The sequence below is a fragment of the Pseudomonas sp. E6002 genome (genome assembly GCF_013385565.1).
Lineage (GTDB): Bacteria > Pseudomonadota > Gammaproteobacteria > Pseudomonadales > Pseudomonadaceae > Aquipseudomonas.
Map to the genome: position 1 here is coordinate 297495 of NZ_JACAPT010000010.1, position 44225 is coordinate 341719.

Sequence of the window (44225 nt, forward strand, 5' to 3'; positions counted from 1 at the left end):
ACAGATGCAAAACAGATAACCTGACGCGGCATGGCCGCAGGAGAAACCATGGATAAGCCTTTTGCCATTGTCGACGGAAAGCTCTACATCAACGAAGCCCTGATCGGAGATAGCACGATCGGGATGGTCAAAGTTACCGATGAACGCATTCAGGTGCTGTCTCAGTCGGTGTCGAGCTTGAGTGCTCAGGTGTCCAGCGAAGCGGCTGCGAGAGCCAATGGCGACACGGCACTCGCAGCGCGTATTGATTCGCTTCAGGCTTCGATCAAACCTGATGCGTGAGATGCTTGGCCGCCTCTAGACCAAGCTTCGTAATCTCCTTGAGCGAGAACTCGTCGACCGGCTTGCCTTCAAGTTTTACGTTGACGATTACCGCACAGCCGTCCGCGTCCCCCAGATGTAACTGGGCAGTTGGTGGGGTGTTGTGACGGGACAGAGCCAGGTTGTTGAGTATTAGAGCCACATTGACCTCCAGGTCATAAACGCGCCGATATTGGCGCAATCCCAGTCCTTGGGCTTGCAGGCGAAGGACTGGGGAAATCCTTTGATTTGGTGAGGGCTAACTCAAGCCTTCGTGTGGAAGGAGCGTGATATCTATTTGCTCCAGATACCCGTCTTCACCTCGCGTTATCACTAGCGGCATTCCGGGGATGAGAGTTTGTGTTACCACCCAACCGCCGGAAAACGTGTATTTCACCTCAACGGGGGGTGGGCGCCCCTCGGAAGTTGATAATCATCTGCTTGCCAACTTCCGTTTTTCTCAGCGTTTCTGTGAACTGCTCGGATAATTCTGCGTTGCGCTTCATGCGTGCCTCCAGAATGAGGCACAAAGCTACTACGCCAAGACTCACCCCAGTTACTGGCATTCCATCCACACTGGATGCCTGGACAGCTTGGAGAAATTCGTCCTTATGGTGGCGCAGTGCTACAGTGCGCTCCAAATCATAGGAGTTTGAAGATGGTGCGCACGGTAGCTATTTTGATGGGATTCGCTTTTTTGGCTGGCTGCGCCAATACGCAGGAAGTTGACGCTTGGAGGGCGGAGGCCCTGCGGACTACTCCTGTGTGTACGAGTGACAACCAGTGCCAGGTAATGTGGTCCGCCGCGCGGGGCTGGGTGCTGAGTCATGCAGGGACGAAGATTCAAAACTATGGCAGTGACTACTTCGATACCTATAACCCGATACCGAATAGCCCCGCTTTGGCCGCACAAATCTCCAAAGATGCGCTGGGCTCCGGAAAGCACAAAATCACTGCCAAGCTGTGGTGTGACAATATGTTTGGCTGCCAGCCAAATGCATGGCAGGCTCTTTTGGATTTCAATCGCACGGTAAATTTAGCCGGTACCGGACAATGATTTAAACGAGGGAACGACATGCGGATTTTGATAGCTGCAATGGCTATAATCTTGCTCCACTCAAGACATACCATGTAAGCCAGTATCGCTGACTGACAGTCGACGGAAACCGCCTCAAGCGAATCCTATATCAATATAAAATTGAAGCCTCAGCCTACGAGGGCCGGTAACTTTCACTGGAGTTGTAACGTGCGCCCTCTAGTCCAATGCCCCCCTGAAACTTTTGAGAATATTCGATACGTTTTGACTGATATGGATGAGACGCTGACTTACCAGGGTCGGCTGGCTGCTCGTACCTACACTGCGCTGGAACGCTTGCAAACTGCCGGCATTCGCGTGATCCCAGTCACCGCCGCGCCTGCTGGTTGGTGTGATCAGATGGCTCGCATGTGGCCCGTTGATGGAGTCATTGGCGAAAACGGAGCCCTGTTCTTTAGCCGAAGCGCTGACACCCATCGTTTACGTCGGGACTACTGGCATCAAGGCGAGGCTGTCGAAGATAGTCTTCGCAAGCGCGAGCTGCTGATTGAAATGGTGACCCAGCAGTTGCCCTGGGCTCGTTTAGCCGCTGACCAAGGGTTTCGGCAAGCCAGTGTTGCTTGGGAAATTCCGTCTGAAATTGATCGTAGAGACTCTTTGATAGAAATATTCCGTACGGTCGGTGCGGAGTACACATTCAACAATTTATGGGCGCTTGCGTGGTTTGGTCGGTATGACAAGCTGGTCATGGCTAAACACGTTCTCAGCGCAATCTATGGCTTGTTGCCAGGCGAAGATGTGGCTCAAGTCTTCTACAGCGGAGACTCTCTCAATGATGGGCCGATGTTTGGATACTTCCGCCATACTTTGGGGGTCAGCACTATCCGAGATTGTGTCGAGCAAATGTCTGATTTGCCTGCTTGGATTAGTGAGGGAGCTGGTGGAAGTGGTTTCGTAGAAGCCGTAGATGTGATTCTTGCTTGCCAGACAAGGCGTTGATCCTGCGACGAACTTCATGCATCTCCCCCTCAGTGCTACAGTCTCGCCACGTCTTAACGAGGGAACGACATGCGGATTTTGATAGCGGCGGTAGCGGTGGCGATGCTGGCGGGGTGTGCCTCTACGGCAATTTCAGTGCGCGACGCAAAGCCGGTACCGGCGGATGAGATTTATGCCTTCCAGTCCAAGCCATCTGGCGAAAGTGGGAAAATTACGGTTGTGCGCGACTCCGGCGCCGTCGGTTCGGGCTGCGATATCGTCGTCTATGTAGATGGGCGCAAGGCTGCGAAAATTGGTACTGGTCAGCGCGCTACCTTTTACCTTCCGCCGGGATCGCCAAATCTCGGCGCTGGCCTGGCAGGATCTGGCCTATGTGCTGGAGCGGCGATCCGTACGATTGCGGCGACGGTGCAGCCTGGGAAGGAAAGCCTGTACAGGATCAGCGGTGATATAGGTGGCTTCTACATCGGCCCCTATGTCGACTACAACTGAACCAAGAAATCCACGAAACCGCCTACGGGCGGTTTTTTATTGTCCGGAGAAAGTGATGCAGGCATCAGCGATCAACTATCAACCCATGACCACGATTCGTTTACATGGGCAGTTACGCCAGTTTGGGAAATCGTTCAGGCTGTCGGTGAAGTCGCCGGCAGAGGCCATTAAGGCGCTTTGCGTCCAGATTCCTGGGTTCGAACGGTTTCTGTCTAACGCCAAGTCTCGCGGGCTTGAGTTCGCGGTGTTTCGCGACAAGCGCAACATCGGTGAAAAGGAGCTGAACTACAGCGGAGCCGGCGACATTCGTATCGCGCCCGTGGTGGTGGGAAGCAAGCGTGGCGGCATCCTCCAGACCATCGTTGGCGCGATACTGATCGTAGTCGGCGTCATCTTTTCCGCGACCCCCTTCGGCACGCCGCTTATTGGCGCCGGCATCGGCCTTGTCGCCGGCGGCGTTATCCAGATGCTCAGCCCCCAGGCCGGCGGCCTGAAGACCAGCGCCGCGCCGGAGAACACACCCGGCTACGCCTTCGGCAGCGCCAAGAACACTACGGCATCCGGTAACCCGGTACCGCTCTGCATTGGCGAGCGCCGCTGGGGCGGCGCAATTATCAGTGCCGCGATTTACGCCGAAGATCAGATGTAAAGACCACCCGCAGCACCAATGCCGGCCATGAGCCGGTTTTTTATTGTCCGGAGGAAAGTATGGGCGCAGCACGCAAGATTGATATCCACGGCGCCAAGGGCGGCGAAGAGAAGCCAAAAACGCCAACGGAAGCCCCGGACAGTCTGCGCTCGGTGGCCATAGCCAAAATGCTGATCGCAGTGGGAGAGGGTGAGTTCGAAGGAACGCCTACCGCGCGCGATATCTACCTCGATAACACCCCGCTGCAAGATCCTCAGGGCAACATGAACTTCCCAAATGTGAAGTGGGAATGGCGCACCGGTGCGGTAGACCAGACCTATATCCAGGGGATCCCGTCGGTCGAGAACGAAACCACGATAGGAACCGAGTTACGCAGCGGCACGCCATGGGTTAAGTCCATCAGCAACACTCAGCTTTCCGCCGTGCGCGTGCGCTTCGCCTGGCCGGCGCTCCAGTCTGTGGATGCCGGCGGGAACATCAATGGATACCGGATCGAGTACAAGGTTGAACTGGCAACCGACGGCGGCGCGTATCGGCAGGTGCTGAGCGAAGCTGTCGACGGCAAGACCACCAGCGTGTACGAGCGCACCCGTCGCATCGATTTGCCGAAGGCTACTTCTGGCTGGCTGATGCGCATCACGCGCCTGACGATCAACCAGAACAACAACAAAATCTCCGACACGATGCAGATCGCCGGCTTAACGGAGGTGATCGACGCGAAGTTGCGGTACCCGAACACCGCGTTGCTCTATATCGAGTTTTCGGCCGAGCAGTTCCGCAGCATTCCAGCGGTAACAGTCGGCTGCAAGGCTCGTAAATGGCAGGTGCCCAGTAACTATGACCCCGTTTCGCGGACATACAGCGGTATCTGGGATGGGACGCTGAAAGAGGCTTACACCAACAATCCAGTCTGGGCGACCTACGGAATCACTACCGTCGACCGCTTTGGCTTGGGCCGCCGCATCAAGCCTTGGATGGTCGACAAGTGGGAGCTTTATCGCATCTCGCAGTATTGCGACCAACTGGTGCCGGATGGGAAGGGCGGCATGGAGCCGCGCTTCCTCTGCAACTTGAACCTGCAGAGCAAGGCAGACGCCTGGTCGCTGCTGCGCGACATCTCCGCGATTTACCGGGGCATGACTTACTGGGCTCAGGGCCAGGTGTTCACCCTGTCGGATATGCCGCGCGCCACTGACTTCGATTTCGCCTACACCCGGGCAAACGTCATTGATGGCAAGTTCACCTACTCGAGCGCATCGGAGCGTACCCGCTACAGCCGGGCTCTGGTCAGCTACGACAACCCGTTGAATAACTACGACACCGACGTCACTTCTGTCACTGACCAGAAGCTGCAGCGTCGGTACGGTGACAACCCGCTGGAAATCTCAGCCATTGGCTGTGATCGCGAGTCCGAGGCGCAGCGCCGCGGCAAGTGGGCATTGCTCACCAACTCCAAGGACAGGGCTGTTACCTTCAAGGTAGGCCTCGACGGGCGTATCCCGCTTCCTGGCTACGTAATCCCGATCGCTGACGAACTGCTCGCTGGCCGACCTGTGGGCGGACGTATCTCGTCGGTGAACGGCAAGGTCATCACCCTGGACCGCGACACCCAGGCCAAGCCCGGTGATCGGCTGATCCTCAACCTGCCCGACGGCAAGTGCGAGGGGCGCACCGTGCAACTGGTCAGCGGCCGCCAGGTCACGGTCACCACGGCGTACTCCGTGGCGCCTGAGCGGGAGCTGGTGTGGGCGCTCGACGCTGACGACCTGGCCATCCCGCTGTACCGGGTTACCAGCGTTTCCCGGCCAGAGCCTGGCGTGTTCGAAATCTCGGCCGTGCAGTACGATCCGAGCAAGTTTGCGCACATCGACACCGGCGCTCGGCTGGAAGAACGGCCGATCAGCGTCATCCCGATTACCGTAGTTCCAGCACCGGGCAGCGTCACGCTGACGTCGAGCTACGCTGTAAACCAGGGCATCGCTATCAGCACCATGAACATCTCGTGGCCCGCGGTGAGCGGTGCGGTCGCCTACGACGTGGAGTGGCGCAAGGACAGCGGCAACTGGATCAAGGTGCAACGGACAGGTTCGACCAGTGTTGACGTCACCGGCATCTACTCGGGCGCCTACTTGGCCCGGGTCCGCTCGGTGAGCGCCTTCGAGATATCGTCGATCTGGAAAAGCTCAAACCTGACCAACCTGAAAGGGAAGGTCGGCCTGCCGCCAGCGGTGTCGATCCTGACCACCACCAGTGAGCTGTTCGGCATCGGCATCAAGTGGGGATTCCCTGCTGGTGCCGAGGATACCCAGCGCACCGAACTATGGTATGGCCCTGCAAACAATCTTGGAGCCGCTACCAAGCTGGCCGACCTGGCATATCCGCAGGCTGACTACCGCATGCAATCGCTGTTGGCGGGCGCTCGGTTCTTCTTCTGGGCGCGCCTGGTGGACCGGACCGGAAACATTGGGCCGTTCTATCCGGTGGTGAACGGTGTGATTGGCCAGGCCAGTTCGCAGGCCGGCCCTATCCTGGACTTGATTGCCGGCCAGATTGGTAAAACCGAACTGGCTCAGGAGTTGGTCAAGGAGATCGAGTTGATCTCCGGCGACGGTCCGGGGTCTGTGAACGATCGCTTGGAGCAGGCCACGCAGGAACTGGAAGACCTGATCGATCAGATCACGGACGCCCTGGTCTACGATCCGACCAAAAGCTATGCCGCCGGCGACGTAGTGCGGCAGGGCCAGCACCTGTACCAAGCCGTCGCGCCGGTACCGAAAAACACTACGCCTCCCAATGCCCAGTACTGGTTTGATATCGGCACCATTGCAGAGACAACCCAGGCCATGGCGCTGCAGATCCAGCAGAACAAGGCATCCATCGACACCGTGGACGGCAAGGTCACGGCACAGGCATCTGCACTGCAATCGCTCCAGGCGAGCTGGAGGGAGGACAGCGGGGAGGGCGACCTGGCGGACGCTCTGAAAGGTTGGGATGCCACCGCAAAGTTCGCTGAGCAGGTCAAGGTTCAGGCCTCGGACAACCGAGCGCTGGTTGAGCGCACCACGTCGCTGGATGCGGCGGTAGGGCAGAACAGGGCCGGGCTTACCTCGCTTGAGCAGGTGGTAGCCACTGAAACCCTTGCAACGGCGACACGACTGGATCAGTTGAAAAGCAGCGTCGACGGCAACACTGCTGCAATTGGCAGCGAGGCATCGACAAGGGCTGATGCCGATAGTGCTCTTGGTACTCGCATCGATCAGATGGGGGTCACCGTCGGCAACAACGGCGCGGCGATCAGCCAAGAGGCAACCGCCCGGGCGAATGCGGACACCGCGCTCGGCCAAAGAATCGATAAGACACAGGCGAAGGTCGATGAAAACTCGGCAGCCGTTCAAACGGTCACCGATTCCCTAGCCGACACCAACAAGGCCGTCGCCTCACAGTCCACCACGCTTCAAGCTGTTGTTGGCGGCGGGCGGGACGGTACCGACGAGGGAGACTTGGCCAGCGCTATCAGCGAGGTGAAGAACAAGGCGGCGATCCAGGTCACGGCCAGGGCCCAGGCTGACACCGCCGGCAAGCTGTCTACGATGTGGGCAGTAAAAATGCAGATCAATGCCAATGGTCAGTATGTTGCCGCCGGGATTGGACTGGGTATCGAGCAGGGCGCCGACGGCTTGTTGCAAAGCCAGTTCCTGGTGAGTGCTGATCGATTTGCCGTAGTGAACACAATCGATGGCGGATCTTTCACGACGCCGTTCGTGGTCCAGAACGGCCAAGTGTTTATGAGTTCCGCACTGATACAGGACGGAACGATCACCAACGCCAAGATCGGCAACTACATCCAGTCGAACAATTACCAGGCAGGTATTGCCGGCTGGAAGTTGTTCTTCGACGGGACATTTGAAATCAACAGCTCGCTCGGCGGCCAGGCGCGCCAGGTAATCAACAACGCCGGTGGCAAGGTGTTCGATGAGAACGGTGTGAAGCGATACCAGTGGGGGGATCTTTCAGCATGAGCTATGGGGCGAGAGTTTGGGGGCCTACGGGCCTCCTTGAATTGGATGAGACCTCTTTCACCGTGCGCGTTATCTATTCAGCCCTTGTAACCCGGCCTGCCGGCACGCTGTATAGCGACATAGCGGTGCCTGGTTGTGATCCAGTCACCTGCAGCGCTGTGTGCGTTCCAACCGCGCCATACCCTGAAGACCCCAGCGCACAGAACCTGAACGCAATCCAATACGAGCCTCAAGTCATGTCCGGGGTAGTTAGGGTTTGGTACGTTAACCGAAGCATAAATCCGTCGTCACCGCCGGCCCCAGGGTTGGCCACACAAAGGCTTTTAGTGATGAAGTACCGATAATGGCGTCTTATGGAATGTCGTTTACCAACGACTCAGGTGTCGTGGTCATCGATTCGGAGTTTGCCAGGTTGGTCGTCCTGTACAAAGGTGACTACAGCGGACCTATCGTCTTCCCGGCGCCGATAACCACCCAGGAACCGCCCTTGGTGTTTGTTCGCCCCAGTGCCTCGGTAACCATAAGTTACGCCAAGATAACCGGTACCGCAGGCAACTGGACGGGCTTCTCATTCTTGGGAATGGGCTCTGGAAAGTTCTTCGTGGCCTCGTTCGGCGGGGCAACTCCCACTGCAAAGTACGGGTTTAGATTATGGGATGGGCAAGGAAAGTTGTTGTTTGATAGCGGGACACCGTGTGCGCAGTTCACCCGCACGATATCGGCATGGACCTACATTGGATCCAGCACAACACCGCAGGGTCAGACCCAGGTCAACTTTACAGCGCCATCCCCGCTGGACTCCGGCGATTACATCATGATCAACAACATAGGGATGGATGTCAGTGCCGGTTCTAGCAAGGGCGCTAAGTTGTACTGCGTGTGGGACTACGCAAACAACCGGATTGTGATGTTTACGATTGGAGTCTCTAACGCTGCGACATTTTATGTGCCCGTGGTGTTCGCTAAGCCAGTGATTTAGCCGTTCACCAGACAATTCAATATCCAATAGCCGCCCTGAGCGGTTTTTTTATTTCCTGGAGAAAAGTATGCCTTGGTACAGAGCCGGCACAGTTGCAGTTGCATTGAATTCCAGCACCGTCACCGGCACAGGCACGTCGTTCAGTGCCAACGGGCGCGTAGGTGATGCATGGACTGGGCCCGATGGGCGCTGGTATGAGGTGACCAACATCGCCAGCAACACGGTGCTGACCATCTCACCGAACTACCTGGGGGCGACAGTCTCTGCTGGCACGTACGCCATGGCTCCGATGCAGGGCTACGTAAAGGACTCAGCCGATCAGCTCCGGCAGATCGTCAACCAATGGGGCGCCACCCTGGCCGGCCTGGGTACGGTCTCCACGCAAAACGTGGTTCCTGTGGCCATGGGCGGTACCGGCGGCACCAGCCAGGCTACAGCCCGTGCTGGCTTAGGGCTTGGTAGCGCGGCGGTGGCCGCCATTGGATACGCGGACGGAAACGTCGCAGACGCTTACGCGACTGGCAGAACGCGCACAAGCGTGGTTCAAAGCTGGTTGACGAACGCTGTGCATGGGCTTGATCCAAACCTCTACCCGCCAGGTTCTCCGGGCATGCCGTCCGGCGGTACGGGCTACTTTTACAAGCAGATTTTTCGGCACTCTGATGGCTCTAACAGGCTGACGGTTGCCTGGCCTTATGGGCTTGCTGGCAATTCGGGCACCATTAAATTTCAATCGATTTACGACGGTGCCGTAACACCTTGGATTGAGATCTATCACACCGGGAACACCACTCGCGCCGCTGACGGCACACTGAAGGCTATCTAATGACCACTCGCGCAGCAGTAAACATTCTCGGTGCCGACGGCGCCGTCATCGATGTCACGTCTTTGGGCGTTAGCACCATCACCACCGAGCACCCGGGCCCTGGCCAGTATCTGGTGCACGGAACGCTTGGGATGGTTCCACCACCAGAGGGCTGGGGTTTTGTTCTGAACCAGGTCGACGCGGCTTGCTCGGTAGACATCGGTTACAACGAGGGCGTGCTGGCTGTCAGCGTGGCCAAGGATGGCGAGCCCGCCGACTTGGTGCACAGCATCACTTTGCATGTGGCCGTGGACTCCTTGCCCGTCCAGGTGGTGCCGGAGCTGACAGCACCTGCAGCTGACCCGCTGGAGTTGGCTCAGGCCGAGACCACACGGCTGCGGGCTGTTGCTGATTATGCGATCGCGCCACTTCAGGATGCCGTGGATGTCGACGAAGCGACGGACGCAGATCTCGCGGCGCTCAAGTCCTGGAAGAAATACCGAGTAGCGCTGAGCCGGGTTATCGAGCAGCCGCAATACCCGGATGCCATTGAGTGGCCTGTCGCGCCTGCGTAACTACCGACGTTCTACACCGCCCGCCCTGAGCGGGTTTTTTATTGCCTGGAGAAAAGCATGCCGATCACTGAGCAGCAGTTGCTGCAAATACTCCCGAACGCCGGCCGCCAAGCCGGCGTTTTTGTTCCTGTGCTGAATACGGCCATGGCCAAGTACGGAATCGTCACGCGACTGCGCGTCGCCGCCTTCATCGCCCAGGTCGGGCATGAGTCGGGGCAGTTCCGCTGGCTGAAAGAGTTGTGGGGCCCCACGCCGCAGCAAGCTGGGTACGAAGGTCGTTCCGATTTGGGCAACAAGGTGAATGGCGATGGCTTCAAATACCGTGGCCGTGGCCTGATCCAAGTCACCGGCCGGGCCAATTATGCCGCGTGCGGCGAAGCGCTGAGCCTGGACCTGCTCAATAAGCCTGAGCTGCTCGAGCAGCCGCTGCACGCCGCGATGTCGGCGGCGTGGTTTTGGTCCTCCCGTGGACTGAATACCTTGGCTGACCAGAGCGATTTTCTGAAGATCACCAAGCGCATCAACGGTGGCACCACCGGACTTGCCGACCGCCAGGCGCTGTACGACAAGGCGCTGAAGGTGCTGGTGTGACTCTGACGCAGAAGTTGGCCGTGGTACTGCTGGCTATGGCCGTGAGCTTCGGCGCCGCCTGGCAGGTACAGGACTGGCGTTATGACGGGAAGATGGCAAAGCAAGCTGGACAGTTCCAGACGGACCTTGACGCGATCGGCAATGCCGCAATCGCCCAGGCCCGCGCCGAGCAAGACAAGCGCCTGGTAACCGAGCAGCAACTGGCCGCCTCCGACCAACAACACTCCAAGGAATTATCCGATGCCCAGCGCAACCAGGCTCTGCTGCGTGACCGTCTTGCTACTGCTGATGTGCGGCTGTCAGTCCTTCTCGACGCCACGGATTCAGCCGGTGGCTGCGACGTGCCTGCCGCCCCCGGCGCCGTCGGCGTGGTTCATGCAGCCCGTCGAGCCCAACTTGACCCAGCGCATGCTCAAAGAATTATCGCCATCACCGATGCCGGAGACCAAGGATTGATCGCCCTGCGAGCCTGTCAGGCCTACCTAAAAGAGGTTTCTACACCGAAGTAAAAGGAGCGGCCGGGCAGGATGCGTCAACATCCACCCGGCCACCTTCCCCGCAGAACGTCCCTGCAAGTCCAGCCAAGACTCCTGTTTCGTGCACAAAGCGGAGCGAGCCTTGCACTGTTTATCCATTCAGTTTTATTGAGGTAAGTGTTTTTTTACCAAGAGACTGATATTCGTTGACATTGCTCTCAGTCATATTAAATGTTGCAATTATCAAATTATTATCTGATAGCATATATAGCTGCATATTCAATATGTCAGCATCGAGCCCCTTCGATGTAAATGTTATAAGCCATGCCTTATTGCCCCCAGCCTCGATCTGTGAAGCTTGAGGTGCTAAGTTTTTCATGGCGATTAAAATATTATCTTTGATTTCATCAATTCCAACTAGTTCCGGTTTTTTTAACTTTGATATGCCAAAAGATACAGAGCCGCTTTCATTGCTGTAAATAACCTGAGGTCTTCTTTTTGATGGATATTTAATTTCAGCTAGCTTTTCAGATAATGGTGTGAATTGCGTTGGTATTTCAACACTTAAGCCTAAAGATTTGATGTTCTCTAATCTCATGTTTGCGTCTAGCGCTGAAGCACTTGCCGAAAACATTAATAATAAGATAAATGCGGCTATATTTTTCCGTAGTTCAATCACGTAGTTAATCCTCAATCTTACCATTACATCTCTGCTTCGGTTTCAATCGTGACTGCTACCGGGGTGGAGGAGTCGCGAGTGCTTTTCCTACGGTATTCGGTAATGAATTTTACTCGGTCGTCCTGGAAAAAGAGCAGGATTGAACCAGAGCGTGGATGGGGAACGTGGTGCTAGAAACTGCTTAACCAGTAGCTCTTTTAAGCCCCGTTGAAACGTTTTTTCGCTCATATCCATGGATATCCCAGACAGTCCGTCGTTAAACCAAGCTAGCTCGATGCTTTCTGCAAAAACCTGACGCATATACGCTACCTATAGCAAGTCCTATTGACTGAGCGGTTGTCGTTGGTGTGTTAAATCCGGCAACCGCTCCTGTCATTATTGCGGATGCAGCACCTCTAAGGGTCGCCGGCTGTCCTGCGCCAGCGTAGGCTCCTACGCAAGCTAACCCAGCTTAACCCAACGCATGTTCAAAGAGTTATCGGCATCACCGACGCCGGGGATAATGCCGTGATCGCGCTGCGGGCGTGCCAGGCGTACGTCAGGGCGATTGCGCACTGAGGATGATGAGCTACGCTTTTGGCTTGGATGCTCAGGACGGCAATTCTCCATTAAAACTGACAGGCACTTATGGACAAGCAGCTGGCAGGGCTCTCTTTTCTTTTGACGCTGGGGTGGGTCGTTGCTGTGGTGGGCGTCATGTGGTTTTTCGGTAGATGAAGAAAACTGTAGGCGGGAACTTGCTCTGTATTCAATGGCTCCCATGAGTACACCCATTTGGATATACAGGCATGAGCATCGGTGCAAGATTGAAATCTGAACGCCTTAGACTTGGATTGTCCCAATCTGCCATTGGTGCGATTGGTGGAGTGGAAGTGAATGCTCAGGGAAGGTACGAGAGTGGGATTCGTTTTCCGCGGGCGGATTACCTCGCGTCGGTCGCGAAATCCGGCGTCGATATCCTGTTCGTGATTACTGGAAAGCGCACAGAGAACGGTAGTGCGGATTCGGCCAAGGCTGCTGAGGCGCTGGATAGCGCGACGGAGTGTCTTGAAAAGGCAAAAGAGCTCATTCACTGATTCATTATTTTATGTATCAACGCCGGCCCTTTGTTTCGCACATTGCCCACGGCAGTATCGACCTTGAACCACTCGAAAACCTCGGCCGGTTCGCCCTGGTGTAGCACCATCTGTTCTGCTCGCTCCTTGGGCGTGGCCGGGTCCAGCCATTCCCTAGCCAGGTCCGGCGTCAGCACCACGGGCCGCCGGTCGTGGATGTCCACCATTCCGCCGGCGCTGTCGGCGGTGATGATCACGAAGCCGTCATGCTCGCCAGGGCCTTCGTCGCTGTCGGGCAGTTGGCCAATGGCGGCGCACAGCACGGGTGCACCGTCCCGCCGGCGGATCAGGTAGGGCTGCTTCTTCGGTCCGCCTTCGTCCACCCACTCAAACCAGTTGTCGATGGGCGTGATTGCCCGGTGCGGCCAGATTGCGCGGAAGAACGGGCCGTGGGCCACCTTCTCGACGCGGGCATTGATCGGCGCGGCGCGGTCCTTGGCCCAGTGCGGGCGCCATCCCCATCGCACCAGGTCGGCGTGCAGCTGGTCACCCTGCAGGTGGAGCAGGGCGACTTGGGTTGTCGGGGCGACGTTGTACCGCTCCAGGGGTAACTCACCCACGGAGTTCGCCAGTGCATTTGGCATGCTCAGCGCTGCAACGAAGTCATGAATGCCGCTGTACTGGGAAAGTCTTCCGCACATGGCCAAGCCCTCAATCTGAAACCTGAGCTTAGACGATGGTTTTCGGGCGGGACATCAGGTCGTTCAGCATCCCGCGCAGCCTCTCCACTTCGCGCACGTTGACTCTTTCTGATGTTGTGAGGGTGTCGATCTGCTTACGCATGACCGCTGCTTCGGCGCCGCGCTGCCTTAGATATCCTGAGAATTCGTCTTTCTTTGCCTGCGCTTCAGCCAGCATCGCGACCAGGCCGAAGATGTCCGCCCTCGCTTTACGCAGTTGGAGGTTCAGTTCCTGGACCTCGTTCTCCAGTAGGCGGGCATGCTGTTTATGCATTTCGAGAGGCGTGGGGATGCCAAGCCACTCGCAGGTGTCTTCATCGATGTTCATGGGGCGTACTTCCGAATGCTGTATGCGCGTACAGTATTCGAGATTTGGACAAGCGAAAGGCCTGAGGCGACGAACTGCAGGTTTACCCGACGATCAGTCGGGCGCCATGAGGACGGCCAGGGTCAGCTTGATGAACTCTTCATTCTCGTCGATGGTGTGCAGGGCGCCGCGGATGTTCTCCGCTACATCGGCTGAGCCGCGCTGCTCAACCCAGTTCGATAGCTCCATGATGGAGGCTTCGAGGGCCAACTGGTTTTCGTACAACTTGGAGAGCAGGGAAGGGAGCAGGTCTGAGTTGGGCATCGGCGTTCCTCTGGTGAAGTGAACAGCTTAGCAGTCGGCGTTCTTTGGGTGGTTTGTGTTCGATCGGCAGGACGCCGGGGAGGGGTTAATTCCTTTCCGCAAAAAAATGCCGGCCCTTGAATTTGCTGGGCTGTAGAGGGTCATTTTTATCTCTGATGCGGAAAGGAATTGCTTCTATGTCTATGTATTTAAAGGATTAGTTTTCGGACTTAAAATCCCCCGCTCGTAAGGGCGTGCCGGTTCGATTCCGGCTTCGGGCACCATCTAAAACCAAGGGTTTGCGGGCGAAAGCTGATGCAAGCCCTTGTTTGTTTCCGGTCGGTAATAAAACAACTGGCCCGCAAATCACTTCGTTGGTGAGACTTTCTTGCCTTTGCGGTTGCGGATGTACTGCTCGGTCATCACGACGGTGGTATGGGGCGGAAAAAGTGCTGGTTCCTGATCCAGGCAACCAGCTCATCCTTCGTCATTTCATCGAGAACATCTTTAGCCACCGAGTTTTTCATGCGTGCATACCTCGCCCGCCGCTCACCGGGAGGCATGTAGGTGTATGGCCCGGTGTCGCCGTCGAACGGCTCGACGATGTGGATAGCGACGCCCAAGCGCTTGGTAGCTGTAGGCGATTGGCCTGGGCTTGTAACCGATCGGCGCCGCTTCTTCGATCTGGCCGCCGCTGGCCAGGAACTGGGCGATCTGGGCTGCCAGTTCAGCCGAGGCCGGGCACCGAATTGATATCTAATTGCCATCATTCCGATACAATCGCGCCCGGCTGAGCATCAGCTATGCCAATGAAGGCGCAACGGAGTGATGGTATGAAGATGGGGAAGGTGGCGGGAGCCACACTACTTGCAGCAATGACGTTCCTGGGCGGCTGCGCGAGTATCGTGAGCGATAGCAAGCCAAAGGTTGGGCTGTACAGCCTGCCTACAAATGCCAACTATGTAATCAAAGACAGCAAGGGCAGCGTGCTACTGAAGGGGGTTACGCCCGGCACGGCACTTTTGGAGACGAGCCGAGGCTACTTTCAAAGCCAAAGCTATACAGTCACCTTCCAAAAGGACGGTTACACCGAGACGACAGTTCCCCTGAAATCTACAGTGAGCGGCTGGTATTGGGGGAACCTGCTGATTGGCGGTTTGATCGGTATGCTGATCGTAGATCCGCTGACAGGCGCCATGTACACATTGCCAGAAGACGCGACAGGAAACCTTTCTGCTGTTGCATTACCTCAAGCCTCGCTGCTACCAATGCCTAGCGCTCCACAGTAAATACGATCTCAAAAAAAGCCCGCACATAGTCGGGCTTCTTGGTCTTAGATAAGGCACCTGAGAGGAGAGCGCTATACCCTTAGGCCCAGCCTCTCACACTTCATTCTAGCCATGGTGTTGTTTCGCGCAGGATTGGTAGTTTGTCGCTAGTTTTCGCCGCGAGGCAGGAACATTCATAGCACTTGTCTGTCATAGCCCCCGTAGATACTTTCGCATTGACCACCACGCAGACGGCATACCCGAATCTGCGCCCGAGGAAGCCGGCATAGGCTTGTATCGGTTCGCTCAAGTAACGTTACTTATTTGCCTCTTGATCTGGCTGGTTCTGTGCCAGGTTTGCCTGGATCGTTTCTTTATAATCGAATGGATAAAGGCCGAATAGCATGAGTGATTGAGGGAACGGCAGTGTTGATCATCAAGGGCTTAATCAGAATGGAGCGGTTATGACACGAGCATGGAAGATTTCAGCATTTCTCTGGTTGGGGCTCCTCAGCTCCTGCACGATGACAGGGCCAAAATTCACGCCACTTGAAAACGTGGATTCTCAATATGGTGTTCTCTATGTCTACCGGCCCAGTAATTACGATATGGGCCTAATGACCGCCTTGATTTCTTTGGACGGAAAGCAGATAGCATCTCTAGAGAACGGCGGTTATGTAGCCGTGCCTGTTGCGCCAGGTGAGCACACGATCACCCAGAAATGGAAGGCCGGAATCTTGGGCAATTCCGATCTTGAGGGCGGTACCACGACCACTGCCGTCGATGTTAAACGCTCAGATGCCTCCTACGTTAGCCTCACATCCAATAGCACGAGAGTGCAGGCAAAACGATTCAATGCCGTCGCTGTTGACCTGCAGTGGCAGCTCAATAAAGTGTCTGCAGATCAGGCATTGCCCGAGATTTCTCAATGTAGAAAGGTTGAGGCGATCTAGCCCGACGGCGGGCGATATCTAGGTAAGCGGATGGGCCCGCACTTTGGCGGGCGACTAATGTGTAACGGAATTCGATTATCGGTTTCTACACCTTAGTCAGCGAGCCTTCAAGGCGGTACAGCTCGAGGGTGGGGGTTGTGTAGAAAGAGAGCGAAGTCTCGGCCGCAAAGTCGTCGATGTGAACTACGGTCGAACCATCAGCTTCTTGCCAGGTGATCACGAAAGCAGTTGGTGAGATAGCCTTCCATTCGTAGTTGACCTTTCCTTTAGCGCCCTTGAGATCGCCGCCGATGATTTCATAGCTGAGACTTTGGCCATCCTCAGCATAAATGTTGAGCGCGGTTAAACCGTTGTAACGCACTTCAAACGTTTTGCCGGCGAATGGAGGTTTGGTTGCTGAAGTCGACATGAGGCAGGATCTTCCAGAGATTGGTGATCGCGCATCATGGGCCTGCCCAGTGCTCTCTAAACAGGGAGGTAAACACAAAACATATTTGACCTAAAGAGACGAATTCAAGGGCTTTCGATATCCTCTAACGACGCGCCTATTCGGTCTTGCTTCGTGTTAGTAATCCTGCGTTGACCTCATGCGCACTGAATCGCCGCTGATTTTCTCTGTTGCAGATGCACCGCCCGGTCATCGCAACAGTACTGCGCTGCCTCAACCTCAGTTCTTCGCCCGGCTCAATAGAAATTCGTACCGACGCTTCTCGATAAAGATCGAATAACCTAATCCTCCGTCGCCGCTCGGCTGAAGAATGCTGTGGGTCTTGGATTTATGGAAAGGGTGGCTGTAAAGAGAGGGAAGGTCTGAATAGGCATAGCTTTCAAAATGCAGTTCGTCGCCTACCCAATGCACCTCGTTGTACAGAAAGTGCCAGTTTTTGCTGGAGGCCATGTAGAGGTAGGCACTGCCGTTGGGACCCATGATGACTTCTACCTCTAGCTCGCCTTTGTCATTTGCCCACTTGCCAATATATCGCTCCATACCGGAGTGGGCAGGTATCCCGGGATCCGCTACAAAGTCACTGGCCTTGAAAGGGGTTTTGCGCGCAGCTTCAGCGGCGGCGTTTGGATAAAGGGCACACAGCGGTGCGACGTTACTGACTTTCACGTAGTTGAAGGTCAGGCTCGTATCCGAAACATCCATGCTCAGCGTCATGGTCTGCGGGTCGAATGCCAGGACCTTCAGGTCGAAGTTGTCTGAAGGTGATTTGAGATGGATGACCTTTCCATCGTCGGACACCTTGAAGTCGCTCACTTCTTTTTCCTGGTGCTTCCCGGGTTCAGCGCAGTTGAATGGATGCAATGTGGCTTTGGCATCTGCGCTGTATTCGACCACGTTGGCAATTCCGTTGCGCAGAGGAACCATGGCCCAGATGCCAACTACGTTATCTTGAGTCGCCAGCGCGTGCGTCGAAGGCTTGGCGCCATGGTTGGCACACCCGGTCATCATCAAGGTGGCCAGGGAAATTGTCAGAACGTTGATCCGCATCGGGCTTATCCATAAGAGTGTTCGCATTGATCCATCTGTCGCGGTTGGCGACCTTCTGGCAGGCATGCATCATAAGGGATCGTTACGCTACGGTGCAGACCCAGAGGTGATTCTGCCGATAGGGCGCGCGGGTGAAGTGAACATCTGAAACCAGATGCATGCCTCGCTCTTGCAGGGCTTCGGTCAGTTGTACGAGTGTCTCTGCCTGGATAGTCATTGCTGTTACCTCGTCAGATTTACTGCGTTCATAATTCTTGACCGGCCGGGCAACTGGCTAATTCAAATTTTCTACAACGTTGATTGACGTGTGATTGCTTCAGTTCTTTTGCTCCCGCTCCCAGGATAAGCGCGACCTGAAAATATGCGGGCAGTGGTGCTCATTCACCCGAGGTGACCTACAGTGAGACATCGCGCCGGAATGACATGAGGAGATCCTATGTCCACTTTCAAGCTGACTTCGCGCATCTTCAGTACGCCCCGTCACACAACGCATTATCTGGAATCGGGACCTGCCGATGGGGCATTGATGATGTTCCTGCATGGCTGGCCCGAACTCGGTTTGATCTGGCGTGCACAGATGGAAGCGTTCGCTGCCCAAGGCTGGCACTGCGTCGCACCCGACATGCGCGGCTATGGCGGCTCTTCGGCGCCGGCCGCGATCAATGCGTACACGATTGAAAACATCGTGGCAGACATGACGGAGCTGCATGACCATCTCGGTGGAACGCCCGCCATCTGGGTGGGCCACGATTGGGGCAGCGTCGTGGCCGGTGAACTGGTCGCCCATGAACCTTGGCGCAGCCGCGGCGTTGTGCTGGTTTCGGTTCCGTACTTTCCTTCCACGAACGCGCTGGCGACGCTCATACCGCTGGTTGACCGAGGGATTTACCCGGTCGACCAGTATCCAGACGGCCAATGGGACTATTACCGCTACTACAACACGCATTTTGCGTCCGCCGTGGCTGATCTTGACGCGGACAAAGCAGCATCGCTGGCGTCGATTTATCGAAGAGGCGACCCTGCAAGCATCGCCAGGGTCGCCTCCAATGCCGAAGTGACCCGCAAAGGCGGGCGGTTTGGCGAAGCGCACCGAGCTCCCCCGACCCCACCAGACTCGGCGCTCTGGCCCGAGAAGGACTTCGCGGCACTGGTGCGCACGTTCGAGGAGCATGGTTTCCGCACGCCCTGCGCGTGGTATCTGAACGACGATGCCAACATCGAATACGCCCATCGCGCACCCAATGGCGGCCGCCTGTCCATGCCCGTCCTGTTTGTGAACGGTGATTACGACCCGATGAATACCATCAACGGCAATCAGTTGGGCGATCCAATGCGCGCGGCCTGCGCAGACCTCACAGTGACGAGCCTGCCTGGCGGGCATTGGCTGCCGGTGGAGTGCAAGACCGAACTCGTCGCGGCCATAAGTCGCTGGCTGATGCTCGCGAAATTCGTGCCCCATCAGTAAGCCCGGATCACACCTTGGGATGGGTGAGTCGGGTACCGGCACGCGTGCCGATAGTCTGCGTCGTGGCTTGTGATCAACTGCGTTTTGGCTTCTTTCTTGACCGGGTTTGCCGTGATGAGATCTCGATCCACGTCGGCGCATGATCACTGGCATGCTCTTCACCCCGTACCCATGCATCTACGCCGACGTTTTTCAGGTACGGCGCGAGTACCGGGTTGAGCAGCAGATGGTCGATGCGCAGCCCGGAATTCTTCTGCCAATGCTGACGGAAATAATCCCAAAACGTGTACACCCGCTCTTCCGGGTACAGCTGCCTCAGCGAGTCGATCCAGCCCTGGGAAAGCAGCCTTTGAAAGCACTCACGGCTTTCTGGCTGGAGGAGGGCATCCTTGAGCCATGAGCGGGTGTTGTAGATGTCCAGGTCGGTGGGCACCACGTTGTAGTCACCGGCCAGGACCACGGGATGTTCGCTGGCCTGCAGTGTTGCAGCGTGGGAGATCAGGTGTTCGAACCACGCGAGCTTGTAATCAAATTTTGGCCCGGGTTGAGGGTTGCCGTTGGGCAGGTACAGGCATCCGACAATCACGCCATGGACAGCCGCTTCCAGGTATCGAGACTGCGAGTCGTCCTTGGCTCCCGGCAGGCCCTTATGGATCAAAAGGGGTTCGGAATCCCGCGCGAGGATTGCCACTCCGTTCCAGGATGCCTGGCCATGGTGCAATGAGCCATAGCCCGCCGCCTCAAGTTCTCCAGCGGGGAACGCGTTGTCTTGCGCCTTCAGTTCCTGCAGGCAGACGATGTCCGGGCGCTCCTTTTCCAGCCACTGCAGAAGGTTGGGCAGTCGCGTCTTTATGCCGTTGACATTGAATGTCGCGATCTTGAGGTTCTGCATGGCGTCGGTCCTTCAATGTGCCGGGTGCGCCGGGTGTTCGGCCACCGTGGGGGTAGGGGGACTACCCTTGCTCATTTGGCGATGTCCCCTATACCGGTGTAGTCGCAAAGCCTCTTTTCGACTACAGCAAGCCTGCTTTTGCTCACTGACATTACGACCGGAACCTGTTTTTGAAACGACCATTGGTGTCATTTTCCGGTTGTGCCCCAGACTGGTTCAACGCTCACTGATCCTGCAGAAGCACTTCGCGGCAGACCGAGAGGGGGCAGGTTGTTCAGGCGGGCTGTCGGAACGTATGATCGCAGCGAGCGCCCTTTTCCGGGCGCTGAGACTCACCCTTTGAAGGACATGAGCATGGAAAAGCACTTCGGTAATTCAGGCCTGTTCAAGGCTGCTTCGTATCACTGCATCACGCTCCTGGGCAGCGGCATTGCTCGCTGGGAGCTGAAAAATATTGCGTTGAATACGAAGGAGTTTTTGATATGTCCAAAGAACTACTCGGAGTTTCTGCTCTAGGGTTGATGGTGGTGGGGGAGTTTTGTGCAATCTACAGCGAGGTGGTAACCGCCAGGCTTGCCCAGACAGGGCATGGTTCATGGGAGGCGTTCGTCCTTCCCGTTGTGCTGATGTGTTTTGCCGGGCTTTGCCTGTTGGGTGCGTATTGGCTGGGTTACGTGGCGGTCGGTGATATCTGGGTCGTCACCGTGGTCTCAGTCACCTCCCTGTTGCTGCTTGAGCCCGTGGTGGTCTGGGCGCTGTTCCATGAAGCACCAGGGCGTGGCGCACTCATCGGGTTTGTCCTCGGCGCCTTGGGCATGCTTGCTACTGTATTGCTTTGACTCCGCCCTCTGGCCCGGCAATCAAACGCCGGGCCAGCTCGCCTCAAATGGTCACAGCTTCATCTTGAAGCCTGTGTGGGTTGGCAAGAACCCCAGGGACTCATAAAACCTATGAGCATCTGGCCGCGTACGATCACAGGTAAGCTGGATCAGTTGGCAGTGGCGCTGACGTGCTTGCTCAAACGACCATTCGAAGAATTGCCGGCCCAATCCGCTCCCACGCATTCGCTCGTGCACGCGGACGGCTTCGATTTGAGCTCGCCATGCGCCCCGATGAGAAATATTCGGAATGAAAGAAAGTTGGAGAGTACCGACCACCTCTTCATCAGCCACAGCGACGGCAAGAAACTGGTTCGGGTCTGCGTCGATGGCCTCAAACGCTCGTGTGTAGGAACTCTGAAGCGGAAGACTGCTATCTTCTCGAACAGCCCCCAGGGAGTCATTTGCCAGCAGCAAAACAATGAAAGGCAAGTCGTCGATACTGGCGCGTCGTATGGTCAGATTCGTCACAACGGTTTCCTGAGGTGCGGTGGTATAGAGGAACCCCGCCGATGGGGGCATTCGCATCCAAACATAACATTCATCCACGGAGCAACGAGCCCATGTCAAATACCGCTGGCATGTTCATCCGTCAGTTCTTTCACGGCACCCGGGCCGACCTGGAGCCCGGCGATCTGATCCGCGTCGGCTACCCGTCCAACTTTACAGAAGGTAAAGCACTGTCCTGGGTTTACTTTGCGGGCACGCTGGATGCCGCCATCTGGGGGGCTGAGCTGGCGCTCGGCAGTGGGCGGGAAGGGATTTATGTTGTGGAGCCAACGGGGGCAATCATGGATGACCCCAACGTGACGGATAAGAAGTTTCCCGGCAATCCCACGCTTTCCTATCGCTCCACTGACCCTTTGCGCGTCGTGGCGGAGGTCACGAAATGGCACGGGCATCCGCCTGAACGGTTGCAGCAGATGAAGGACAACCTCGCGCGCTTGAAGGCCGAGGGGCGCGATGTGATCATCGACTGATATCATCGGGAACAAGCCGGCGTCACCCGATCGCCAAGTGGCTTTCCTTAACTGTTCCAGCAGGTGCTCCCATGCAGAATTCCCCTCCTGAAGGCCTACCTACCTATCGGATCCTGACAGGCAAGGACGATGCCTCCTTCTGTCACCGGGTCTCTGAAGCGCTCGCGCTGGGTTACCAGCTTTACGGCTCGCCAGCGGCAACCTTCAATGGCGAGTACGTGGTGGTGGCACAGGCTGTCGTTTGGAACGCCGATAACAACACTACTGTCAGGAACTGACGCGGGCTTGAATTAAGGTGAGTTCTCTCACTCCTGTCAGGTCAAATGATGAAATTCTCGTCTGTTCGTCTCGTTACCAACCACTTTGAACGGCTCGTTCAGTTCTATCACAACCTCTCGACTGTCGAGCCAAGGCACCTGGCTGACGGGTTCGCTGAAATTCACCTCGACGGCGTCGTCCTGGCCATAGCCGATGAGCGCCTGGTCCGCCTTCACAACGATGGACTGGCAGTCGCCGCCAGCAACCGTTCGGCGATCCTGGAGTTTCAAGTGGACGATGTGGAGGCCGTCCTGCTGCGTATCGGTCGGGCTGACGTGGTGATGCCGGTGACGGTCATGCCATGGGGCAACACTTCGGTATTGCTGCGTGATCCGGATGGAAGCCTGGTCAACGTCTTTTCGAGACCTTGCCGCTGAATTGGTCCGCTGTTGTCGCCAGGTTCGGTAGGGTCGATAACGGGTTAAAGTAATCAGCTTAAGCGCCGATCAATTAACATCGATACCGGAATTGGATATTTGACATGATCACGAACGTCAGCAGTCTCGCTTCAGTACCCGCCAACCCAAGTCCGGCCAGCGTCAGCGATAGCTCCAAGACCGAAGACTCTGGAACCCTGAGTCTCAACCCGGACACGGGTGCCAAAAGTGCGCCCGCTGCAGGTGGCGGCCAGGCGGCATCCACGTCGCAGGAGTCCGACACCGTCAAGGCGCTGAAAAAGCAGATTGCGGAGTTGCAAAAGCAGCTTCAAGAGCAGCAGCAAAACATGCAAAAGGCCCAGGCCAGCAATCAAAGCGCAGACGCCAAAGCGGCCGCCGTGGCTGCCGCCCAGGCGCAGATTGCCGCAACGGCAGCTGCATTGCAGTCTGCGTCTTCGGCGTTGTTGCAGGCACTGACTTCCGACGGTGGAAGCGGTACCGGCTCCATCGTCAGTACCACCGCCTGAGAGGCAGATTTGGTTTTCCACAAGAAGCATTCGTGTACCCACGGGCCATTCTGTTCGACCTGGATAACACGCTGACGCACCGAGCCTTGATTAGCCTCACCTTGCACACCAAACGTCAACGGAACTGCGTTTATGAAATACAGCTGGATCGCACTTGTCTTACTGCTTTGTGCCTGCACGAGCGGCCCCACCCGGGAACAACTGGCAGAACAACGCTTATGGGAATACCAGTTGCTGACTCACCTCAATCACTTCAAGTCGTACCCCGAAGAAGCTCGCCTGCAAGGATTGACCGGCCTGGTCAGGGTTGAATTCGTGGTCGACGCCAAAGGCAACCTGATACGCCACAGAGTCATCAGCCATACAGGTTCGGATCTGTTCGTCAGCGCCGTGGAGAGATTCGTTCCGGCGGCGTCGCCAGTGCCTGCGCCTCCACCCTCAATGCTGCTCAAAGGCGAAATTCAAGTGGTAGCCCCGTTTGTATTCTGCCTGGAGGGCGTGGCCTGCGCCGGCTCACCGCCACGCCGGCTGTAGCTGATCTGCGGATAAATTCCGGGCAAAGAAAAGCCCGCGATGGGGAGCGCGGGCTTAAAGGTTTTCACCAGGAGCTGAGATGACCATAGGCGCCCGACTGTGAAAGGGTTGTGAAAGGGCGCCAGCGCTGCACTCAACTCAGTAGGCGCCCGCGGCCGCTTTTGCGCCGCTGACGATGGCGATCCCGGAGCTGCTGCCCAGGCGCGTAGCACCGGCTTCGATCATCGCCTGGGCCGTCGCCAGGTCGCGCACGCCGCCCGACGCTTTCACGCCTATCTGCGCCCCCACCACGCCGCGCATCAGGCGCACATCCGCCAATGTCGCGCCGCCATGGCCGAAACCGGTGGAGGTCTTGACGAACGCCACGTTCAGCTCGCGGCACAGGCTGCAGGCATGGGTTTTCTGCTGGTCATCCAGCAGGCCGGTCTCGAGGATGACTTTCAGCGGCACCGCGCCGCAGGCCGCCAGCACCTGGGCAATATCGTCGCGTACCTGGTCCAGCAGGCCATCCTTCAGCCAGCCGATGTTCAGCACCATGTCGATCTCGCCTGCACCGGCCTCGATCGCAAGCTTTGCCTCATAAGCCTTGGCCGCACTCAAGCCCGCACCCAGGGGGAAGCCGACGACGGCACAGACCAATGGCGCGGCGTCGCGCAGGCATTCGGCGGCCAGCGGCACGTTGGCGCTGTTGACGCACACGGACTTGAAGCCATGCTCGCGGGCCTCGGCGCACAGTTGGCGAATGCTCGCCTGGGAAGCATCGGCGGCCAGCAGGGTGTGGTCGATATAGGCCGCGAGCGGCAACGGATCAGTCGGCATGGCAAGTGTCCTGTAAGGATGAGGTGCTGGGAAAAGGCGGTTTGTGTTAAGTTGGATGCATTAAATGTTAAATAAATAACATTGTAAATGGAATTTGTGACTGCCCTGATCAAGGGCTCGCATTCAACGAGGGTTGGAACGCAGTGGATTCAAAGAAAAGCGAAAGATTTCGGGCCATGCACAAGGCCTTGCAGGGCGAGTCGGCGATTCACTTGCGTGACATGGCCGCATTGCTGGGCGTATCGGAAATGACCCTGCGCCGCGACCTGGCAGACAGCCCCCAGGGCCTGCGCCTGTTGGGCGGGCACGTAACCCGCAGCGGGCCGCCGGAGCCCGATTACCAGGTCGCCGAACAGGACCAGCGCCACGTCGCCGAGAAGCGTCAGATCGGCGTGCTGGCCGCCAGCCTGGTGCGCCCCGGCGACACGGTGTTTATCGATTGCGGCACCACCACGCCGTTCATTATCGAGGCGTTGCCGGATGACCTGGAGTTCACCGCGCTGTGCAATTCCCTCAACGTATTGCTCAAGCTCCAGCAAAAGCCCCACTGCACCATCATCCTCTGCGGTGGCACTTTTCACCGGCGCAACATGGTCTTCGAGAGCCATGCCGAGGCGGGCATCCTGGATGGCATCCGTGTGGCGTGGGCGTTCATTTCCGCGGCCGGCGTCAGCGCCGCCCACGGTGTGACCTGCTACAACCTCAACGAAGTGGAGGTCAAGCGCCGGGTCATGGCGCGGGCGCAGACCTGCGTGCTGGTGGCCGACCACAGCAAGTTCGACGAAGTACGTGCGGCACACTTCGCCGAGCTGTCGGACTTCCAGCGGGTGATCAGCGACCCCGGGCTCGAGGCGACACAGCAGCAGGTGATCAGGGACAGTGGGGCGATCCTGCTGATCTGACTCAAACAGCGTTGTGATTTTTATTTCATTTGTTTGGAATTTAACAAATTGGCCTTGACACTCTCGGGAGCAAGGCATAGTTTTTCAAATGTGATCGCGGTTCACATTTGTGAGCACGGCCTCCCTGAAGGCCGTGCCCGAATCCTGACAACAATAAAAATAGGAATCACCATGCTCCAGATAGCCCGTAAACCTGTTCATGTGCTGGCCCTTGCACTGGCTGTCGCGGCCTCGGCGCTGGCGCTGAACGCCCAGGCCAAGGATCTGAAGATCGGTTTCAGCCAGGTCACCCTGCAATCTCCCTTCTACGTACAACTGCGCGACGGCGCCAAGGCTGCAGCGGCCAAGGGCGGCGACGAGCTGATCTTCCTCGACGCCAACGGCGATATCAGCAAGCAGAACAACGATATCCAGGACCTGCTGACCCGTAAGGTCGACATCCTCATCATCAATGCCGTGAATCCCGACGCCGTGGGCGCGGCCCTCGACGCCGCCAAACGCGCCAAGGTGCCGGTGATTGCCGTCGACCGCGCAATCAATGCCCCGGTCGCCACCACCATTGGCCGTAACAATGCCGAGATGGGCGAGCTGTCCGGCAAGGCGCTGCTCGCCGCGCTCAAGCAGCGCGGTGTGACCAAGGGCAAGATCATCGAGATCCAGGGCGACGCCGGCGGAACGGTGATGAAAGAACGCCGCAAGGGTTTCCACACCGCTTTGGCCGGCACCGACTTCAAGATCATCGACGGCCCCTACAGCGAGTACATGCGCGCCAACGCAGTCACGGCAATGCAGGATTTGCTGCAAGCGCACCCGGACCTCAAGGCGGTGATCGCGCATAACGACGACATGGCCATGGGCGCGCTGCAAGTGCTCACCGAAAGCGGCAAGAAAGACGTCCTCGTGGCCGGGATCGACGGCTTGTCCGAGGCCTTGAATGCCATCCAGAGCGGCGATCAATACGTGGCCACCGCCCTCAACGACCCACGCTACCTGGGCGAGGTCGCCATCGAGGCGGCGCGGGCCCTGGCGGCCGGCAAGTCGGTGCCGAACTTTGTCGACGCCGGCACCCAGGTGGTGACCAAGGCCAACGTGGCCGAGGTCAAGCATGACTCTACCTTCGGCGAATACCGCCCCGGCGCGCTCTGACGGATCTGCGCCGCCACGCTATGGATTTTTGCGGGCACCTCTTGCGGGAGGTGCCTGGTCGAACGCACTCGTCACTCAACAGAGGAATTCACTGTGAAAGCTGCCGTCATGTACCAACCGGGCGATATCCGGGTCGAAGATGTTCCAAAACCTGCGGTCAAGGCCGGCCACGCGCTGGTTCGGGTCGCCGCCTGCGGCGTGTGCGGCTCGGATATCCCGCGCATGCTGAGCAAGGGCGCCCATGTGATGCCGCTGATTTGCGGCCATGAATTCGCAGGCTTTATCGAAGAGATCGGCAGCGGTGTCGACGGCTACGCCATCGGCGAACTGGTGACTGTGCCGCCGATGATCCCGGACGTCAGCAGCGACCAATATGCCCGTGGCTTTCCGTCCCGCTCGGAGCGCTACGATTACTTCGGCAGCCGGCGCGACGGCGCGTATGCCGAGTACGTCAATGTGCCCCTGAGCAACCTGATCAAGGTGCCCCAAGGCATGGACCCGATTGCCGCGTCCCTGGTGGACCCGGCGGCGATTGCCCTGCATGCGATCTGGAAAGCCGACTTCAAGGCCGGGCAGAGCGGGGCAGTGGTAGGTTGCGGGCCGATCGGCCTGTTTGCGATCCAGTGGCTGCGGATCATGGGGGCCAAGGACATCGTCGCCATCGACATCGCCGAAGAGAAACTCGCCATGGCCCGCGAAGCCGGCGCCACCCACACCCTGCTCAGCGGCGCGGCGGATGCCGAGTTGCCCCGTTGCCAACTGGTGATTGAAGCGGCAGGCCATCCCAGCTCGATCAACCAGGCCGTGCAACTGACCAAGGCTGGCGGGCATGTGGTGTTTATCGGCATTCCCACCAGTGACGTGGCCCTCAGCACTGCGACGTTCTCGCACTTCCTGCGCCAGGAAATCTCCCTGCACGGCGCCTGGAACTCGTTCTCGGCACCGTTCCCGGGCGATGAGTGGACGGCCTCCATCGACAAGCTGGCTTCCGGTGAATTGCAGTGGCAGTTCATGATTACCCACGACTTGCCGCTGGATGAATTGCCGGCGATGTTCAAGCGCTATGCCGATCGCAGCGAAGTCGCGGCCAAGGTAATTTTCCGTCCCTGAGCCGCGTCAGCTGTGTGTCGCCAAGCCCGACGAGGCTGTGCGTTGCCGGGCTTAAAACAAAAAGCGTTGTTACAAGACGCAGGAGAACTACCGATGACCTTGTTGTTGGGACTGGATTTCGGAACAGGTGGGGTGCGGGCTGGTTTGTATGACCTGCACAGCCACAAACTGGTACACGTCGCCGAGGCGCCGTATGCCACGCAATACCCGCAGTTGGGTTGGGCCGAGCAGGCGCCGGCGGACTGGTGGTCGGCGCTGGGCAAGGCCTGCCGGCAGTTGATGGCCCAGGCCGGGCACCCGCAGGTGGCGGCGGTGTGCGTCGCCACCACAGCCTCCACCGTGGTGGTTGCCCAGGCGGACGGCCAACCCCTGGCCCCGGCGTTGTTATGGATGGATTGCCGCGCCGCTGCCGAGTCGGCGCGCACGGCCCACGTCAGCCACCCGATGATGAACCAGGGCGGTGACGCGGTGGAATGGCTGGTGCCCAAGGCCATGTGGCTGGCCGAGCACGAGCCTCAGGTTTACCAGCGCGCCGAGCGTATTTGCGAGGCCGTGGACTGGATCAACTTTCAGTTGACCGGGCGCTGGGTCGCCTCCCAATTGAATGCCAGTTGCAAGTGGAATTACGACACCCTGCAGCAGCGTTTTCCGGTGGAATTGTACGCTGAACTGGGCGTGCCTGAACTGGCGCAAAAACTCCCTCAGGAAGTGATCAAGGTCGGTGGCCGGATCGGCCCTTTGAGCGCCGATGCCGCCAATCATCTGGGCCTGAGCCGCGACACGCTGGTGGCCCAGGGCGGAATCGACGCCCACATGGCAATGCTCAGTGCCGGCACCACTGGCGCCGGCGAGCTGTTGTTTATCGGCGGTACCTCGGTGGTGCAACTGATGCACACCCCGCAACGCATCGACGTACCGGGCATCTGGGGCCCATACCCCGGCGCCTTGCTCGACGGCCAATGGTTGATGGAAGGCGGGCAAGTCTCCGCCGGTTCGATCCTCAACTGGCTGGCGCAAAAGATGTTCGGCCTCGACGATGCCGGGCACCAGCGCCTGATCCGCCAGGCCGCAGAGCTGCAGCCCGGCTCCACCGGCTTGCTGGTGCTCGATTACTGGATGGGCAACCGCACACCGTACCGCTCGCCGGACATGCGCGGGGCGATCATGGGCCTGTCGCTTAACCATGACCGGCATGACCTGTACCGCGCCTCGGTGGAAGCGATTGCCCTGGGCTCGGCGAACATCTTTCACACCTGGCGCTCCGAGGGCATCGAGATCACCCGGGTGGTCGCCGCCGGTGGTTTCCAGAAGAACCCGTTATGGTTGCAGGCCACGGTGGATGCCACCGGTGTGCCGTTCGAAATGGTGCCCCACGATAACCTCACCCTGATCGGCACTGCCGCCGCTGCCGCCTGCGCCCTTGGCGAGTTCGGCACCTTGCAGGAAGCCGCTACCGACTTCACCACCATCGGCCGGCTGATCGAGCCCGACCCTTACGCCCACGAGCAATACATCGAGCTGTTGGGCCGCTACCGCGCCGCCACCGACAGCGTTGCGCCCATCAGTTGCAAGCCACCGGCGAACCGCACGCTCGGCGTAAGGCCGGCAGCATGAGCGCCCATCCTGAAGAAACGTTTGCCACGCGGTTGTCGGCCGATTCCCAGCGTGATGACTTGATGGTCCAGGTGGCCAAGCTGTATTACGACCTGGAAAAGACCCAAAGCGATATCTCCCGGGAGACCGGCCTGACCCGCTGGCAAGTCAGCCGCTTGCTGCGCGAGGCGCGGGATTGCGGGGTGGTGCGCATCGATATCGTCGCCCGCTCGGCGCGCTTGCCGCAGCTGGAAGTGGCTTTGCAACGGCGTTTCGGCCTGCGTGAAGCATTGGTGCTGGATGTGGAAGATGCCGACACCGCGCTGAACGTGGTGACCCAGGCCGCCGCCCGTTACCTGTGCAACTTGCAGCCGATGCCGGCGCTGATCGGCGTGTCGTGGGGCCGCACCCTGACCAAAATGGCCCAGTGGCTGGTGCCGCGCTGGAACGAGGGGGTCAACGTGGTGCTGCTGAACGGCGCGATCAATACCCGTTCGATGGGCGAGTCCAGCCATAACGTCGCCGAGCGCTTCGCCCAGGCTGCCCGTGGCCAGGCCACGTTGCTGCCGGTGCCGGCGATTCTCGGGCATGCGCATACCCGCGAGGCGCTGGAGCAGGACCCGGTGATCGCCCAGGTATTGCGCCTCGGGCAACAGGCGCCGGTGGCGTGTTTCAGCCTGGGGGAGTTGTCTGACCATTCGGTGTTGATGGAGTCGGGTTACATCGACCGGCCATTGCTCGAAGAGCTGGAACGCCTGGGCGCGGTCGGCGACATCATGGGCCGCTTTATCGGCATGGACGGTGAACCGGTGATGCCCGAACTCGACGCCCGCACCCTGGGCCTGCCGTTGGCCGCCTTGCGCGACAAGGCCTGGTCCATTGCCGTGTGCGTCGGCGCGCAGAAGCACCGCATCGTCCACGCCAGCGTCAAGGCCGGCTACGTCAATGTGCTGGCCACCGACGCGGCCACCGCCCGCTATTTGCTGGAGCAGGATCATGAGTGAGTTGGCCCTGGATATCCGTCATGTCAGCAAGCGTTTTCCGCCCAATGTGGTGGCGCTGACCGATGCCTCCCTCGACGTTCGGCCCGGTGAGGTGCATTGCCTGCTGGGTGCCAATGGCGCGGGCAAAAGTACCCTGTTGAAAATCGTCGCCGGCGCCCATCGCCCGGATGGCGGCGAGATGTCGGTGGCGGGCCGGCGGGTGGAACTGAAGAATCCGCAACAGGCGCGCCAGGCCGGGATCGCGATGATCTATCAGGAGCTCGACCTGATCCCGCAGATGACCGTCGAAGAGAACCTGATGCTCGGCTATGCGCCCCAGCGCTTCGGGATTATTTCCCGGGGCAAGCGCAGTGCGTTGGCCAAGGCCGCACTGTTGCGGGTCGGGGCCAACTTCTCGAGTTCCGACCGGGTGGGCAGCCTGTCGATTGCCAACCAGCAATTGGCGGCCATCGCCCGGGCACTGACCTGTGAGGCCCGGCTGGTGGTGATGGATGAGCCTTCGGCGGCGCTGAACGAGACCGAACTCAAGCGGGTGTTCCAGGTGATTCGCGAGATCACTGCGGCGGGTGTGGCGGTGCTGTATGTCAGCCACCGCTTGAATGAAATTCGCGAGATCGGCGACCGGGTCACGGTGCTGCGTGCCGGGCGAACCCTGCAAACCCACGAGCTGGCGCAGATCGACGACCAGGCGCTGATCGCCGCCGTGGTCGGCGAGCACCGCGACCTGCTGGAACGCAGCCCGCGTCAGGCGCCGCGGGACAACCTGGCGCTGAATATTCGCCGGCTGCAAGGCGAGCAGGGCCTGGACGTGCAGGGGCTGGAAGTGCGCCAGGGCGAAATTGTCGGGCTTGCCGGGCTTAACGGGGCAGGGCGCAGCACGTTGCTCAAAGCCTTGTTTGGCGTGGGGCGCAACGACAGCGATGTTGAACTGTTTGGCCAGCCTTATCAGCCGCAAACCTCGCGCCAGGCGATCCGCCAGGGCGTCGGGTTGGTGCCGGAAAACCGCAAGACCGAAGGCCTGCTGCTGGATGCGCCGATCTACCGCAATGCCTGCCTGGTGCACACCCGGCACTTGAACTGGTTTTCCCATCGCCAGGCCAAGGACCGCGCCGGCCCGGTGCTGCAGCGCTTGCAGACCAAGCTCGACAACCTTGAGCAACCGGTACGCCAGCTCTCCGGCGGCAATCAACAGAAGGTGGTCATGGCCAAGTGGGTGATCGACGGCGCGCGCCTGTTGCTGCTGGACGAGCCCAGTCGTGGCCTGGATGTCGGCGCCAAGGCCGACCTCTATGCCCTGGCCCGCAGCCTGGCGCAGGAAGGGGCGGCGGTGCTGGTCGCCAGCAGCGAGCTGGACGAGTTGTACGTCAATTGCGACCGCATCTGGGTGATGCATGAGGGGCGCAACGCGCTGTGTTTCGACCCCTTGACTGCCAGTCGCGACCAGATCGACCAGGCCATCCTTATCGGTAGAACGAGTGTAGAACCATGACTATTGCAAGCAACCCAAGCCCGGTTTTCGATAAGCCCGTCACCCTCACCAGCCGCCGTCGCAGTGCGGTGCTGGAGTGGGTGATGCGCTACAACTTTGTGTTCATTTTTCTGTTTGCGGTGGTGGTGGCGACGTTCCTGTCGGACGACTTCCTGACCTTCGGCAACATCGCCAACCTGTTCCAGCAGGGGGCGATTGTCGGGATCATCGCCATCGGCATGACCTTCGTTATCCTTACGGCCAATATCGACCTGTCGGTGGGCAGCCTGTGTGCCTTCGGCGGGATCCTGGTGGCGGTGCTCCTGCAGCAGCAGGTCAGCGGCTGGCTGGCGGTGCCGGCCACGTTGCTGGTGGGACTGGCCATCGGCACCTTGATGGGCAGCCTCACGGTGTTTGGCAAGGTGCCGAGTTTTATCATCACCCTGGCCGGGCTGGTGTCGCTGCGCGGGGCCACCTTCCTGGCATCCGACGGTGCGCCGATTGGCGGATTGCCGGCCAGCTTCACCTCGTTCGGCTCGGCCATGATCGACATCTGGCCCAGCGCTGGCATTGCGTTTCCGGTGCTGGGGCTGATCTTTATCCTGATCACCGTCATCGCCTGGCTGGTGCTGCGCTACACGGTGTTTGGCGAGTATGTGCTGGCCACCGGCGGCAACCTGGAGGCTGCGCGGCTGTCCGGCGTGCCGGTGCGGGCGGTGACGATTGCGGTGTTCGCCATCTGCGGCGGCCTGGCAGCATTCGCCGGCTTGTTGATGACCTCACGCCTGCACGTCGGCCAACCGACCGCTGCCCAGGGCCTGGAACTGGATGCAATTGCCGCCGTGGTGTTGGGTGGCACCAGCCTGTTCGGCGGGCGCGGCAGCGTGGTAGGCACGGCGGTGGCGGTGATGCTGCTGCAGGTGTTGCGCAATATCTTCAACCTGCTGGGGCTGGGCTCGTTCTACCAGATGGCGATCACTGGGGTGATCATCGTGCTGGCGATTTTGCTCAACCGCTTGATCGACCATTACGCCGGGCGCACCTGAGGACACCGTGATGAATGCACCGCTACCCGCGCCGATCAAGGCCGTGATCTTCGACATGGACGGCCTGCTGCTCGACACCGAAGGCATCTATACCGAAGTCACCCAACTGATTGCCGACCGCTACGGCCGCACCTTTGACTGGAGCATGAAGCAGAACACCATCGGCCTGGGGGCTTATGAACTGGCCAGCTATATCGTGCAGGCCGTGGGCTTGCCGATGAGCCCCGAGGCGTTCTTGCAGGAACGCACACCATTGATGAATGCGCGGTTTCCCCAGGCGGCGGCCATGGCCGGGGCCCAGGCGCTGGTGCGGCATTTGTCGGCCCACGGTGTGCCGATTGCGGTGGGTACCAGTTCGTCGCGGCACTATTTCGAACTGAAAACCACCTTGCACCGCGACTGGTTCTGCTTGTTCGATGCCATCGTCACCGCCGATGACCCTCAGGTAGGCGCTGCCAAGCCGGCGCCGGACATCTTCCTGGTGGCTGCCGAGCGGCTGGGAGTGACGCCCGCTGAATGCCTGGTGTTCGAGGATTCGCCATTTGGCATCACTGCGGCCAAGGCGGCCGGGATGTACGCCGTGGCCATCCCGGACCCGGCGATGCCGCAGGAGAAGTTCCTGCATGCGGATGGAAGACTGCTGAGCCTGGAGGCGTTTGACCTCGCGCGATGGGGGTTGCCAGCCTACCGCTGACTCGACGTCCGGTAGGCTGCCTCGTCGTCAGCGGGTGTATGGTAGACCGGGCAAACACCTGGATTATCTCTGGAGAGAGAGGTGACTATGAGCACTCCCATGCTGAACAAGCTGCATCTCAACGGTTATGACATCGTGCAGGTCAACAGCGGCCCGTGGCGCGTCTGTACCAAGGCTGATCGCCTGGCATCCTTCGGTTCCCGTGAACAGGCGCTGGCGTATGCCGCGGCGCTACCGGGTTACAAGGCACGGTCTAGGCCGGTCGCCAATGATGCATGAGCCCTCAACAGCCTCGGTCAATCCGGGGCTTTTTATTGGCACCCAATTGAGCAACACATGACCGGTGGCGAGGGAGCTTGCTCCCGCTGGAGTGCGAAGCGCTCCCAGGATTTTGGGGCCGCTACGCAGCCCAACGGGAGCAAGCTCCCTCGCCACACAGAGGTTATTTTGGGATGATTCGCAGCTGATCAGCCCGTAGGAACCGGTCATGTCCCTGGCAACCTTATTTCTGTTCGTGATGATGAGCGCCGCGATTATCGCGATACCTGGCCCGACGGTTCTGTTGGCCCTGCAAAATGGTTCGCGCCATGGTTTGCAGGCGGCGTTCTGGGGCATGGCCGGGGCGGTGTTGGCCGACGCTTTGCTGGTGACGGCGGTGGCGTGTGGCCTGGGATTGCTGCTCGCGGCCAGCGAAGGGCTGTTTCAGGCGCTGAAATGGATCGGTTCGGCGTACCTCATCTGGATCGGCTGGCAGATGTTGCGATCACCCCAGGCGGCGTTGCCATCGGTAGACGAGGGTGAGGACGGCGGCACCCGCTCGGCGAGTATTTTCACCCGCAGTTTCCTGGTGGCGATTTCCAACCCCAAGGCGTTGTTGTTCATGTCGGCATTCCTGCCGCAATTCGTCGACAGCACCCAGGCACAACTGCCGCAGTACGCGTGCCTGTTGCTGGCGCTGTGCGTGCTCAATGTCAGCATCATGATGTTCTACGCGGTATGCGGGGCACGCTTGCTCAGTCGCCTGCGGCCCGCACATTTGCAGCATTTCAACCGTGGGGCGGGTGGGTTGTTGATGACGATGGGCGTGCTGTTGGCCGCTTACCGTCGTGCCCCGGCTGCGTAACTTAAACGAATGGCTGGCCGTGGAACCCGCGTGGCAGGCGCTGACGGCCTGGCAGGTCGGTCAGGCGCTGGGTCCAGGCACTGCGCCAGTCACCGGCGGCATGGGCGGTTTTGGACTTGCGCGCGGCACGCCGAGCGGCGTTGCGTTGGGTGCGGCGGGCTTCCTTGAAGACTTCGGTGTTACGGCAGGTACGGCACTTGACCCGATTCAGCTCGGTGCTGGAAGGGAGGTTGTTGCCGTGATGACCGCAGGCAAGATGCCCGGCGACCTTGAAGTGAATGACCATGTAAGCGTCTCCTTCTTGGGGGATGCGTCGCATCGGTAATCTGCTGATGCGCGCGGGCAGGGCGGGGCAGCCATTGGCTGATGTTCACCGCTCTGTCTTTTATGACAGTTCGCTGCTCCATGCGTTCGTTTGAGGGTATTGCGCCTCCGTCGACACCCGTAGCGCCTGCTGGTAATGCAACGGCGAGCGGCCGATCTCACGTTTGAAGGCATGGCTGAATGCGCTCTGGGAGTTGTAGCCCAGCGAGAGCGCGAGCTCGATCAACGAGCGTTTGCCCTCAGCCAGCGCCCGCGCTGCCAGACGCATGCGCCACTGGGTGAGGTAGGCCATCGGCGAGACCCCGGCGACGTCCTTGAAGTAGGCCGCAAAGCTGGCTCGCGACATTGCACACGCCTTGGCCAGTACCTCCAACGGCCTGGTTTCGCCCGGCTCGCCATGGATAAGGCGCAGCGCCGGCGCCAGGCGTTTGTCGGTCATGGCGCGCAGCCAACTGCCGGACAGCGGCGGTGCGGTTTCGAAATGCAAACGCAGAATTTCGATGAACATCAGGTGCGCCAGTTGCGATGAGGCCACTGCTGCACCCGGACGATCATGCTCCCGTTCACGCACCAGTTGATTGAGCAACCAATGCAGTGTTTCGAGCGCATGGGTCCTGGCATTCAAATGGATGAAGGGCGCCAGTGCTGCACGTAGCAGGTGTTCGGAGTCAGGGCTGAGTTCCACCTTGCCGCCAATCATGAAGAACTCATCCCCATCGCCGTGATACGCCAGGGCACCCACTCGCTTGTCGAGGATCTGTTGCAAATCCACCGGTGTTGCACTCAGGTCGCTGGCCATGACATGGGGCCTTTCGGCCGACAGTAGAAACACATCGCCTTCGTTTACCGCAATGGGCGTGCTTTCGCCTTTGATCTTCAGCCAGCACGTCCCTCGCAACACGCCCCAGAACTTCAATTGGGTAGCCGGTGGAAAGGCGATCGCCCAGCGTCCGCCCGCCACCAGGCCGCCGGACATCACGGAGCGGGCTTGCATGAAGGTGAGCAACTCGGAAAATGGATCAGTCATGATTTAGACGATTGCTTATAAAAATTGGAGTCTAGCGCATTCATCGTCTAGGTCGGATGGATATGCTGGGGTCTCCAACGTCACTACAGAGGGTTTGATCATGACATCACGCACTTGGTTGATCACCGGAGCCAACAGTGGCTTTGGACGCGAGATGACCGAGCAATTATTGGCACGGGGGGAGCGCGTTGCGGGCACGGTCCGGGATTTGGCGAGCATGGCGGACCTGCGAGCGCTTCATGGCGAAAGGCTGTGGCTGGCCGAGTTGGATCTGACTGATACCCCGGCGATTCGCCGGGTGGTCGATCAGGCATTCAAGGCGCTGGGGTCCATTGAGGTGGTGGTCAGTAACGCAGGCTACGGCCTTTTCGGCGCCGCAGAAGAGATGACCGATCAGCAGATCGAGCATCAATTGGGTACCAACCTGCTGGGTTCCATTCAATTGTTGCGCGCCGCGCTGCCCCACCTCAGGGCCCAGGGTGGCGGGCGGATCCTGCAACTGTCCACCATGGGCGGGCAGGCCGTTTTCCCGGGTGGTTCGCTGTACCATGCGAGCAAGTGGGGAATTGAAGGCTTTGTCGACGCCTTGGGCGAGGAAGTGGCTTGTTTCAACATCGGCTGCACCCTCATCGAACCCGGTAGCGCCCGCACCGGTTTTCGCTACCGCAGCGCGCAACTGGCGCCACGCCTGGAAGACTACGACCGTTCTCCTTCCAGCCACGCACGGCGGATGATCGAAGGCGGCACGACGGTGTCGTCGGGTGACCCGGCCAAGATGGTTGCGATCATGCTTGCCAGCGTCGACCAGCACCCTGCGCCCAAGCGCATTGCCTTGGGGCCAGACGCCTACACCGTGATGCACAAGCAGCTCAGCGACCGTCTGGCAGCACTGGAAGCGCAAAAGGACCTGGCATTTTCGACGGACTTCTTTGTGCCGTAACGAAACCGGCATTGCTGTTCGCGACGCACCCGCTCGTTTATCCTCCGGTCACACACACAATGTGACTGGAGTGGAAGATGAGCAATCAAGAGTCCCAGGAAGGCGGCTGCCGTTGTGACCGGGTGCGTTTTACCGTGACCGAAAAACCATTGATCACCATGGCGTGCCACTGCACCGGGTGCCAGAAGATGTCATCCAGCGCGTTCTCGCTGAGCGCGCTGATCCCCAGCCACGGATTCACCATCACCCAGGGCAACCCGGTGATCGGCGGGTTGCATGGCGTAGACCGCCACTACTGCTGCCCCCACTGCATGAGTTGGATGTTTTCCCGCCCCAATGGCGTGGAAGATCTGATCAACCTGCGCCCCACCATGCTGGATGACGCCAGCGGTTATGTGCCATTCATAGAAACCTGGACCAGTGAAAAGCTGCCGTGGGCGACTACCCCGGCGCAGCACAGCTTTGCGCAGCTCCCGGAGAGGGAGAATTTCCCCGCGCTGATACAGGCGTACGCCGAGTACAGCGGCGGTTGAACTAGTCCATCAGTGCCAGCAGGTCGGTGTCGCCCACGTCGCGCCCGGCCTGGGTCAACAGCGTTGTCACCTGGCCCCGGTGGTGGGTCTGGTGATTGAAGAAGTGCACGAGCAGTGCATGAAAATTCTTGTTCATGGGCGTGCCCGCCATGTTGTGGTACTGCAGGGGCTGATCCAGGTCCGGCTCACTGATCGACTGCACCCAGTCGATGATGAGCTGGTCGAGCCAGGCGCGGTGGGCCGACAGTTCACGGATATCGGCGAAGGCCAGTTTATTCAGGCGTGGCGGCAACGCCAACGCGTCTAACGGTACCAGCGCGGCAAAGCCTGCTGGATGCTCGGCGAAACGCTTGAGCCAGACGCGATCACCCAGGGCGAGGTGGTTCAGCGTGCCAAGGATCGACCCGAAGAACGCGCCACGGTCGGCAATCAAGTCTTCGTCGCTCAGGCCGTGGGCCGCTTCATACACCTTGCGGTTCATCCACTGGTTATAGGTCGCCATCAAGGCAATCTGCTCGGTACGGGTCACGTGAGGTTCCTCGATGGGGGGGCGTCGCCATGATAATGCGAGCCTGCCGGGCGGTCATGGTGTTCTCGCGCAGCGCAGCTATTGTTGTTGATCTGGAACTCTGCGCCCTGGGAGGGTGACACCATGAATACCGGCGATCTACTGGAACAATTGCTGCGGGCGGGCCAGGCCTCGTCCAGCCAGCAGGGCGGCGCTGCACCCGGGTCTCAGGGCGGGCTCGGTGGTTTGGGCGGCTTGCTTGGCGGTTTGCTGGGCGGCAGCGCTGCTTCGGCTTCCGGCGGTGGCGGCCTTGGTGGCTTGCTCGGTGGCCTGGGCGGCATGCTCGGCGGAACCCGTGCGGCACCTCAGGGGCGCACCGGCGGCACCAACTACGCGGCGCTGGCGTCGTTGGGGATGATGGCGTTCCAGGCGTATCAGGCCTGGCAGCGGCAACAGGCGTCGGCGCCGCAGCAGGCGTTGCAGACGGTTGACCAGTTGTCTGGCGCGCAGGTCGAAGAACACAGCCACGCCGTGCTGCGTGCATTGATCGCGGCAGCCAAGGCGGATGGCGAGATTGATGAGCGGGAGCAGCAGATGATCTCGGCCGAGATCGGCAAGCACACCGATGATCCGCAATTGCAGGCGTGGCTGGATGCCGAGGTGGCCAAACCGTTGAATGCGACGGATTTTGCCGAGTTTGCCGGCGACCCGGCGGTGGCGTCGGAGGTGTACCTGGTCAGTGTGCTGCTGGTGGATGACCAGCGGGACGCGGAGCGCAATTATCTGGATGAGCTGGCGGCGCAGTTGAAGATTGATCCTGCGTTGCAGGTGCATCTGGAACAGCAGGCCAAGGGGCAGGTTTAAATCGCTATTTACGGTCATACCAAACCTGTGGCGAGGGAGCTTGCTGTGGCGAGGGAGCTTGCTCCCGCTGGGCTGCGTAGCGGCCCCGGAAATTTTGGGAGCGCTTCGCACTCCAGCGGGAGCAAGCTCCCTCGCCACAGCAAGCTCCCTCGCCACTGGGATCATCGTCTGTGGGTTAGAACCGCAGTGTGGCCCCCGTCGTGAGCCATTGATGCTGATCCCCGATCAAACTGCGTCCTACCACCAGGTCCACGTCCACATTCTTGCCGATATGCATCCTCGGCCCGGCTTGCCAGGCCTGGTCGCCGCCTTGCTGGCCGTAGCGTTCGGCGATCAGTGTCAATGAGTCCATCAGGCTGTATTCAAACCCGGTGCCCCAGGTCGGCCGATGGGTCTGGTCGCCGTCGTTATAGGCGTGGCTCCAGCCGGCGTTGAAGTTAAGCCGCAGGCCCTCCATGGGCTGCCAGGTAAACGGCACATTCAAGTCCGCGCCATCAAACGAGTGCCGGCGGTTCAGCGCGTAATGTACGCCGGCAGACGCGGCCAGTTCCAGGCCCAGGTCTTCCCGGGCCCACAACTGCGCCTTGAGCTGCGGATTCACTTGGGTTTCGCCGTCGCCATCATGGTTGGCCCGGGACACGGCGGCAGTCCACTGCAACCAAGGAATGGCAGCGGAGGTGCAGGCCGGCGCCAGGGTTTCACTGTGGGTTGAGCCCGCGTGCCGGTTGGCGGTGAACCAGGCGTCGACATTGCATTCGCCCGGGGCGTTGATTGCGCCGTCGTCGACCACGTAGGAGCCGCCTGCCGCATGGGCATTCGACATCAGGCTGAGCACCAGCACGATGCCCGCGGTCACGCCGACGAAAATCAGGTTGCGCCGCACTGCCCGAAGCTTGGAGGCGGGCAGGGGATGGAAGGTAACGTGGGTGGTGCGGTTGCGGTATTTGGCGAAACCGTCAGGGGTGTGTTTCTTGTACATGGTGAACCTCGATCAACAGCCGGTGGCGCGCCCCGACCGGACTTGGCAGGGACGCGCCGTGTTTCAAATAGAAAAAAGTGTGCAACGGGGTACCGCTACAACGGGGTTCTTCGTTCATGCCTGGATACTCCAATAAGGGTTGATTCAGCTGTCTACAGTCAGCACATGGATGCCACTGGCCCTGGCCTGGCTCACCAGTTCCGAGGTGTCGTCGCCACCGGGCAGCGCGATGATCACGTCGGGCCGGCTGTCGGTGAGCATGAACTGGTTGCGATGGCGTTCGGCCTGCTTGCCATGGCGTTGCCAGTTGGGTGGGTAACGCACCACATTCACTCCGGTTTCCCGGGCCCAGTCTTCCACGTCGCTGCCCAGGAACTGGCTGCCACCGTGGATCAACACCTGCACCGGGCGCAGGCGGTGGTAGGCGTCCAGCACCTGGCGGGACATTTTTGTATCGGCGTAATGACGACCTGCACAGATCAAGACGCGCATGGTGATCTTTCCTTGTAGTGCGTATTGCCATTTATCGACGCGGGCGCAGCAAGCGGATGCAGGTGCTGTTCAAGCTGCTGGAAAAACCCAGCATGAAGCGCATTTCCACGGCGCTGAGCACGTTGCGCACGTACAGCCGTACGCCCAGCACCATCACCGCCTTGGCCGCCTGGGCGAGGCCGTACACCAGCAGCGCGCGAGCAGCGTTGTCGAGGTAGCTCATAAGTGTGTTCATTGTCTGTCTCCGCGTGCACTGGCTATCTACCGATAGCCAGCGCTTTCAGGGGCGGTTGATCAGTACCACTGCTTGAAGCGGCGGATGTAGAGGGTTTTCATCAGTTGTGCCACGCAGCAGTAGGCGACCAGGGTGCCCACCAGCCATGGGAAGTACGCCAGTGGCAGCGGCTCCAGGCCAACCATCGCGCCCAGCGGCGAGAACGGTACGTAGATGCCCAGCCCGATCACGATGCAGGTCATCATCATCACCGGCCATGCGGCGTTGCTCTGGAAGAACGGGATCTTGCGGGTGCGCAGCATGTGCACCACCAGGGTTTGCGAGAGCAGCCCCTCGATGAACCAGCCGGACTGGAACAGGGTCTGCATTTCCACGCTGTTGGCCGAGAACACGTACCACATCAGGGCAAAGGTGGTCATGTCGAAGATCGACGAGGTCGGCCCGATCCAGATCATGAAGCGGCCAATGTTTTTCGCGTCCCACTTGCGTGGCTTGGCCAGGTATTCCTTGTCCATCTTGTCCCACGGCAAGGCCAGCTGGGAGATGTCGTACATCAGGTTTTGCAGCAGCAGGTGGATCGACAGCATCGGCAGGAACGGGATGAACGCACTGGCCACCAGCACCGAGAACACGTTGCCGAAGTTGGAACTGGCGGTCATGTTCAGGTACTTCATGATATTGCCGAAGGTCTCGCGGCCTTTCAGCACGCCTTCTTCCAGCACCATCAGGCTCTTTTCCAGCAGGATGATGTCGGCGGATTCCTTGGCAATGTCCGTCGCGCTGTCCACCGAGATGCCCACGTCGGCATCCCGCAAGGCCGGAGCGTCGTTGATGCCGTCGCCGAGGAAGCCCACGGTGTGGCCGTTGGACTGCAAGGTCTTGAGCACCCGCGACTTCTGCAGCGGCGTCAGCTTGGCGAACACCGTGCGCTCCTCGACCCGCAGCTTGAGGGTGGCGTCGTCCATCGCTTCGATTTCCGTCCCCAGCAACGGTACGCCTGGCTCCAGGCCGACCTGGCGGCAGATCTTGCTGGTGACGATGGCGTTGTCGCCGGTGAGCACTTTGACGGCCACGCCAATTTCGCGTAGGGCAGCGATCGCCGGGCCAGCGGTTTCCTTTGGTGGATCAAGGAAGGTCAGGAAGCCACGGATCACCAGGTTGCGCTCATCGGCCGTGGTGTACTGCTTGCGGGCGAGTGCCTGGGGAATGTTGCGGGTGGCCAGCACCAGCACCCGGAAGCCGTCCTCGTTGTAGTCCTGGGCAATCGCCAGCAACTCGTTGCGACGCCGATCATCCAGCTCGACGGCCACGTCGCCTTCCATCACGTGGGTGGAAATGCTCAGCATCTCCTCGACCGCACCCTTGCACACCAGCAGGTGATCGTTTTGCGCGTCCTTGACCACGATCGACAGGCGACGGCGGATGAAGTCGAACGGCAACTCATCCACCTTGCTGTAGGCAAACGGCACCTGGAACTTCGGATTCTGCTCGGAGAACTGTACGACCGCCTGGTCCATCAGGTTCTTCATGCCGCTCTGGTGATGGCTGTTGAGCCAGGCGAGGGTCAGCACTGAGTCATCACGGTTGCCAAAGGCGTTGACGTGGTGCTCGAGGATGATCTTGTCCTGGGTCAGGGTGCCGGTCTTGTCGGTGCACAGCACGTCCATCGAACCGAAGTTCTGGATCGCGTTGAGGCGCTTGACCACCACCTTGCGCTTGGCCATGGCGGTTGCACCCTTGGCCAGGTTGGCGCTGACGATCATCGGCAGCATTTCCGGGGTGAGGCCTACCGCCACTGCCAGGGCGAACAGCAACGCGTCGCTCCAGTCACCCTTGGAGAAGCCGTTGAGGAAGAACACGATCGGCGTCATTACCAGCATGAAGCGGATCAACAGCCAGCTGACGCTGTTCACCCCGCGGTCAAATGCGGTTTGCACCCGGGAGCCGACAATCGCCTTGGCCAGGGAGCCAAAGTAGGTGCGCGGGCCGGTGGCAACCACCACGGCTTTCGCCCGGCCGCTGACCACGTTGGTGCCCATGAAACAGATGTTCGGCAGGTCCAGCAGGTTGCCCTGGTCGGCCGCCGTGGACGTGGCGGATTTTTGCGTCACATCCCCGAGGGTGTCGTACTTCTCTACCGGCAAGGCTTCGCCGGTCAGCACGGCCTGGCTGATGAACAGGTCACGGGACTCGATCAGGCGGATGTCGGCCGGGATCATGTCGCCGGCAGACAGTTGCACGATATCGCCGGCCACCAGGTCGCGCATCGGCACTTCCCGCAGGGTCGGCTTGGAGCCCACTTGCTCGCGACGCAACACCGTGGCGGTGGTGCGCACCATGGCCTTCAAGGCCTCGGCGGACTTGGCCGAACGATGCTCCTGCCAGAAGCGCAGCAGGCTGCTGAGCATGACCATGGTCATGATAATGATGACCTTGGTCAGGTCGGCTTCTTCACCGGCCTGCAGTGGCAGCCAGTAGTCAGTGAAGAAACTGATGGCGCCGAGGGTCAGCAGCACGTAGATGAACGGGTTGTTCAGGGCCTGGAGGAATTGCACGATGGCGTGAGGCGGCTTGTCGTGGGCCACCTCGTTGTAGCCTTCACGTTGCAGGCGAGCAGAGGCATCCAGTTCGGTCAGGCCATCCTTGGTTGCCCGGACATTGGCGAGGGTTGCCGAGAGGCCGTTCTGGGCTTCGCGGGCGGCGCGCATCGACAGCTTGGTGTCGGTATCCGTGCCGTTTTTCTTGTGCAGTTTCGGGTTTTTTACTGCGCTCATTGTGTGTACTCCTGTCGCCAATTTTTCGACAAAACATACCCGGTACTTACCTGATGACAGGCGAGCGAAAGCATGCCGAGTCGCTGACTTCGCGATCGGTTTAAATAAAGTGTTGGGTAACTTTCTACAGGCCCGCTAACAGCGCGTTAGTTAACTAACGCGCAGCGGGCTACTACTGGCTTCGTCCATAGAGAACTCCAGCTAATCAACTAACGGATAATCAGGAAGTTGCTGTTTCCAGCTGGCTTATGCCGCGCGAGCGTCCACGTAGAGGCTCAGCATCAGGCTCGCTTGCGCGACCAGGCTGGAAACGTCCCGTCTCTGTGGGTCTTGAGGGTCGGCATGATCCCATTGCTGGACCAGGTGGCCGGTGGTGGGGCAGATACGCCAGTGTGCCCGGGGAGTCGGGCACACGCGGGGGGATGAGGTCACAAAGGTGCTGCGGGTAGGGGAAAAGCCTACGGGCTCGCGGCACAATTTGGCACGCAGGGCGTTAGCCAGCGTACGCAGATCAGGTAAAACAATCAGTTGAAAGGTCATAACACACCTCGGGACCGGACTGGCATCCGGTGAGGCAGTTACGTTGGAGCGTCAGGCTCTAGCGCAGCTTACTCGGCCGGAAAGGCGAGTCCCGTCATTTTTTCTGGGTTTGGCGCCCGATTCGCCGCATTCACGGTGATCGGACAACGACTAGATACTGTGTCCATTGGCTTCTTTTGTGAGGTTGAAAAATGGCCCTGAGTTGCAGGCACGGGGAATTTACTCAGGCAGTTGCCGGATGTCAACGTTTAATGACTTAAATTGTTACTGGTTCAGAGTTTGTTCAGATAGAAGGTTGGGGGAAGTTGCAATATCAAGTGTGCTTATTGATAAATGCTCGGTGTGTGGAGGGTAGGTGAAGTAACAATAGCCGGATAACTTATCGCGGGGTTCCAAAGCCTGCGTTCGGCCA

General features: G+C 59.3%; 56 protein-coding genes and 1 pseudogene (1 of these 57 only partly in view). 37 read left to right on the forward strand and 20 right to left on the reverse strand.

Annotation, left to right across the window (positions count from 1 at the left end; translation table 11 throughout):
* Positions 1-24, forward strand: the final stretch of a protein-coding gene (locus HX815_RS11485) for a C40 family peptidase (RefSeq protein WP_177028260.1). The gene continues 741 nt to the left of window position 1, outside the view; the window shows 24 of its 765 coding nt (coding positions 742-765); the start codon falls outside the window, past its left edge; it ends in the stop codon at positions 22-24.
* Positions 25-48: 24 nt separating this feature from the next.
* Positions 49-282, forward strand: coding sequence for a hypothetical protein (locus tag HX815_RS11490; protein WP_177028261.1), 234 nt, complete (start codon positions 49-51; stop codon positions 280-282).
* On the opposite strand, the gene HX815_RS11495 is transcribed toward HX815_RS11490, so the two are convergent.
* Positions 266-502: a hypothetical protein gene (locus HX815_RS11495; RefSeq protein ID WP_177028262.1), complete on the reverse strand. Its 237-nt coding sequence runs from the start codon at positions 500-502 to the stop codon at positions 266-268. The two genes, HX815_RS11490 and HX815_RS11495, sit on opposite strands and share 17 nt — an antisense overlap.
* Before the next feature lie 456 nt (positions 503-958).
* Between HX815_RS11495 and HX815_RS11500 the strand changes: the two genes are divergently transcribed.
* From HX815_RS11500 to HX815_RS11545, 10 genes are all read left to right on the forward strand, one after another.
* Positions 959-1357, forward strand: coding sequence for a hypothetical protein (locus HX815_RS11500; protein WP_177028263.1), 399 nt, complete (start codon positions 959-961; stop codon positions 1355-1357).
* A gap of 252 nt (positions 1358-1609) precedes the next feature.
* On the forward strand, positions 1610-2335 hold the full coding sequence (locus HX815_RS11505; protein ID WP_177028264.1) for an HAD family hydrolase: 726 nt from the start codon (positions 1610-1612) through the stop codon (positions 2333-2335).
* Positions 2336-2404: 69 nt separating this feature from the next.
* Positions 2405-2827 carry a hypothetical protein gene (locus tag HX815_RS11510; protein WP_177028265.1) on the forward strand — a complete coding sequence of 141 codons (423 nt, stop codon included), beginning with the start codon at positions 2405-2407 and terminating at the stop codon, positions 2825-2827.
* Positions 2828-2882: 55 nt separating this feature from the next.
* Positions 2883-3476 (forward strand): tail assembly protein, encoded by a 594-nt coding sequence (locus HX815_RS11515; RefSeq protein ID WP_177028266.1) that lies wholly within the window; start codon positions 2883-2885, stop codon positions 3474-3476.
* Between the two features lie 59 nt (positions 3477-3535).
* Positions 3536-7495, forward strand: coding sequence for a phage tail protein (locus tag HX815_RS11520; protein ID WP_177028267.1), 3960 nt, complete (start codon positions 3536-3538; stop codon positions 7493-7495).
* Between the two features lie 358 nt (positions 7496-7853).
* Positions 7854-8474: a hypothetical protein gene (locus HX815_RS11525; protein ID WP_250884703.1), complete on the forward strand. Its 621-nt coding sequence runs from the start codon at positions 7854-7856 to the stop codon at positions 8472-8474.
* 67 nt (positions 8475-8541) lie between these two features.
* A complete protein-coding gene (locus tag HX815_RS31890; RefSeq protein ID WP_218168934.1) occupies positions 8542-9300 on the forward strand; it encodes a hypothetical protein in 759 nt (252 codons plus the stop codon).
* Positions 9300-9854: a tail fiber assembly protein gene (locus tag HX815_RS11535; RefSeq protein ID WP_177028268.1), complete on the forward strand. Its 555-nt coding sequence runs from the start codon at positions 9300-9302 to the stop codon at positions 9852-9854. Before HX815_RS31890 ends, HX815_RS11535 begins: the two co-directional genes overlap by 1 nt.
* 57 nt (positions 9855-9911) lie before the next feature.
* A complete protein-coding gene (locus HX815_RS11540; RefSeq protein ID WP_177028269.1) occupies positions 9912-10445 on the forward strand; it encodes a glycoside hydrolase family 19 protein in 534 nt (177 codons plus the stop codon).
* Entirely contained in the window at positions 10442-10954 is a 513-nt protein-coding gene (locus tag HX815_RS11545) for a lysis system i-spanin subunit Rz (RefSeq protein WP_177028270.1), read from the forward strand. Before HX815_RS11540 ends, HX815_RS11545 begins: the two co-directional genes overlap by 4 nt.
* Before the next feature lie 118 nt (positions 10955-11072).
* Here the strand turns inward: HX815_RS11545 and HX815_RS11550 are convergent, their stop codons facing one another.
* Positions 11073-11600 (reverse strand): hypothetical protein, encoded by a 528-nt coding sequence (locus HX815_RS11550; protein ID WP_177023111.1) that lies wholly within the window; start codon positions 11598-11600, stop codon positions 11073-11075.
* 447 nt (positions 11601-12047) lie between these two features.
* On the opposite strand from HX815_RS11550, the pseudogene HX815_RS31615 reads away from it, so the two are divergent.
* Positions 12048-12158 (forward strand): annotated as a pseudogene (locus HX815_RS31615) (lysis protein); the annotation flags it as partial.
* Between the two features lie 230 nt (positions 12159-12388).
* The gene (locus HX815_RS11555) at positions 12389-12676 is read left to right on the forward strand and encodes a helix-turn-helix domain-containing protein (RefSeq protein ID WP_008431807.1); all 288 of its coding nucleotides are present in this window, start codon (positions 12389-12391) and stop codon (positions 12674-12676) included.
* Here HX815_RS11555 and HX815_RS11560 read toward each other — a convergent pair.
* The 4 genes from HX815_RS11560 to HX815_RS31895 all read right to left on the reverse strand — a co-directional run bounded on the left by HX815_RS11560 (position 12670) and on the right by HX815_RS31895 (position 14761).
* Positions 12670-13356 carry an SOS response-associated peptidase gene (locus tag HX815_RS11560; RefSeq protein ID WP_177028271.1) on the reverse strand — a complete coding sequence of 229 codons (687 nt, stop codon included), beginning with the start codon at positions 13354-13356 and terminating at the stop codon, positions 12670-12672. The two genes, HX815_RS11555 and HX815_RS11560, sit on opposite strands and share 7 nt — an antisense overlap.
* A 28-nt stretch (positions 13357-13384) precedes the next feature.
* Entirely contained in the window at positions 13385-13723 is a 339-nt protein-coding gene (locus HX815_RS11565) for a hypothetical protein (protein ID WP_177028272.1), read from the reverse strand.
* 93 nt (positions 13724-13816) lie between these two features.
* Positions 13817-14026 carry a hypothetical protein gene (locus HX815_RS11570; protein WP_134326553.1) on the reverse strand — a complete coding sequence of 70 codons (210 nt, stop codon included), beginning with the start codon at positions 14024-14026 and terminating at the stop codon, positions 13817-13819.
* Between the two features lie 528 nt (positions 14027-14554).
* Positions 14555-14761 (reverse strand): hypothetical protein, encoded by a 207-nt coding sequence (locus HX815_RS31895; RefSeq protein ID WP_371135992.1) that lies wholly within the window; start codon positions 14759-14761, stop codon positions 14555-14557.
* A 77-nt stretch (positions 14762-14838) separates the two neighbouring features.
* Between HX815_RS31895 and HX815_RS11575 the strand changes: the two genes are divergently transcribed.
* A complete protein-coding gene (locus HX815_RS11575) occupies positions 14839-15294 on the forward strand; it encodes a hypothetical protein (protein WP_003207714.1) in 456 nt (151 codons plus the stop codon).
* Between the two features lie 443 nt (positions 15295-15737).
* On the forward strand, positions 15738-16226 hold the full coding sequence (locus HX815_RS11580) for a DUF2846 domain-containing protein (RefSeq protein ID WP_177028273.1): 489 nt from the start codon (positions 15738-15740) through the stop codon (positions 16224-16226).
* 85 nt (positions 16227-16311) lie between these two features.
* Here HX815_RS11580 and HX815_RS11585 read toward each other — a convergent pair whose 3' ends face one another.
* The 3 genes from HX815_RS11585 to HX815_RS31620 form a co-directional block, all read right to left on the reverse strand.
* Positions 16312-16635: an adenylate cyclase gene (locus HX815_RS11585; RefSeq protein WP_177028274.1), complete on the reverse strand. Its 324-nt coding sequence runs from the start codon at positions 16633-16635 to the stop codon at positions 16312-16314.
* Between the two features lie 258 nt (positions 16636-16893).
* Positions 16894-17721, reverse strand: a complete 828-nt coding sequence (locus HX815_RS11590; protein ID WP_177028275.1) for a hypothetical protein — start codon at positions 17719-17721, stop codon at positions 16894-16896.
* 82 nt (positions 17722-17803) lie between these two features.
* Complete coding sequence (locus tag HX815_RS31620) at positions 17804-17938, reverse strand: hypothetical protein (RefSeq protein WP_023658805.1); 135 nt, start codon at positions 17936-17938, stop codon at positions 17804-17806.
* A gap of 219 nt (positions 17939-18157) precedes the next feature.
* Here HX815_RS31620 and HX815_RS11595 point away from each other — a divergent pair, with 219 nt between their 5' ends.
* Entirely contained in the window at positions 18158-19186 is a 1029-nt protein-coding gene (locus HX815_RS11595) for an alpha/beta fold hydrolase (protein WP_177028276.1), read from the forward strand.
* 73 nt (positions 19187-19259) lie between these two features.
* On the opposite strand, the gene xth is transcribed toward HX815_RS11595, so the two are convergent.
* Positions 19260-20078 carry an exodeoxyribonuclease III gene (gene xth / locus HX815_RS11600; protein WP_003207724.1) on the reverse strand — a complete coding sequence of 273 codons (819 nt, stop codon included), beginning with the start codon at positions 20076-20078 and terminating at the stop codon, positions 19260-19262.
* 354 nt (positions 20079-20432) lie between these two features.
* On the opposite strand from xth, the gene HX815_RS11605 reads away from it, so the two are divergent.
* Both HX815_RS11605 and HX815_RS11610 read left to right on the forward strand, forming a co-directional pair.
* On the forward strand, positions 20433-20594 hold the full coding sequence (locus tag HX815_RS11605) for a hypothetical protein (protein WP_023658806.1): 162 nt from the start codon (positions 20433-20435) through the stop codon (positions 20592-20594).
* A 5-nt stretch (positions 20595-20599) separates the two neighbouring features.
* Positions 20600-20917, forward strand: a complete 318-nt coding sequence (locus HX815_RS11610; RefSeq protein ID WP_032899360.1) for a hypothetical protein — start codon at positions 20600-20602, stop codon at positions 20915-20917.
* A 51-nt stretch (positions 20918-20968) separates the two neighbouring features.
* Here HX815_RS11610 and HX815_RS11615 read toward each other — a convergent pair whose 3' ends face one another.
* A complete protein-coding gene (locus HX815_RS11615; protein ID WP_003207728.1) occupies positions 20969-21427 on the reverse strand; it encodes a GNAT family N-acetyltransferase in 459 nt (152 codons plus the stop codon).
* A gap of 92 nt (positions 21428-21519) precedes the next feature.
* On the opposite strand from HX815_RS11615, the gene arr reads away from it, so the two are divergent.
* The 5 genes from arr to HX815_RS11640 all read left to right on the forward strand — a co-directional run bounded on the left by arr (position 21520) and on the right by HX815_RS11640 (position 23692).
* Positions 21520-21936, forward strand: a complete 417-nt coding sequence (gene arr, locus HX815_RS11620) for an NAD(+)--rifampin ADP-ribosyltransferase (protein ID WP_177028277.1) — start codon at positions 21520-21522, stop codon at positions 21934-21936.
* Positions 21937-22007: 71 nt separating this feature from the next.
* Positions 22008-22214 (forward strand): DUF1737 domain-containing protein, encoded by a 207-nt coding sequence (locus HX815_RS11625; protein ID WP_008435062.1) that lies wholly within the window; start codon positions 22008-22010, stop codon positions 22212-22214.
* Positions 22215-22262: 48 nt separating this feature from the next.
* Positions 22263-22631: a VOC family protein gene (locus HX815_RS11630; RefSeq protein ID WP_008435061.1), complete on the forward strand. Its 369-nt coding sequence runs from the start codon at positions 22263-22265 to the stop codon at positions 22629-22631.
* A 104-nt stretch (positions 22632-22735) separates the two neighbouring features.
* Positions 22736-23158, forward strand: coding sequence for a hypothetical protein (locus HX815_RS11635; RefSeq protein WP_003207738.1), 423 nt, complete (start codon positions 22736-22738; stop codon positions 23156-23158).
* Positions 23159-23290: 132 nt separating this feature from the next.
* A complete protein-coding gene (locus HX815_RS11640; RefSeq protein WP_177028278.1) occupies positions 23291-23692 on the forward strand; it encodes a TonB family protein in 402 nt (133 codons plus the stop codon).
* Between the two features lie 138 nt (positions 23693-23830).
* On the opposite strand, the gene deoC is transcribed toward HX815_RS11640, so the two are convergent.
* Positions 23831-24511 carry a deoxyribose-phosphate aldolase gene (deoC, locus tag HX815_RS11645; RefSeq protein ID WP_003207741.1) on the reverse strand — a complete coding sequence of 227 codons (681 nt, stop codon included), beginning with the start codon at positions 24509-24511 and terminating at the stop codon, positions 23831-23833.
* 143 nt (positions 24512-24654) lie between these two features.
* Here deoC and deoR point away from each other — a divergent pair, with 143 nt between their 5' ends.
* The 10 genes from deoR (at position 24655) to HX815_RS11695 (ending at position 34597) form a co-directional block, all read left to right on the forward strand.
* Positions 24655-25413, forward strand: a complete 759-nt coding sequence (gene deoR / locus HX815_RS11650) for a DNA-binding transcriptional repressor DeoR (RefSeq protein ID WP_177028279.1) — start codon at positions 24655-24657, stop codon at positions 25411-25413.
* A 171-nt stretch (positions 25414-25584) separates the two neighbouring features.
* On the forward strand, positions 25585-26559 hold the full coding sequence (locus tag HX815_RS11655) for a substrate-binding domain-containing protein (protein ID WP_003207745.1): 975 nt from the start codon (positions 25585-25587) through the stop codon (positions 26557-26559).
* Positions 26560-26652: 93 nt separating this feature from the next.
* The gene (locus tag HX815_RS11660) at positions 26653-27669 is read left to right on the forward strand and encodes a galactitol-1-phosphate 5-dehydrogenase (RefSeq protein WP_256579610.1); all 1017 of its coding nucleotides are present in this window, start codon (positions 26653-26655) and stop codon (positions 27667-27669) included.
* Positions 27670-27762: 93 nt separating this feature from the next.
* A complete protein-coding gene (locus HX815_RS11665) occupies positions 27763-29283 on the forward strand; it encodes a ribulokinase (protein ID WP_087693921.1) in 1521 nt (506 codons plus the stop codon).
* Positions 29280-30266, forward strand: a complete 987-nt coding sequence (locus HX815_RS11670; protein ID WP_003207750.1) for a sugar-binding transcriptional regulator — start codon at positions 29280-29282, stop codon at positions 30264-30266. The genes HX815_RS11665 and HX815_RS11670 overlap by 4 nt, the downstream gene beginning before the upstream one ends.
* Complete coding sequence (locus HX815_RS11675) at positions 30259-31755, forward strand: sugar ABC transporter ATP-binding protein (protein WP_003207752.1); 1497 nt, start codon at positions 30259-30261, stop codon at positions 31753-31755. The genes HX815_RS11670 and HX815_RS11675 overlap by 8 nt, the downstream gene beginning before the upstream one ends.
* Complete coding sequence (locus HX815_RS11680; protein ID WP_003207754.1) at positions 31752-32780, forward strand: ABC transporter permease; 1029 nt, start codon at positions 31752-31754, stop codon at positions 32778-32780. Before HX815_RS11675 ends, HX815_RS11680 begins: the two co-directional genes overlap by 4 nt.
* Before the next feature lie 10 nt (positions 32781-32790).
* Positions 32791-33474: an HAD-IA family hydrolase gene (locus tag HX815_RS11685; protein WP_177028280.1), complete on the forward strand. Its 684-nt coding sequence runs from the start codon at positions 32791-32793 to the stop codon at positions 33472-33474.
* 87 nt (positions 33475-33561) lie between these two features.
* A complete protein-coding gene (locus HX815_RS11690) occupies positions 33562-33753 on the forward strand; it encodes a hypothetical protein (protein ID WP_023658809.1) in 192 nt (63 codons plus the stop codon).
* A gap of 208 nt (positions 33754-33961) precedes the next feature.
* Positions 33962-34597 carry a LysE family translocator gene (locus tag HX815_RS11695; protein WP_177028281.1) on the forward strand — a complete coding sequence of 212 codons (636 nt, stop codon included), beginning with the start codon at positions 33962-33964 and terminating at the stop codon, positions 34595-34597.
* Position 34598: 1 nt separating this feature from the next.
* Here HX815_RS11695 and HX815_RS11700 read toward each other — a convergent pair whose 3' ends face one another.
* A complete protein-coding gene (locus HX815_RS11700; protein WP_003207761.1) occupies positions 34599-34883 on the reverse strand; it encodes a hypothetical protein in 285 nt (94 codons plus the stop codon).
* A gap of 99 nt (positions 34884-34982) precedes the next feature.
* Positions 34983-35948: an AraC family transcriptional regulator gene (locus HX815_RS11705; RefSeq protein ID WP_102368998.1), complete on the reverse strand. Its 966-nt coding sequence runs from the start codon at positions 35946-35948 to the stop codon at positions 34983-34985.
* 100 nt (positions 35949-36048) lie between these two features.
* On the opposite strand from HX815_RS11705, the gene HX815_RS11710 reads away from it, so the two are divergent.
* Both HX815_RS11710 and HX815_RS11715 read left to right on the forward strand, forming a co-directional pair.
* A complete protein-coding gene (locus tag HX815_RS11710) occupies positions 36049-36888 on the forward strand; it encodes an SDR family oxidoreductase (RefSeq protein ID WP_032899357.1) in 840 nt (279 codons plus the stop codon).
* Positions 36889-36965: 77 nt separating this feature from the next.
* Positions 36966-37421 (forward strand): GFA family protein, encoded by a 456-nt coding sequence (locus tag HX815_RS11715; protein ID WP_003207766.1) that lies wholly within the window; start codon positions 36966-36968, stop codon positions 37419-37421.
* A gap of 1 nt (position 37422) precedes the next feature.
* Here the strand turns inward: HX815_RS11715 and HX815_RS11720 are convergent, their stop codons facing one another.
* On the reverse strand, positions 37423-37950 hold the full coding sequence (locus HX815_RS11720; protein WP_177028282.1) for a DinB family protein: 528 nt from the start codon (positions 37948-37950) through the stop codon (positions 37423-37425).
* Between the two features lie 123 nt (positions 37951-38073).
* Between HX815_RS11720 and HX815_RS11725 the strand changes: the two genes are divergently transcribed.
* Positions 38074-38793: a tellurite resistance TerB family protein gene (locus HX815_RS11725; RefSeq protein ID WP_177028283.1), complete on the forward strand. Its 720-nt coding sequence runs from the start codon at positions 38074-38076 to the stop codon at positions 38791-38793.
* 175 nt (positions 38794-38968) lie between these two features.
* Here HX815_RS11725 and HX815_RS11730 read toward each other — a convergent pair whose 3' ends face one another.
* The 5 genes from HX815_RS11730 to HX815_RS11750 all read right to left on the reverse strand — a co-directional run bounded on the left by HX815_RS11730 (position 38969) and on the right by HX815_RS11750 (position 43813).
* Positions 38969-39772, reverse strand: coding sequence for a hypothetical protein (locus tag HX815_RS11730; protein ID WP_177028284.1), 804 nt, complete (start codon positions 39770-39772; stop codon positions 38969-38971).
* Between the two features lie 144 nt (positions 39773-39916).
* A complete protein-coding gene (locus tag HX815_RS11735; protein WP_177028285.1) occupies positions 39917-40264 on the reverse strand; it encodes a DUF2493 domain-containing protein in 348 nt (115 codons plus the stop codon).
* A 31-nt stretch (positions 40265-40295) separates the two neighbouring features.
* Positions 40296-40499 carry a hypothetical protein gene (locus HX815_RS11740; RefSeq protein ID WP_256351087.1) on the reverse strand — a complete coding sequence of 68 codons (204 nt, stop codon included), beginning with the start codon at positions 40497-40499 and terminating at the stop codon, positions 40296-40298.
* Between the two features lie 59 nt (positions 40500-40558).
* Positions 40559-43273 (reverse strand): magnesium-translocating P-type ATPase, encoded by a 2715-nt coding sequence (gene mgtA / locus HX815_RS11745; RefSeq protein ID WP_023658814.1) that lies wholly within the window; start codon positions 43271-43273, stop codon positions 40559-40561.
* 246 nt (positions 43274-43519) lie between these two features.
* Entirely contained in the window at positions 43520-43813 is a 294-nt protein-coding gene (locus HX815_RS11750) for a hypothetical protein (RefSeq protein ID WP_003219143.1), read from the reverse strand.
* Positions 43814-44225 lie beyond the last annotated feature (412 nt).

Coding starts and splice junctions, on each gene's coding strand:
- HX815_RS11490 (WP_177028261.1), top strand. CDS start 49: ATGGATAAGCCTTTTGCCATTGTCGACGGAAAGCTCTACATCAACGAA.
- HX815_RS11500 (WP_177028263.1), top strand. CDS start 959: ATGGTGCGCACGGTAGCTATTTTGATGGGATTCGCTTTTTTGGCTGGC.
- HX815_RS11505 (WP_177028264.1), top strand. CDS start 1,610: ATGGATGAGACGCTGACTTACCAGGGTCGGCTGGCTGCTCGTACCTAC.
- HX815_RS11510 (WP_177028265.1), top strand. CDS start 2,405: ATGCGGATTTTGATAGCGGCGGTAGCGGTGGCGATGCTGGCGGGGTGT.
- HX815_RS11515 (WP_177028266.1), top strand. CDS start 2,883: ATGCAGGCATCAGCGATCAACTATCAACCCATGACCACGATTCGTTTA.
- HX815_RS11520 (WP_177028267.1), top strand. CDS start 3,536: ATGGGCGCAGCACGCAAGATTGATATCCACGGCGCCAAGGGCGGCGAA.
- HX815_RS11525 (WP_250884703.1), top strand. CDS start 7,854: ATGTCGTTTACCAACGACTCAGGTGTCGTGGTCATCGATTCGGAGTTT.
- HX815_RS31890 (WP_218168934.1), top strand. CDS start 8,542: ATGCCTTGGTACAGAGCCGGCACAGTTGCAGTTGCATTGAATTCCAGC.
- HX815_RS11535 (WP_177028268.1), top strand. CDS start 9,300: ATGACCACTCGCGCAGCAGTAAACATTCTCGGTGCCGACGGCGCCGTC.
- HX815_RS11540 (WP_177028269.1), top strand. CDS start 9,912: ATGCCGATCACTGAGCAGCAGTTGCTGCAAATACTCCCGAACGCCGGC.
- HX815_RS11555 (WP_008431807.1), top strand. CDS start 12,389: ATGAGCATCGGTGCAAGATTGAAATCTGAACGCCTTAGACTTGGATTG.
- HX815_RS11560 (WP_177028271.1), bottom strand. CDS start 13,356: ATGTGCGGAAGACTTTCCCAGTACAGCGGCATTCATGACTTCGTTGCA.
- HX815_RS11565 (WP_177028272.1), bottom strand. CDS start 13,723: ATGAACATCGATGAAGACACCTGCGAGTGGCTTGGCATCCCCACGCCT.
- HX815_RS11570 (WP_134326553.1), bottom strand. CDS start 14,026: ATGCCCAACTCAGACCTGCTCCCTTCCCTGCTCTCCAAGTTGTACGAA.
- HX815_RS11575 (WP_003207714.1), top strand. CDS start 14,839: ATGAAGATGGGGAAGGTGGCGGGAGCCACACTACTTGCAGCAATGACG.
- HX815_RS11580 (WP_177028273.1), top strand. CDS start 15,738: ATGACACGAGCATGGAAGATTTCAGCATTTCTCTGGTTGGGGCTCCTC.
- HX815_RS11585 (WP_177028274.1), bottom strand. CDS start 16,635: ATGTCGACTTCAGCAACCAAACCTCCATTCGCCGGCAAAACGTTTGAA.
- HX815_RS11590 (WP_177028275.1), bottom strand. CDS start 17,721: ATGCGGATCAACGTTCTGACAATTTCCCTGGCCACCTTGATGATGACC.
- HX815_RS31620 (WP_023658805.1), bottom strand. CDS start 17,938: ATGACTATCCAGGCAGAGACACTCGTACAACTGACCGAAGCCCTGCAA.
- HX815_RS11595 (WP_177028276.1), top strand. CDS start 18,158: ATGTCCACTTTCAAGCTGACTTCGCGCATCTTCAGTACGCCCCGTCAC.
- xth (WP_003207724.1), bottom strand. CDS start 20,078: ATGCAGAACCTCAAGATCGCGACATTCAATGTCAACGGCATAAAGACG.
- HX815_RS11605 (WP_023658806.1), top strand. CDS start 20,433: ATGGAAAAGCACTTCGGTAATTCAGGCCTGTTCAAGGCTGCTTCGTAT.
- HX815_RS11610 (WP_032899360.1), top strand. CDS start 20,600: ATGGTGGTGGGGGAGTTTTGTGCAATCTACAGCGAGGTGGTAACCGCC.
- arr (WP_177028277.1), top strand. CDS start 21,520: ATGTCAAATACCGCTGGCATGTTCATCCGTCAGTTCTTTCACGGCACC.
- HX815_RS11625 (WP_008435062.1), top strand. CDS start 22,008: ATGCAGAATTCCCCTCCTGAAGGCCTACCTACCTATCGGATCCTGACA.
- HX815_RS11630 (WP_008435061.1), top strand. CDS start 22,263: ATGAAATTCTCGTCTGTTCGTCTCGTTACCAACCACTTTGAACGGCTC.
- HX815_RS11635 (WP_003207738.1), top strand. CDS start 22,736: ATGATCACGAACGTCAGCAGTCTCGCTTCAGTACCCGCCAACCCAAGT.
- HX815_RS11640 (WP_177028278.1), top strand. CDS start 23,291: ATGAAATACAGCTGGATCGCACTTGTCTTACTGCTTTGTGCCTGCACG.
- deoC (WP_003207741.1), bottom strand. CDS start 24,511: ATGCCGACTGATCCGTTGCCGCTCGCGGCCTATATCGACCACACCCTG.
- HX815_RS11655 (WP_003207745.1), top strand. CDS start 25,585: ATGCTCCAGATAGCCCGTAAACCTGTTCATGTGCTGGCCCTTGCACTG.
- HX815_RS11665 (WP_087693921.1), top strand. CDS start 27,763: ATGACCTTGTTGTTGGGACTGGATTTCGGAACAGGTGGGGTGCGGGCT.
- HX815_RS11670 (WP_003207750.1), top strand. CDS start 29,280: ATGAGCGCCCATCCTGAAGAAACGTTTGCCACGCGGTTGTCGGCCGAT.
- HX815_RS11675 (WP_003207752.1), top strand. CDS start 30,259: ATGAGTGAGTTGGCCCTGGATATCCGTCATGTCAGCAAGCGTTTTCCG.
- HX815_RS11680 (WP_003207754.1), top strand. CDS start 31,752: ATGACTATTGCAAGCAACCCAAGCCCGGTTTTCGATAAGCCCGTCACC.
- HX815_RS11685 (WP_177028280.1), top strand. CDS start 32,791: ATGAATGCACCGCTACCCGCGCCGATCAAGGCCGTGATCTTCGACATG.
- HX815_RS11690 (WP_023658809.1), top strand. CDS start 33,562: ATGAGCACTCCCATGCTGAACAAGCTGCATCTCAACGGTTATGACATC.
- HX815_RS11695 (WP_177028281.1), top strand. CDS start 33,962: ATGTCCCTGGCAACCTTATTTCTGTTCGTGATGATGAGCGCCGCGATT.
- HX815_RS11700 (WP_003207761.1), bottom strand. CDS start 34,883: ATGGTCATTCACTTCAAGGTCGCCGGGCATCTTGCCTGCGGTCATCAC.
- HX815_RS11705 (WP_102368998.1), bottom strand. CDS start 35,948: ATGACTGATCCATTTTCCGAGTTGCTCACCTTCATGCAAGCCCGCTCC.
- HX815_RS11710 (WP_032899357.1), top strand. CDS start 36,049: ATGACATCACGCACTTGGTTGATCACCGGAGCCAACAGTGGCTTTGGA.
- HX815_RS11715 (WP_003207766.1), top strand. CDS start 36,966: ATGAGCAATCAAGAGTCCCAGGAAGGCGGCTGCCGTTGTGACCGGGTG.
- HX815_RS11725 (WP_177028283.1), top strand. CDS start 38,074: ATGAATACCGGCGATCTACTGGAACAATTGCTGCGGGCGGGCCAGGCC.
- HX815_RS11730 (WP_177028284.1), bottom strand. CDS start 39,772: ATGTACAAGAAACACACCCCTGACGGTTTCGCCAAATACCGCAACCGC.
- HX815_RS11735 (WP_177028285.1), bottom strand. CDS start 40,264: ATGCGCGTCTTGATCTGTGCAGGTCGTCATTACGCCGATACAAAAATG.
- HX815_RS11740 (WP_256351087.1), bottom strand. CDS start 40,499: ATGAACACACTTATGAGCTACCTCGACAACGCTGCTCGCGCGCTGCTG.
- mgtA (WP_023658814.1), bottom strand. CDS start 43,273: ATGAGCGCAGTAAAAAACCCGAAACTGCACAAGAAAAACGGCACGGAT.
- HX815_RS11750 (WP_003219143.1), bottom strand. CDS start 43,813: ATGACCTTTCAACTGATTGTTTTACCTGATCTGCGTACGCTGGCTAAC.